Annotated in this window: 56 protein-coding genes and 2 tRNA genes; 27 read left to right on the top strand and 31 right to left on the bottom strand. The window is 71.2% G+C overall.

The genetic code is table 11. The features are described from left to right. Positions 1-121: 121 nt before the first annotated feature. Positions 122-1,366, bottom strand: a complete 1,245-nt coding sequence (locus AC4IJH_RS31110; RefSeq protein WP_490855263.1) for an MFS transporter — start codon at positions 1,364-1,366, stop codon at positions 122-124. A 99-nt stretch (positions 1,367-1,465) separates the two neighbouring features. Between AC4IJH_RS31110 and AC4IJH_RS31115 the strand changes: the two genes are divergently transcribed. Further along, a complete protein-coding gene (locus AC4IJH_RS31115; RefSeq protein WP_490855264.1) occupies positions 1,466-2,170 on the top strand; it encodes a TetR/AcrR family transcriptional regulator in 705 nt (234 codons plus the stop codon). Between the two features lie 214 nt (positions 2,171-2,384). Here AC4IJH_RS31115 and AC4IJH_RS31120 read toward each other — a convergent pair whose 3' ends face one another. Both AC4IJH_RS31120 and AC4IJH_RS31125 read right to left on the bottom strand, forming a co-directional pair. After that, positions 2,385-7,622, bottom strand: coding sequence for a PAS domain-containing protein (locus AC4IJH_RS31120; RefSeq protein ID WP_490855265.1), 5,238 nt, complete (start codon positions 7,620-7,622; stop codon positions 2,385-2,387). Between the two features lie 467 nt (positions 7,623-8,089). Then, positions 8,090-8,572: an SSI family serine proteinase inhibitor gene (locus AC4IJH_RS31125; protein ID WP_490855266.1), complete on the bottom strand. Its 483-nt coding sequence runs from the start codon at positions 8,570-8,572 to the stop codon at positions 8,090-8,092. A 233-nt stretch (positions 8,573-8,805) separates the two neighbouring features. Between AC4IJH_RS31125 and AC4IJH_RS31130 the strand changes: the two genes are divergently transcribed. The 4 genes from AC4IJH_RS31130 (at position 8,806) to AC4IJH_RS31145 (ending at position 11,269) form a co-directional block, all read left to right on the top strand. Beyond that, positions 8,806-8,896 (top strand) — tRNA-Ser (locus AC4IJH_RS31130). A gap of 373 nt (positions 8,897-9,269) precedes the next feature. Beyond that, a tRNA-Arg gene (locus tag AC4IJH_RS31135) sits at positions 9,270-9,342 on the top strand. A gap of 106 nt (positions 9,343-9,448) precedes the next feature. Continuing rightward, positions 9,449-10,249, top strand: coding sequence for a GlxA family transcriptional regulator (locus AC4IJH_RS31140; RefSeq protein ID WP_490855267.1), 801 nt, complete (start codon positions 9,449-9,451; stop codon positions 10,247-10,249). A 9-nt stretch (positions 10,250-10,258) separates the two neighbouring features. After that, positions 10,259-11,269 carry a DUF2797 domain-containing protein gene (locus tag AC4IJH_RS31145; protein ID WP_490855268.1) on the top strand — a complete coding sequence of 337 codons (1,011 nt, stop codon included), beginning with the start codon at positions 10,259-10,261 and terminating at the stop codon, positions 11,267-11,269. Between the two features lie 322 nt (positions 11,270-11,591). Here AC4IJH_RS31145 and AC4IJH_RS31150 read toward each other — a convergent pair whose 3' ends face one another. Together AC4IJH_RS31150 and AC4IJH_RS31155 are read right to left on the bottom strand one after the other, a co-directional pair. After that, a complete protein-coding gene (locus AC4IJH_RS31150) occupies positions 11,592-11,777 on the bottom strand; it encodes a hypothetical protein (protein WP_490855269.1) in 186 nt (61 codons plus the stop codon). After that, positions 11,774-12,337, bottom strand: coding sequence for an NADPH-dependent FMN reductase (locus AC4IJH_RS31155; protein ID WP_490855270.1), 564 nt, complete (start codon positions 12,335-12,337; stop codon positions 11,774-11,776). Before AC4IJH_RS31155 ends, AC4IJH_RS31150 begins: the two co-directional genes overlap by 4 nt. A 343-nt stretch (positions 12,338-12,680) precedes the next feature. Between AC4IJH_RS31155 and AC4IJH_RS31160 the strand changes: the two genes are divergently transcribed. The 6 genes from AC4IJH_RS31160 (at position 12,681) to AC4IJH_RS31185 (ending at position 20,020) form a co-directional block, all read left to right on the top strand. Then, positions 12,681-13,457, top strand: coding sequence for a response regulator transcription factor (locus AC4IJH_RS31160; RefSeq protein ID WP_490855271.1), 777 nt, complete (start codon positions 12,681-12,683; stop codon positions 13,455-13,457). A 2-nt stretch (positions 13,458-13,459) separates the two neighbouring features. Further along, positions 13,460-15,148, top strand: coding sequence for a HAMP domain-containing sensor histidine kinase (locus AC4IJH_RS31165; protein WP_490855272.1), 1,689 nt, complete (start codon positions 13,460-13,462; stop codon positions 15,146-15,148). A gap of 213 nt (positions 15,149-15,361) precedes the next feature. Further along, positions 15,362-16,915 (top strand): bifunctional glycosyltransferase family 2/GtrA family protein, encoded by a 1,554-nt coding sequence (locus AC4IJH_RS31170; protein ID WP_490855273.1) that lies wholly within the window; start codon positions 15,362-15,364, stop codon positions 16,913-16,915. Between the two features lie 142 nt (positions 16,916-17,057). Further along, on the top strand, positions 17,058-17,438 hold the full coding sequence (locus tag AC4IJH_RS31175; protein WP_490855274.1) for a mannosyltransferase YkcB-related protein: 381 nt from the start codon (positions 17,058-17,060) through the stop codon (positions 17,436-17,438). Between the two features lie 51 nt (positions 17,439-17,489). Continuing rightward, a complete protein-coding gene (locus AC4IJH_RS31180) occupies positions 17,490-19,037 on the top strand; it encodes an MFS transporter (protein ID WP_490855275.1) in 1,548 nt (515 codons plus the stop codon). 188 nt (positions 19,038-19,225) lie between these two features. After that, positions 19,226-20,020: a TetR/AcrR family transcriptional regulator gene (locus tag AC4IJH_RS31185; protein WP_490855276.1), complete on the top strand. Its 795-nt coding sequence runs from the start codon at positions 19,226-19,228 to the stop codon at positions 20,018-20,020. Positions 20,021-20,123: 103 nt separating this feature from the next. On the opposite strand, the gene AC4IJH_RS31190 is transcribed toward AC4IJH_RS31185, so the two are convergent. After that, positions 20,124-20,495: an STAS domain-containing protein gene (locus AC4IJH_RS31190; protein ID WP_490855277.1), complete on the bottom strand. Its 372-nt coding sequence runs from the start codon at positions 20,493-20,495 to the stop codon at positions 20,124-20,126. 308 nt (positions 20,496-20,803) lie between these two features. On the opposite strand from AC4IJH_RS31190, the gene AC4IJH_RS31195 reads away from it, so the two are divergent. Together AC4IJH_RS31195 and AC4IJH_RS31200 are read left to right on the top strand one after the other, a co-directional pair. Further along, the gene (locus tag AC4IJH_RS31195) at positions 20,804-21,508 is read left to right on the top strand and encodes a GAF and ANTAR domain-containing protein (RefSeq protein ID WP_490855278.1); all 705 of its coding nucleotides are present in this window, start codon (positions 20,804-20,806) and stop codon (positions 21,506-21,508) included. A 58-nt stretch (positions 21,509-21,566) separates the two neighbouring features. Continuing rightward, the gene (locus AC4IJH_RS31200) at positions 21,567-22,301 is read left to right on the top strand and encodes an ANTAR domain-containing protein (RefSeq protein WP_490855279.1); all 735 of its coding nucleotides are present in this window, start codon (positions 21,567-21,569) and stop codon (positions 22,299-22,301) included. A gap of 29 nt (positions 22,302-22,330) precedes the next feature. On the opposite strand, the gene AC4IJH_RS31205 is transcribed toward AC4IJH_RS31200, so the two are convergent. From AC4IJH_RS31205 to AC4IJH_RS31215, 3 genes are all read right to left on the bottom strand, one after another. Beyond that, positions 22,331-23,200, bottom strand: coding sequence for a YceI family protein (locus tag AC4IJH_RS31205; protein ID WP_490855280.1), 870 nt, complete (start codon positions 23,198-23,200; stop codon positions 22,331-22,333). Positions 23,201-23,455: 255 nt separating this feature from the next. Then, positions 23,456-25,927, bottom strand: coding sequence for an MFS transporter (locus tag AC4IJH_RS31210; protein ID WP_490855281.1), 2,472 nt, complete (start codon positions 25,925-25,927; stop codon positions 23,456-23,458). A gap of 89 nt (positions 25,928-26,016) precedes the next feature. Beyond that, positions 26,017-26,490: a MarR family winged helix-turn-helix transcriptional regulator gene (locus AC4IJH_RS31215; RefSeq protein WP_490855282.1), complete on the bottom strand. Its 474-nt coding sequence runs from the start codon at positions 26,488-26,490 to the stop codon at positions 26,017-26,019. A gap of 227 nt (positions 26,491-26,717) precedes the next feature. Here AC4IJH_RS31215 and AC4IJH_RS31220 point away from each other — a divergent pair, with 227 nt between their 5' ends. Together AC4IJH_RS31220 and AC4IJH_RS31225 are read left to right on the top strand one after the other, a co-directional pair. Beyond that, positions 26,718-27,044 carry a hypothetical protein gene (locus AC4IJH_RS31220; RefSeq protein WP_490855283.1) on the top strand — a complete coding sequence of 109 codons (327 nt, stop codon included), beginning with the start codon at positions 26,718-26,720 and terminating at the stop codon, positions 27,042-27,044. Between the two features lie 128 nt (positions 27,045-27,172). Beyond that, positions 27,173-27,379: a hypothetical protein gene (locus AC4IJH_RS31225; protein ID WP_490855284.1), complete on the top strand. Its 207-nt coding sequence runs from the start codon at positions 27,173-27,175 to the stop codon at positions 27,377-27,379. Between the two features lie 43 nt (positions 27,380-27,422). Here AC4IJH_RS31225 and AC4IJH_RS31230 read toward each other — a convergent pair whose 3' ends face one another. Next, a complete protein-coding gene (locus AC4IJH_RS31230; protein WP_490855285.1) occupies positions 27,423-27,740 on the bottom strand; it encodes a hypothetical protein in 318 nt (105 codons plus the stop codon). Positions 27,741-27,882: 142 nt separating this feature from the next. On the opposite strand from AC4IJH_RS31230, the gene AC4IJH_RS31235 reads away from it, so the two are divergent. Then, a complete protein-coding gene (locus AC4IJH_RS31235; RefSeq protein WP_490855286.1) occupies positions 27,883-28,113 on the top strand; it encodes a hypothetical protein in 231 nt (76 codons plus the stop codon). A 97-nt stretch (positions 28,114-28,210) separates the two neighbouring features. Here the strand turns inward: AC4IJH_RS31235 and AC4IJH_RS31240 are convergent, their stop codons facing one another. Genes AC4IJH_RS31240 through AC4IJH_RS31250 form a run of 3 tightly spaced genes read right to left on the bottom strand, consistent with a single transcriptional unit; the run spans position 28,211 to position 28,967 of the window. Beyond that, positions 28,211-28,435: a DUF7848 domain-containing protein gene (locus AC4IJH_RS31240; protein ID WP_490855287.1), complete on the bottom strand. Its 225-nt coding sequence runs from the start codon at positions 28,433-28,435 to the stop codon at positions 28,211-28,213. Next, entirely contained in the window at positions 28,435-28,779 is a 345-nt protein-coding gene (locus tag AC4IJH_RS31245; protein WP_490855288.1) for a hypothetical protein, read from the bottom strand. The genes AC4IJH_RS31240 and AC4IJH_RS31245 overlap by 1 nt, the downstream gene beginning before the upstream one ends. Further along, positions 28,776-28,967, bottom strand: coding sequence for a hypothetical protein (locus tag AC4IJH_RS31250; RefSeq protein WP_490855289.1), 192 nt, complete (start codon positions 28,965-28,967; stop codon positions 28,776-28,778). The genes AC4IJH_RS31245 and AC4IJH_RS31250 overlap by 4 nt, the downstream gene beginning before the upstream one ends. 154 nt (positions 28,968-29,121) lie before the next feature. Between AC4IJH_RS31250 and AC4IJH_RS31255 the strand changes: the two genes are divergently transcribed. Continuing rightward, complete coding sequence (locus tag AC4IJH_RS31255) at positions 29,122-29,622, top strand: GntR family transcriptional regulator (protein ID WP_490855290.1); 501 nt, start codon at positions 29,122-29,124, stop codon at positions 29,620-29,622. Between the two features lie 141 nt (positions 29,623-29,763). Here AC4IJH_RS31255 and AC4IJH_RS31260 read toward each other — a convergent pair whose 3' ends face one another. From AC4IJH_RS31260 to AC4IJH_RS31310, 11 genes are all read right to left on the bottom strand, one after another. After that, positions 29,764-30,111: a VOC family protein gene (locus tag AC4IJH_RS31260; RefSeq protein ID WP_490855291.1), complete on the bottom strand. Its 348-nt coding sequence runs from the start codon at positions 30,109-30,111 to the stop codon at positions 29,764-29,766. A 136-nt stretch (positions 30,112-30,247) separates the two neighbouring features. Further along, a complete protein-coding gene (locus AC4IJH_RS31265) occupies positions 30,248-30,727 on the bottom strand; it encodes a hypothetical protein (protein WP_490855292.1) in 480 nt (159 codons plus the stop codon). 9 nt (positions 30,728-30,736) lie between these two features. After that, complete coding sequence (locus tag AC4IJH_RS31270) at positions 30,737-31,147, bottom strand: VOC family protein (protein WP_490855293.1); 411 nt, start codon at positions 31,145-31,147, stop codon at positions 30,737-30,739. A gap of 48 nt (positions 31,148-31,195) precedes the next feature. Next, positions 31,196-31,588 (bottom strand): helix-turn-helix domain-containing protein, encoded by a 393-nt coding sequence (locus AC4IJH_RS31275; RefSeq protein ID WP_490855294.1) that lies wholly within the window; start codon positions 31,586-31,588, stop codon positions 31,196-31,198. A 141-nt stretch (positions 31,589-31,729) separates the two neighbouring features. Further along, positions 31,730-32,236, bottom strand: a complete 507-nt coding sequence (locus AC4IJH_RS31280; protein ID WP_490855295.1) for a carboxymuconolactone decarboxylase family protein — start codon at positions 32,234-32,236, stop codon at positions 31,730-31,732. Positions 32,237-32,352: 116 nt separating this feature from the next. After that, positions 32,353-32,841, bottom strand: a complete 489-nt coding sequence (locus AC4IJH_RS31285) for a hypothetical protein (RefSeq protein WP_490855296.1) — start codon at positions 32,839-32,841, stop codon at positions 32,353-32,355. 63 nt (positions 32,842-32,904) lie between these two features. Beyond that, positions 32,905-33,723 (bottom strand): hypothetical protein, encoded by an 819-nt coding sequence (locus AC4IJH_RS31290; RefSeq protein WP_490855297.1) that lies wholly within the window; start codon positions 33,721-33,723, stop codon positions 32,905-32,907. Between the two features lie 101 nt (positions 33,724-33,824). After that, positions 33,825-34,682 (bottom strand): RNA polymerase sigma factor SigF, encoded by an 858-nt coding sequence (locus AC4IJH_RS31295; RefSeq protein ID WP_490855298.1) that lies wholly within the window; start codon positions 34,680-34,682, stop codon positions 33,825-33,827. A gap of 187 nt (positions 34,683-34,869) precedes the next feature. Beyond that, positions 34,870-35,679, bottom strand: a complete 810-nt coding sequence (locus AC4IJH_RS31300) for an RNA polymerase sigma factor SigF (protein ID WP_490855299.1) — start codon at positions 35,677-35,679, stop codon at positions 34,870-34,872. Between the two features lie 209 nt (positions 35,680-35,888). Then, the gene (locus tag AC4IJH_RS31305) at positions 35,889-36,182 is read right to left on the bottom strand and encodes a Dabb family protein (RefSeq protein WP_490855300.1); all 294 of its coding nucleotides are present in this window, start codon (positions 36,180-36,182) and stop codon (positions 35,889-35,891) included. Positions 36,183-36,231: 49 nt separating this feature from the next. Further along, positions 36,232-36,396: a hypothetical protein gene (locus tag AC4IJH_RS31310; RefSeq protein ID WP_490855301.1), complete on the bottom strand. Its 165-nt coding sequence runs from the start codon at positions 36,394-36,396 to the stop codon at positions 36,232-36,234. A 681-nt stretch (positions 36,397-37,077) separates the two neighbouring features. On the opposite strand from AC4IJH_RS31310, the gene AC4IJH_RS31315 reads away from it, so the two are divergent. Together AC4IJH_RS31315 and mgtA are read left to right on the top strand one after the other, a co-directional pair. After that, positions 37,078-37,452 (top strand): ArsR/SmtB family transcription factor, encoded by a 375-nt coding sequence (locus AC4IJH_RS31315; protein ID WP_490855320.1) that lies wholly within the window; start codon positions 37,078-37,080, stop codon positions 37,450-37,452. Beyond that, positions 37,400-40,165, top strand: a complete 2,766-nt coding sequence (mgtA, locus tag AC4IJH_RS31320; protein ID WP_490855302.1) for a magnesium-translocating P-type ATPase — start codon at positions 37,400-37,402, stop codon at positions 40,163-40,165. Before AC4IJH_RS31315 ends, mgtA begins: the two co-directional genes overlap by 53 nt. Before the next feature lie 59 nt (positions 40,166-40,224). Here mgtA and AC4IJH_RS31325 read toward each other — a convergent pair whose 3' ends face one another. Beyond that, the gene (locus AC4IJH_RS31325) at positions 40,225-41,697 is read right to left on the bottom strand and encodes an LCP family protein (protein WP_490855303.1); all 1,473 of its coding nucleotides are present in this window, start codon (positions 41,695-41,697) and stop codon (positions 40,225-40,227) included. Between the two features lie 115 nt (positions 41,698-41,812). Here AC4IJH_RS31325 and tatA point away from each other — a divergent pair, with 115 nt between their 5' ends. Together tatA and AC4IJH_RS31335 are read left to right on the top strand one after the other, a co-directional pair. Further along, the gene (gene tatA / locus AC4IJH_RS31330; protein WP_490855321.1) at positions 41,813-42,061 is read left to right on the top strand and encodes a Sec-independent protein translocase subunit TatA; all 249 of its coding nucleotides are present in this window, start codon (positions 41,813-41,815) and stop codon (positions 42,059-42,061) included. A gap of 38 nt (positions 42,062-42,099) precedes the next feature. Next, positions 42,100-42,486, top strand: coding sequence for a hypothetical protein (locus AC4IJH_RS31335; protein WP_490855304.1), 387 nt, complete (start codon positions 42,100-42,102; stop codon positions 42,484-42,486). Between the two features lie 150 nt (positions 42,487-42,636). Here AC4IJH_RS31335 and AC4IJH_RS31340 read toward each other — a convergent pair whose 3' ends face one another. Further along, positions 42,637-43,989 carry an alkaline phosphatase gene (locus tag AC4IJH_RS31340; protein WP_490855305.1) on the bottom strand — a complete coding sequence of 451 codons (1,353 nt, stop codon included), beginning with the start codon at positions 43,987-43,989 and terminating at the stop codon, positions 42,637-42,639. 455 nt (positions 43,990-44,444) lie between these two features. Between AC4IJH_RS31340 and AC4IJH_RS31345 the strand changes: the two genes are divergently transcribed. Next, positions 44,445-45,158 carry a transglycosylase family protein gene (locus AC4IJH_RS31345; protein ID WP_490855306.1) on the top strand — a complete coding sequence of 238 codons (714 nt, stop codon included), beginning with the start codon at positions 44,445-44,447 and terminating at the stop codon, positions 45,156-45,158. 935 nt (positions 45,159-46,093) lie between these two features. Here AC4IJH_RS31345 and AC4IJH_RS31350 read toward each other — a convergent pair. The 5 genes from AC4IJH_RS31350 to AC4IJH_RS31370 all read right to left on the bottom strand — a co-directional run bounded on the left by AC4IJH_RS31350 (position 46,094) and on the right by AC4IJH_RS31370 (position 50,030). After that, entirely contained in the window at positions 46,094-46,693 is a 600-nt protein-coding gene (locus tag AC4IJH_RS31350; RefSeq protein WP_490855307.1) for a hypothetical protein, read from the bottom strand. After that, complete coding sequence (locus tag AC4IJH_RS31355; protein WP_490855308.1) at positions 46,690-47,952, bottom strand: DUF7224 domain-containing protein; 1,263 nt, start codon at positions 47,950-47,952, stop codon at positions 46,690-46,692. Before AC4IJH_RS31355 ends, AC4IJH_RS31350 begins: the two co-directional genes overlap by 4 nt. Then, a complete protein-coding gene (locus tag AC4IJH_RS31360) occupies positions 47,943-48,641 on the bottom strand; it encodes an ATP-binding cassette domain-containing protein (RefSeq protein WP_490855309.1) in 699 nt (232 codons plus the stop codon). The genes AC4IJH_RS31355 and AC4IJH_RS31360 overlap by 10 nt, the downstream gene beginning before the upstream one ends. A gap of 137 nt (positions 48,642-48,778) precedes the next feature. Then, entirely contained in the window at positions 48,779-49,150 is a 372-nt protein-coding gene (locus AC4IJH_RS31365; RefSeq protein ID WP_490855310.1) for a hypothetical protein, read from the bottom strand. Positions 49,151-49,631: 481 nt separating this feature from the next. Next, positions 49,632-50,030 (bottom strand): hypothetical protein, encoded by a 399-nt coding sequence (locus AC4IJH_RS31370; protein WP_490855311.1) that lies wholly within the window; start codon positions 50,028-50,030, stop codon positions 49,632-49,634. A 694-nt stretch (positions 50,031-50,724) separates the two neighbouring features. Between AC4IJH_RS31370 and AC4IJH_RS31375 the strand changes: the two genes are divergently transcribed. From AC4IJH_RS31375 to AC4IJH_RS31395, 5 genes are all read left to right on the top strand, one after another. Next, the gene (locus tag AC4IJH_RS31375; RefSeq protein ID WP_490855312.1) at positions 50,725-50,856 is read left to right on the top strand and encodes a hypothetical protein; all 132 of its coding nucleotides are present in this window, start codon (positions 50,725-50,727) and stop codon (positions 50,854-50,856) included. 84 nt (positions 50,857-50,940) lie between these two features. Next, entirely contained in the window at positions 50,941-51,684 is a 744-nt protein-coding gene (locus tag AC4IJH_RS31380) for an ATP-binding cassette domain-containing protein (protein WP_490855313.1), read from the top strand. Positions 51,685-51,989: 305 nt separating this feature from the next. Beyond that, positions 51,990-52,973, top strand: coding sequence for a DUF7224 domain-containing protein (locus AC4IJH_RS31385; RefSeq protein ID WP_490855314.1), 984 nt, complete (start codon positions 51,990-51,992; stop codon positions 52,971-52,973). After that, on the top strand, positions 52,970-53,575 hold the full coding sequence (locus AC4IJH_RS31390; RefSeq protein ID WP_490855315.1) for a hypothetical protein: 606 nt from the start codon (positions 52,970-52,972) through the stop codon (positions 53,573-53,575). The genes AC4IJH_RS31385 and AC4IJH_RS31390 overlap by 4 nt, the downstream gene beginning before the upstream one ends. Before the next feature lie 482 nt (positions 53,576-54,057). Next, positions 54,058-54,372: a hypothetical protein gene (locus AC4IJH_RS31395; RefSeq protein ID WP_490855316.1), complete on the top strand. Its 315-nt coding sequence runs from the start codon at positions 54,058-54,060 to the stop codon at positions 54,370-54,372. Positions 54,373-54,641: the final 269 nt, after the last annotated feature.

Genomic DNA, 54,641 nt, shown 5'->3' on the forward strand with positions numbered 1-54,641 from the left:
CCCCCCCCCCCCCCCCCCCCCCCCCCCCCCCCCCCCCCCCCCCCCCCCCCCCCCCCCCCCCCCCCCCCCCCCCCCCGACGCCCTGTGCTCTTTGGGAGCCCGTCGCGGGCTCAGTGCGGGCTCACCGCCCGCTCTTGGCCCGCCCCAGCAGTGCGCTCCCGAGCCACCCGGCCGCCATCCACACGGCCGCGACCGCGCACACCCCGCTCCAGCCCCAGAGGCCGAAGGCGGGGCCCGCCAGCGCGGAGGCGATCGCACCGCCGAGGAACGCGGAGGCCACATAGGCGGAGTTGGCCGTGGACGGGGTGGTGGTGGCGGCCAGGACCGTGCTCTGATTGGCGACCTGGCCCGCGAAGGTGGCCATGTGGATCAGCACGGCGGCCACGCACAGCGCCCAGATCTGCTGCCCGCCCAGCCAGAAGAACACCATGGAGGCGGCGGCCAGGGCGTAGGCCAGGGCGACGACCCGCGCGGCGCCCAGCCGGTCGACCAGCCCGCCCGCCATCGGGGCGACGACCGTGGCGACCAGCCCGAAGAGGCCGAAGAGCCCGGCGGTGGCGATCGAGTAGCGGTAGTCGCCGGTCAGCAGCAGGACGAGCGCGGTCCACACGGCGCTCCAGGCGCCGATCAGACCGCCCTGGCGCAGGCACGCGGCCCGTACGGCGGTGTTGTGCGCGATCAGCCGCAGGACCTTGCCGACTCCCTTGACGGGGTTGGTGACCGGGCCGCGGTCGCGGTCGGCGGGCAGCAGCGCGGCGGTCAGCAGGCCGACCGCGACGGTGAGCGCCGCCGAGCCGAAGAAGACCCAGCGCCAGCCGTACTCCTGGCCGACCAGGCCGCCCAGCACCCGGGCGGCCACGGAGCCCACCGACAGCCCGGCCACCACCGCGCCGACGTGCAGCGCGCGCCGCCCCTGGGGCGCCCGCTCGGCGACCAGCGGCACCAGGAGCTGGGGTATGACGGTGGTGGCGGCGGCGATCAGTACGGCGGCGCCCAGCGCGGCCATGACGGGGGAGACCCCGGCGAGGACCAGTGCGGCTCCGGTGACCAGGGACAGTACGGCCACCAGGCGGCGGCGGTTGGCGGTGTCGCCGAGCGGGGCGAGGAACAACAGGCCGAGCGCGTAACCGAGTTGGGCGGCCGAGGCGATCCAGCTCGCGGCGGAGGGGGCGACGCCCAGGTCGCGGGCGATCGGCGCCAGCAGCGGCGTGGCGAGGTAGATGTTGGCGGCCGTCACGGCGGTGCACAGGGAGATGACGGCCAGCAGGACGCCGTTGGGGACGCCGTGGCGGGCAGGTCGCGCGGGGCCTGCGGGCGGGGCCGGGCGCGTGTGGCCTGCGGGGCTGCGGAGGTCGGTGGCGGACATGTGGTGGACTCCCCCTGTTGCTTAGTAACCAACTGGTTGGTTAGTAGTGTGCGCGCCGCCGTCCGTGCTGTCAACCAACTAGTTGGTTACCATGGGGGCATGGCAGGAACCAGGGATCCGGAAGCGACCAAGGCCCGCATCTTCGCCGCGGCGACCGCCGAGTTCGCCGCGCACGGCATCGCGGGCGCCCGCGTCGACCGCATCGCCCGCGAGGCCAAGGCCAACAAGCAGCTGATCTACGCCTACTTCGGCGACAAGGCCGAGCTGTTCCGCCAGGTCCTGCAAAAGGCCCTTACCGACCACGCCGCCGCGGTCCCCGAAGGGCCGGAGGACCCCGACGGCTACGTCGAGAACCTCCTGGACTACCGGGCCGCGCACCCCGAGCTGATGCGGCTGCTGTTCTGGGAGGGCCTGGAGTACGGCGACCAGGAGATCCCCATGAGCGAGGAGCGCCGCGAGCTCTACAAGGAGAAGGCCGACATCTTCGAGGCCGTGCGGGAGGCGGGCGGGATCACCTCGGGCATCGACCCGCGGGACCTGCTCTTCTTGATCAGTGCGCTGGTGGGCTGGTCGTACGCCGTACCGCAGCTGCGCCGCTTCATGGTCGGCGACAGCGAGGAGGATCTGGTGCGGCTGCGCGAGTCGATCCACCAGGCGGTGCGGCTGCTGGTGCGGGGGGTGGAGCGCCCGGACGGTACGGGGCACGGCGCGGAGTCCGGCGCGGGCGGTACGGGGCCCGGCGCGGGCGCCTCGCCTGCCGATCCGTCCGGGCCTGCCGACCCGTCCGGCACGTCGCCTTCCTAGCGCCCCGGTTGGCCGTGGGCGGCCCTGGCTGTCCCCGGCTGCCCCTGGGGCTGTCTCCGGTGGTGCGTGGGGCGGCACCGTACGCGCGAGACGGGGGCAGCGCGGCGGGGACGGCGAGACGGGGCGGTACGGCCAAGACGGCAAGACGGGGCGATACGGCCGGGACGGCAGGGCGGGGACGGTGGGCGGGGGCCCAACCCGCCCCCGCCCACCGTCAGTTGGTGCCGATCTTCGCCAGCAGGTCCACGATCCGCGACTGCACCTCGGCGCTGGTGGACCGCTCGGCCAGGAAGAGCACGGTCTCGCCCGCCGCGAGCCGCGGCAGCTGGGCCGGGTCCATGTCGGCGGAGGTGTAGACGACCAGCGGCGTGCGGTTGAGCTGCGCGTTCGCCCGCAGCCAGTCCACGATCCCGGCCCGGCGACGGCGTACCTGCATCAGGTCCATCACGACCAGGTTCGGCCGCATCTGCGTCGCCAGGGTGACCGCGTCCGCGTCCGTCGCCGCCCGCGCGACCTGCATCCCGCGCCGCTCCAACGACGTGGTCAGCGCGCCCGCGATGGCGTCGTTCTCCTCGATCAACAGGACCCGCGGCGGGTGCTGTTCGCTGTCCCGCGGCGCCAGCGCCTTCAGGAGTACGGCGGGGTCGGCCCCGTACGCCGCTTCCCTGGTCGCCTGCCCCAGCCCGGCCGTCACCAGCACCGGCACCTCGGCGGCCACCGCCGCCTGGCGCAGCGACTGCAGGGCGGTACGGGTGATCGGCCCGGTCAGCGGGTCGACGAACAGCGCGGCCGGGTACGCCGCGATCTGCGCGTCCACCTCCTCGCGGGAGTTGACGATCACCGGGCGGTAGCCGCGGTCGTTCAGCGCCTGCTCGGTGGAGACGTCGGGGGCCGGCCAGACCAGCAGCCGGCGCGGGTTGTCCAGCGGCTCGGGCGGCAACTCGTCGTCCATCGGCTGTGGCTGACGGTCCATCACCTCTATCGCGCCGTTCGGCCCGTCCAGCGGCTCGGGCCCTTCCGAGCCCTCGTCGGGGGCGGGCACGGCGAAGGCACGGCCCTCGGAGGAGTCCATCAGATGCGGCTGCGGCTGGGCACCCGGCTGGGGGTGCGGCCGGGCCGCGCCGGAAGCGGAGTCGCCCGCCTGGCGCTCGCCGTCCCGAGGGGGCGCGGCGAGCTTGCGGCGCCGCCCCGAACCGGCGGCCGGCGCACCGGATCCCGCCGGACGCTGCTGGTCCCCGGGCTGCGCGCCGCCCGGCTGCGGCTGACCCGCGGCCTGCGGCCGGCCGCCGGGCTGCGCCTGACCGCCGGGCTGTGCCTGGTTGCCCGGCTGCTGGTCGCCCCGCTGCGAGAAGGGCGCACCCTGCCCGAGCGTACGCACGCTGAACGCCCGCCCGTGGGACTGACCGGCCGCCGGGCCGCCGTCCTCCTCGGGAGGCATCGGTACGGACTGGGGGCGGCCGGACGGGGACACGGGGCCGCCTTGCGGCTGCGGCTGGCCGGGACCCTGGACCTGGCCAGGTGCCTGCGGTTGCCCCTGACCCTGCGCCTGGCCCTGACGCTGCGCCTGTGCCTGGCTGCCGCCTTGCTGCGTCTGACCGCCCGTGTGCACCTGGCCACCGGACGGTGCCGAGCCCTCGCCACCGGGGAACTCCTGCCCCGGCGCCTGGCCCGGCATCGGCCCGGGCGCCTGGCCCGGCATCGGACCCGGCTTCTGGCCGGGCGCCTGGCCCGGCGTCTGCTCCGCCTCCGCGGGGCTGGGGCGGCCACGCCGCCGTCCGGTCGGCGCGGGCGCGGCCGCTTCGGCCGCGCCCGCGGGGCCCGTGGCGCCCGCCGCACTCCCCGGTACGGCCTCGACGCCACCGTCCTGGCCCGCGGCCTCCTCGGCCGCAGCGCTCTCCGCCTCGGCCTCCGCGGGGTGCGCGACAAGCCCCTCGGGGCCCACCACGAACGTCCCGGTCGACTCCGAATCGGCCATCGCCGCCGCGGCCCGCTCCTCGGCAGCGGCCCGGCGCGCACGGCGGCGCCCGGTCGGCTCGGGCGTACGGCTGCCGCCCTGGGCGCCGGGGAACAGGTCCAGTTCGCCACCCGGTACGGACTGCCGCTCGGCACCGGCGGCGTCGGCCACCTGCGGCCCCTCGGCGACAGGGCGGCGCGCCCGCCGCCGGCCCGTACCCACGGCCACGGCCTGCGCGTCCTGGGGCCCGGCCGACTGCGCGGGCACCTGCCCGGAGACGGCGGGCAGCGCCGGAACGTTCTGCGGCTGCGCGGTCTGGTCCGCCGCGGCGGGCGGCAGCGCGAAGGCCGTACGCGCACCGGTCGGCGCGAGCGCGTCCGCCGAGGAGGCGTGCGGCTGCTGCTGACCCGGTACGGGCCGCTCGGCGGTGTCGGCCAGCGCACGCCGCGCCCGCCGCCCGGACGGCTGCGCCGGCGCCTGCCCGAGCCCCTGCTCGACGGGCGACCCGCCGCCGGAACCCGCCGCGGGAAGCGCAGGCAGCCCGCCGTCGTCCGGCGTCTGCTGCCGCGCCCGACGCCGCCCCGTCGGCGGCACGACCTCGGCCTCGGCCATCCCCTGCGGCATCCGTCCGCCGCCCGTACCACCGTCACCACCGGCGACACCGTGCCCCGGTTCACCGGACCCGCCGGCCATGCCACTGGGGCCGCCGTGGCCCCCAGGACCGCCAGGCCCACCGAAGCCGCCGGGCCCGCCAAGGGCACCGGTCGTGCCGCTCCCGCCGCCGGGACCGCCAGAACCACCGAAGCCGCCGGGCCCGCCGACACCATCGGAACCGCCGACACCGCCGACACCGCCGACACCGCCGGGACCACCAACGCCACCGGGCGCACCGTTCACGCCGCCAGGGCCGCCACCATTACGCCCACCGGGCCCGCCTGCGGCCGGACCCGCGCCACCCGGGGCACCGTCAACTCCCGCCGGGGAAAGGGCCCGTGGCCCCTCCTCCGCGCCGTTCCCGGCAGCCGCCTGGCCACCGCCGCCCTGCGCGCCGTCCGCGCCAGGGCGCCGGGCCCGCCGCCGTCCGGTCGGCGCACCGTCGGCCTGCGCGGGAATCCCGGGCCGCACCGGCCCACCGGGGCCGCCGTGCCCACCCTGCGCATCGGGCCCGCCGTGCCCACCGGGAGCCCCCGGACCACCGTGCACACCGGAACCGCCTGCATCACCGTGCACACCGGGACCGCCCGGCCCACCGTGCATCCCAGGACCGCCCGCGCCGCCACGCCCATCGGGCCCACCGGCCCCGCCATGCACGCCAGGTCCGCCCGGTCCACCGTGCACACCGGAGCCGCCCGGCCCACCGTGCGCACCAGGTCCCTCAGGGCCACCGGCCCCGCCACGCACGCCAGGACCGCCCGCACCGCTGAGTCCGCCGGGGCCACCCGGCCCGCCGTGCGCACCAGCGCCGCCGCTCCCGGGCCCACCGGCCCCGCCCGGCAAGCCCGTTCCCGCCGCGCCGTCATCCGTACGCGTACCGCCCGTGCCCGTACCGGAGGAGTCCCCACCCCGGCCCGCACGACTACCCGCCGCGCCGCCGCCACCGGAACCGTCGGCGCCCGCCGACGGACCCGCGGCAGTGCCCGCCGCACCACTCCGTCCGGCCGCTGGACCACCGGCAGCCATCGGCCCGCCCCGGCCGCGCTGCCCGCCCTGACCATCGGCCCCGCTCCGAGCCCCGGGAACACCCGCAACACCGGGCCCGACAGCACCGGACACACCAACAGCCCCCGGCCCACCGACAGCACCGGCGCCGTCGGCCCCAGCCCCACCAGAGCCCCCGACGCCAGCATCAGCACCCGCGCCCGCCGCAGCCCCTCGGGCCCCTTCCGTCCCGCGGGCCCGCTCGGCGGGCATCGGCATCACGGTGGTCTCGTTGCCGGTGGCCACCCGTGCCCGGTCGCCGGCCCCGGCGCCTGAGATCGCCGCCGCGTCGGCCGAGACCGGGATCTCCAGGACGTACGCGCTGCCGCCCGCGCCCTGCGCTCCCTGGGCCCCGGGGACCGCGTGCGTCTGCAGCAGGCCGCCGTGCCGCTGCACGATGCCGCGCACGATCGGGCCGTGCACCGGGTCGCCGCCGCTGTAGGGGCCGCGTACCTCGATCCGTACGACCTCGCCGCGCTGCGCCGCCGCGACCACGATCGTGGAGTCCCCGGCGGCGGCGCCCGAACCGGCAGCCGTCGCCGACGCGTTGCCCGTGGCGTCCACGCCCGCCACATCCGCGATCAGATGCGAGAGCGCCTGCGCGATGCGCTCCGCGTCCACCTCGGCCTCGATCGGCGGCGCGTGCACCGCGAACTGCGCGCGCCCCGGCCCGATCAGCTCGACGGCGCCCTCGACGCCCGCCGCCACGACCGAGTCCAGCGAGACCTTCTCCCGCTTGAGCCGCTCGCCGCCGGCGTCCAGGCGCTGGAAGCTGAGCACGTTGTCGACCAGCGTGGTCATACGGGCATAGCCCGCCGCCAGGTGGTGCAGGATCTGGTTCGCCTCGGGCCACAGCTGGCCCGCCGGATCGGACGCCAGCGTGCTCAGCTCACCCTTGAGCTCCTCCAACGGCCCGCGCAGCGACTGCTCCAGCACCGCCAGCAGCTGGGCGTGCCGGGCCACCAGCGCGTCGTGGGGCCGCCGGTCGGTGAAGGTCATCACGGCACCGACGAGCTGATCGCCGTCCCGTACGGGCGCCGTCGTCAGGTCGACCGAGACCGACCGCCCGTCCTTGGCCCACAGCACCTGCCCCCTGACCCGGTGCTTGCGCCCGGACTTGAGGCTGTCCGCCAGCGGCGTCTCCTCCCACGGCAGCGGCGAACCGTCGGGCCGCGAGTGGTGGATCAGCGGATGCAGCTCCCGGCCGCCCAGCTCGCTCGCCCGGTAGCCCAGGATCTGCGCGGCGGAGGGATTGACCAGGACGCACCGGCCCTCGGAGTCGACACCGACCACGCCCTCGGCCGCGGCCCGCAGGATCATCTCCGTCTGCCGCTGCTGCCGGGCCAGTTCGGCCTCGGTGTCCAGCGTCCCGGTCAGGTCCCGTACGACGAGCATCAGCAGCTCGTCGCCGGTGTAGCCGGTGCGGTGATCGGCGTACGCGGCCTCGAAGGCGCTCTCGTACGGGGTGCGCCCGTCCTCCAGATTGGCGCTGGTCACCTCGACCAGCAGCTCCGTACCGTCGGTGCGCCGCGCGATCATCCGCGTCGGCTTCGTACGGCCCGCCTCGTCCTCGTCGTCGGGGCGCCGCATGGAGCCCGGAATGCGCTTGGAGTCGAACGCCGGCAGCAGGTCGAGCAGTCCGCGGCCCACCAGTCCGGTGCCCGGAGCCTGGAAGGTCTCCAGGGCGATGGTGTTGGCGTTGACGACCGTGCCGTTGCAGTTCACCAGCAGCAGCGCATCGGGCAGGGCGTCGAGTATGGCTGCGAGGCGAGCAGCGCCTCGGGATGGCCTGCTGCTCACGACGACGCTTCCTCCCTGTTACCGCACCTTGCCGACACCGCCGACGTCAGTTGGGCATCGCCGTGGCGGGTCACTGGAAGGGAGTCTACGGGCAGTGGATGTGGACGCGGAGACGGATGACGAGGAGGTACCGCATTGGGCTGAGGAGGTACCGCCACGGGTTTGTGCGACTCACCGCACGCCCGACATGTGCCCCGCTTCCTGACCTGCCGCGCTACTGCCCGAAGAAGCCGTCAGCAATCGCCGGAAGCCACCACCGTCCGGTCATCACCGTTCACCATCCACCGGCTTCGGACAGAAGCCGAGCACCGGCCGGACTTGCGCGACCCGTCGGACGTACGGCCTGCCGACGCCGAGCACCAGCCGGAGTCCAAAGTCACGCGACCCGCTGACGTGAGGACCCGCCCGGCGCGAGGACCCGCCGGGCGCTGTGAACCTGCCTGTCGGTGTTGTGAACCTGCCGGGGTTCAGGAGTCGACGCTGGTGGTGTGCGGCAGCACCGGCTCGAAGCGGCCCCAGCGCGAGATCTCGCAGCCGTTGCTCCGCTTGAAGGTGGCGTCCACCGGGCGCCCTGCCCAGGTGCCGGTCAGCCGCGCGGTGGCCGGACCGCCGTACTGCATCGTGCACTGCGCGTCGGGCGCCACCGGTGCGAACGGGTCGGCGCCCCAGCGCGTCAGCTCCTCCAGCTTGTCGCAGGCGGCCCGGGGCGCGGGGTGGGTGCCGGAGGCGGGGCGGCAGTGCAGCTCGAAGGTGCCGTCGGTGGCCGGGTCGCCCGACTCGGCGACGGTGAGTGTGAGGTGGTCCTCGGGCGCGGGCAGCGGCGCCGGCGCGTCATCGGCGGCGGCCGGGCCGGCCAGCGCGGTCAGGGCCAGCAGGGCGGCCGCAGCGGTGCCGACGGCGGCCGTGGCGGCCGGGACACGGGACAGGCGGGAGGGCAGTCGCAGGGACATCGGTGGCTCCTGGTGCGAAGGTACGGGCGCGGGGCGCGTGGGCGCACGGACGCGTACGCGCACAACACCTCGCCACTCCTAACGCTCCGTCGCGCACGACGTTGCGCACGCAGGAACGGCTTTGCCCGGTGGCCTGCCTGCCTAGTACGGTAGGGGGCGATTGGTGGCGGCACGCTCAGCTGTGCCATCATCGTCGGCACACACACCAGCGCTCAGGCGCAGGTGAGGTGCGTGGAGGCGTCGCCTAGTCCGGTCTATGGCGCCGCACTGCTAATGCGGTTTGGGCTTTACCGTCCATCGAGGGTTCAAATCCCTCCGCCTCCGCTCTTTTGCTCAGGCCCTGGTCCCCGCGACCGGGGCCTGACTGCTTTTCCAGGCACCCCCGCCTCCCAGGCACCCTGGCCCCCGCCCCGGCTGCCCCTCTCCGCCCGCCGCCCGGATCACCCTCGGCAATGCGAGCGCCGGCGTCTTCCCCCGCTCCGGTCCGGACCACACCCGCCGATCCGGACCACACCCGTCCGAATTTCGCCCGGATCATCGAGGACTCCCCCTGGAGCCGGCAGTCGGCCGCCTCCCACCCGAGCGACGTTTGCCCAGCTCAGAGGGGTTGAGGGAATCGGATTTCACCTCACGCCGCAGGTCGTGTAATGTTCTTCTCGTGACGCCGACCGGCCAGGAAAAACCGCCGGAAAGCCAAGCGCTCGTAGCTTAACGGATAGAGCATCTGACTACGGATCAGAAGGTTGCAGGTTCGAATCCTGCCGAGCGCACAGTAGAGACAAACCCCCTCCGGGATATCCCGGAGGGGGTTTTGTCGTGTGCGGTGGTGATGGCCGGGCGGGTGGCCGGGTGGGGGTGGTGTGTGAGGCCCTGGCCATGGGTGGGCATGGGCGGGGTGGGCGGCACCGGGTGGCGGTGCTGGTGCGGGACGGGATGCTGCCGATCGAGGTGGGGATCGCGCACCGGGTGTTCGGGCAGGCGCGGCCGGGGGCGCGCGTCGCCTCGATCTGCACCGGGGCGTTCGTACTGGCCGCGGCGGGGCTGCTGGACGGGCGGCGGGCGACCACGCACTGGTCCTCGACGGAGCTGTTCCAGGAGCTGTATCCGGACGTGGAGCTGGATGCGGACGTGCTCTACACGGACGACGGGGACGTGCCCACCTCCGCCGGGGTCGCGGCGGGCATCGATCTGTGCCTGCACATGGTCCGGCAGGATTTCGGCGCCGCGGTGGCCAACGATGTGGCGCGGCGTACGGTCGTGCCGCCGCACCGGGAGGGCGGGCAGGCGCAGTTCATCCGGCGGCCGGTGCCGGAGCCGCAGATCGCCTCCACGGGGCGGGCGCGGGCCTGGGCGCTGGAGAACCTGGCGCGGCCGCTGAGCCTGCGGGAACTGGCCCAGCGGGAGGCGATGAGCGTACGGACCTTCACGCGGCGGTTCCGGGAGGAGGCGGGGGTGTCGCCGCTGCAGTGGCTGACGCAGCAGCGCATCGAGCGCGCGCGGCAGTTGCTGGAGGAGACGGACCTGTCGGTGGACCGGGTCGCGGCGGACGCGGGGTTCGGGACGGCGGCGTCGCTGCGCCAGCACCTGCAGGCGGCGTTGGGGGTCTCGCCGAGCGGGGGCCGCGCTACGTTCCGGGGGAGCGGCTCCGGGAGCGGGGAGCCCGTCGGCGGCCCCTAGGGTGGAGGGGTGTGGCGGTGTACGGGGCCTCGCTGGGGCGGCGAGGGGCAGCAGCTCGGGTGGTACTGCTCCGAGCGGGGTGAGGAGCGGGTCAGTGCGCTGCCCGAGGGCAAGCGGCTGGCGTTCGCCGTGGAGGGGACGCGGCGGTGTCTGGGGGTTCGGCGGGGGCAGCGGTGGATCGCGTGCCCGTACGGGCCGTACGGGGCCGAGATCGGCGGTGGCGGCGCCAGGGACCAGTGCGCGGACTGTGCGCGGCTGGACCGTTCGCGGTCGGTGGCCGCGGACACGATGGCCGATGACCCGCGGACGTACGCCGTCTATCTCGCCTACTTCGGACCGGGACTGCTGAAGGTCGGGATCACGGCCGCCGAGCGGGGGCCGGCGCGGCTGGTCGAGCAGGGCGCGGTCGGCTTCGCCTGGCTGGGGCGGGGGCCGTTGATGTCGGCGCGGCGGGCGGAGGCGCTGCTGGGGAGCGCGCTGGAGGTGCCGGACCGGTTCGGGAAGGCGGAGAAGCGGGCGGCGGTCGGCGCGCTGCCGGAGGTGGCCGAGCGGGCCGCGGAACTGGGTGAACTGCACCTCAGAGCGCGGGAGTTGGACGGCTGGCCGGAGGCGCTGGAGCCGGTGGAGTTCGGGTACGTGGATCACTCCGGGGTCTTCGGGCTGGAGCGGATCGCGGCCGCGGGGGGCGCAGCGCGGGAGGTTGTGGCGCTGGCGGCGGGTGATCAGGTGGTGGGGGAGGTGCTGGCCGGGGTGGGGTCGGATCTGTATGTGCGGGCCGGGCTCGCGGCTGCTGACGGGGGTGGGGACAGGGACGGAGATGGGGGCGGGGATGGGGGCGGGGATGGGGGCGGGGATGGGGATGGTGGGGCGGGGGTCCTGGTGGTGGATACGCGGCTGTTGGCGGGGTGGGTGCTGCGGTCGGTCCCGGGCGGGGCGACGACCGCGTCCGTACGGCCGGTGAAGGCGCCGCCGGGGGCCGGGGCGGACGGCGGGGACGGGCTCCAGGAGGGGCTGTTCTGAGGCGGGGGCCTCGCTCGTTTCGCCTGACTCGCACCCCCCACCCCCGAACCCACCCCCCGCCCCCTCCCCGGAGCTGTTCGTCGTCCGCGTCCGCCGGTGGCTTCAGGCCGTCGAAGACGTCGGCGATGTGCTCCAGCCAACGGCGCCAGTGCAGGAGGGCGTCGGTGTACTCCGCGGTACGACGCTCCAGCGCGGTCTGTGGTGTGCCCTGCGGGGACGCGGTCGCGGCGGTGTCTGCGGGCGGGATCACGTACGAGGTGTGGCAGAAGCCGCGTACCCAGCGGCCGTAGTGGTGCATGAGGCCGCGGGTCATGTCCTCGGGTCACACGCGATCCGGGCCGAGGGGCTCCCCGGTGACGGGGTGGGGCTGCGCCGCGATGGTACGGACGACGGTGGCGACCGTCGCGGCGGCTTCCTCCGGGCGGAACGGATGGCGGCTCGGCGCTACTTCCTGCCAGGACAGATAGCCGTGCAACGGGTTGTCCGGGTCGTACCGGCCGTGGCTCACGGCGCCTTCTGAGGGTGTCGTGCGGAGTGTGAAGCCGCGGCTTCGGCCAAGGCCGTCATGAGGGCCTGCAGGGCGTCCAGGGTGGGACGGTCGGTGACGCGGCCGGTGGCGGGGTCGGTCTTGGCGCTGATCGCGGGGATCTTGAGGCTGGTGGCGGGCGAGAGCTCGGCGGTCAGCATGCCGAGGACTTCCAGGAGTTGGGCGTGGGCGTGCTCGCCGCCGGTGGGGAACGGGGAGGCGGTGATCACGGCGGTCGGGCGGCCGACGAACTCGCCGCTGCTGACCAGCCAGTCGAGGGCGTTCTTGAGGACGCCGGGGAGCGCGTGGGCGTACTCCGGGCTGACGATCAGCACCGCGTCGGCGGCCGCGGCGGCCTCGCGCAGCGCTGCGACGGACGGCGCAGGCGTCGCGCCCTCGCCGTCCAGATCCGGGTTGAAGTGCGGGAGGGCGCCGATGTCCGCGGTGGTGGACTCGCCCTCGAAGAGGTCCAGGGCGGAGTTCAGGACGGCGCCGTTGGAGGAGCGGGCGCGCAGGCTGCCGGATAGGGCCAGGAGTCGCATGCCATGACGGTACGGGGTGCGGGCACCGGCCCGACGGAGGGGTGAATCCGCAGGTCAGGGCGATTGTCAGTGGTGGGTGTCATTCTGAGTGAGTGCTGACCGGCTGGACCGCGCGGGGGGCGGCCCAGTTCGGTTGCACAGAAAGAGCTGCACAGAAAAAAGCGGGGGATCGGGGGAGTTGGGCAGGGGGCGGAACGGGGGCAAGACGGGGGGGCAAAACGGGGTCGGAAAGGGGGCGGAAAGGGGGCGGAAAGGGGGAAGTCAGGGGCAGCAAGGGGGATTCTCAGGAGATTCACAGGAAGTCGCAAGGGAGCTCTCACGGGCCGCGGGCAGTGTCGCCGGCATGACCGTGACCTCGGCAACGTCTCACTCGTCCGCATCGCGCCCGGCCCAGTGGCCCAAGAAGGGCCCGGAGCTTCTGCGGCCGGACGGCAGTCCGCTGCGGATCCTCGTCGTCGACGACGAGAGTTCGCTCGCCGACCTGCTGTCGATGGCGCTGCGCTACGAAGGGTGGTCGATCCGCTCGGAGGGCGACGGCGCGGGGGCGCTGCGGGTCGCGCGGTCCTGGCGGCCGGATGCGGTGCTGCTCGATGTGATGCTGCCGGACATGGACGGGCTGACCGTGCTGGGGCGGCTGCGCCGTGAACTGCCCGACGTACCCGTGCTGTTCCTGACCGCCAAGGACGCGGTCGAGGACCGGATCGCCGGGCTGACGGCGGGCGGTGACGACTATGTCACCAAGCCCTTCAGCCTGGAGGAGGTGGTGGCGCGGCTGCGCGGGCTGCTGCGGCGGGCGGGGCGGGCCTCCGCGCGCGCCGAGTCGCGGCTGACCGTGGGCGACCTGGTGCTCGACGAGGACAGCCACGAGGTGTGGCGGGGCGGTGAGGGCATCCATCTGACGGCGACGGAGTTCGAGCTGCTGCGGTATCTGATGCGCAATCCGCGCCGGGTGCTGAGCAAGACGCAGATCCTGGACCGGGTGTGGAGCTACGACTTCGGCGGCCAGGCCAACGTCGTCGAGCTGTACATCTCGTACCTGCGCCGGAAGATCGACGCGGGGCGCAGCCCGATGATTCACACGCGGCGAGGTGCGGGGTATCTGATCAAGCCGGGTGAGTAGGAGTGCGGGCGCCGTCCCGGCCCTGGTCGCTGCGGACGCGCCTGGTCGTGTCCGCGGTCGTGCTGATCGCCGTCGTCGCCGCCGTCATCGGTACGGTCACCACCATCGCCCTGCACTCCTATCTGCAGGGCAAGTTGGACACCCAGCTCGGTGAGGCGGTCCAGCGGGCCGGGGACGCGCAGGGCCGGGGGTTCGCGCAGGGCGGCGAGCGCGGCCCGCTGGACTTCGTCGCCATGCCGGGCCGGCCCAAGGGCACCGTCGGCGCCGAGGTCACGCCGGAGGGCCGGATCGAGAGCGGGGTACGCAGCAACGACAGGTCGAGCCACTGCCGGGACGAGAACCTGGACGGGCTGACGTCCGAGCAGGCCGGCGTGCTCGACTCCGTCCCCAGGGACGGGCGTACGCACACCGTCACCCTCCCGGGCCTGGGCGACTACCGGGTCCGCTCCACACCGGACGGCACGCTCGTCCTCGGCTTCCCGCTGACGGAGGTACGCAGCACCGTCGGCACGCTCGTCCTGGTCGAGGTGTGTGTGACCGCCGCCGGGCTGGTCGCGGCCGGTATCGCGGGCGTCGCCATGGTCGGCATGGCCCTGCGCCCCCTGAACCGGGTCGCCGGCACCGCCACCCGCGTCTCCGAACTCCCCCTCCACCGGGGCGAGGTGGCCCTGCACGAGCGCGTACCGCCCGCCGAGGCCGATCCGCGTACCGAGGTCGGCCAGGTCGGCGCCGCCCTGAACCGCATGCTCGGCCATGTCGGCTCGGCGCTCGCCGCCCGTCAGGAGAGCGAGACGAGAGTCCGCAGGTTCGTCGCGGACGCCAGCCACGAGCTGCGCACCCCGCTGGCCTCCATCCGCGGCTACGCCGAGCTGACCCGGCGCGGCGGCGAGCCGGCCGGCCCCGACACCCGGCACGCGCTGGCCCGTATCGAATCCGAGGCGGTCCGTATGACCGACCTGGTCGAGGACCTTCTGCTGCTGGCCCGGCTGGACGCGGGGCGCCCGCTCTCGTACGAGACCACCGATGTGTCGACGCTGCTGGTGGACGCGGTGAGCGACGCCCGCGCGGCAGGCCCCGGGCACCACTGGCGCCTGGAACTGCCGGTGCCGGGTGCGGAGATGGCGCCGCGTACGGAAGCGGAGACGGAAGCGGCGATGGAAGCGGCGATGGAGCCGCGTACGGAAGCGGATACGGAAACGCATACGGATACGGAAACGGAAACGCATACGGATGCGGATACGGGCCCGTGCGCGGCGTCGCCTGCGGCCACGCGCCTTGGCGGCGAGGCCACCGCCCCGGCCTCCACCTCCACCCCCGCCCCCACCCTGATCCGCGGCGACGCCGCCCGTCTGCACCAGGTCCTGGTCAACCTGCTCGGCAACGCCCGTACGCACACCCCGGACGGCACCACCGTCACCGCCCGCGTGCGCCGCGACGGTCCGGCTGTCGTCCGGGTGGAGATCCAGGACGACGGCCCGGGTATCCCGCCCGGCCTCCTCCCGTACGTCTTCGAGCGGTTCGCGCGCGGCGACGCGTCGCGTTCCCGTGCGGCCGGCAGTACGGGACTCGGCCTGGCGATCGCGCAGTCCGTCGTCGTCGCGCACGGCGGCACGATCGCGGTCGACAGCGTTCCCGGCCGCACCGTCTTCGCCGTACGGCTGCCCGCCGTGGCGGGAGTGCCGTCCCGCTGAGCGCTGCGGCCGGTCGGCTGCGGGCCGGTGGGAGGGCTGGTCGCGCCCGCGCGGTGGAGCCGCAGAGCGACGCGGCCCCGCGCTCCCTGTGAGGCGCGTGCGCGCCTTATGGGGCGCGATGCGCGCCTGCGGGTGACCCGACACGCACACACCCACAGGCGGCCCACAGCCCCATCACACGCCGGTGACAGCGCACCCGTCGACTGTCGGTGCATGACGTCGAAAGAGCCGTCCCACACGTCCCGTACGGCGAATCCGCCCCCATCGCACCCCGGTTCACTGCCGACCCGCGCGCACCTGCGGCCGGGCGAGACCGGCACCGTCCTCGATGTCGTGATCCCCGTGCACAACGAGGAGGCCGACCTGGAACCCTGCGTACGGCGGCTGCACCGGCACCTCGTCCGCACCTTCCCCTACGGCTTCCGGATCACCATCGCCGACAACGCCAGCACCGACCGCACCCCCGAGGCCGCGGCCCGCCTGGACGACGCCCTGGAGGAGGTCACGGCCGTCCGGCTGGAGCAGAAGGGGCGCGGCAGGGCGCTGCGTACCGTCTGGTCGCTCTCCGACGCCCCCGTCCTCGCCTATATGGACGTGGATCCGTCCACCGACCTGAACGCCCTGCTCCCGCTGGTCGCCCCGCTGATCTCCGGCCACTCCGACCTGGCGATCGGCACCCGGCTGACCCGTACCTCGCGCGTGGTGCGCGGCCCCCGGCGCGAGGTGATCTCGCGCGCCTACAACCTCCTCCTGCGCGGCTCGCTGGCCGCCGGATTCACCGACGCCCAGTGCGGGTTCAAGGCCGTGCGCGCCGATGTCGCGGCGCGGCTGCTGCCGCTGGTGGAGGACGCGGGCTGGTTCTTCGACACCGAGCTGCTGGTGCTGGCGGAGCGGGCGGGGCTGCGCATCCACGAGGTGCCGGTGGACTGGGCGGACGACGCCAACAGCGCCGTACGCAGCGTCCGTACGGCGGTGGAGGGCCTGAAAGGCATGTGGCGGGTGGGTCGGGCGCTGGCCACCGGGGCGCTGCCGCTGGACCGTCTCGCGCGGCCCTTCGGCGACGATCCGCGCGATCGCGAGCTGACCGGCGTACCGGGCGGCCTGGCCCGCCAGCTGCTCGGCTTCTGCGCGGTCGGCGCCCTGAGCACCCTGCTCCACCTCCTGCTCTACTCGCTCCTGCGCGCGGCCGGGCCCGGACCCCAACTGGCCAACGGCATCGCCCTGTTGCTGTCGGCCCTCGTCAACACGGTGGCCAACCGCAGGCTCACCTTCGGCCTGCGGGGCCGCGCCCGTGCCCTGCGCCACCAGGCACAGGGGCTGCTGGTCCTGGCCATCGGACTGGCCCTGACCAGTGGCTCCCTGGCCGCCCTCGACGCCGCCTCGGGCCACCCCTCCCACGCCACCGAACTCACCGTCCTCGTCGCCGCCAACCTCGCGGCCACGGCGCTGCGCTTCCTGCTGCTGCGGGTGTGGGTGTTCCCGGAGCGGGAGCGAGGACGAGAGCGGGAGCGGGAGCGCGAACGGGTGCGGCAGTCGCAGTCGCAACCGCCGCCGTACGATCCGCCGTACGGGAAGTCGTACGAGCCGTCGTACGGGGAGTCGTACGGCCACGAGGGTGGCGACGACAGCCACGACGAGGTCATCGCGCATCACCACGACCACCACCCCGACCGCGACCCGCACCCCTACGTTCCGCACCCTCACCTCGACACTCGCCCCCACCGCCACCGCTCCAGCGCCCACCCCGCCCCCAGGACCACACGATGACCACCCCGCTCACGACAACCCCAGCCGCCTTCCCCCACCCCGAAGCCCCCGAAGCCCCCAAAGCCCCAAATCCCCCTTCCCGCCCCACCAGATCCACCTGCCTCGCGCTGCCGGCCCTGCGCGCCCGCGTTGGCGATCGCCGGTGCGCTGGCCGGTCCGCTCGCCCACACCCTCGCCACGGTCGGCACCGCACACGGCGGCTCGATCGTCACCGCCGGGCCGTCGGCCGCCGCCGAGACCAAGGCCTTGCTGCGGCGCGGCGCCGACAACTACAACCTGGGCGGCCGCCGCCGTCGGCTCCCAGAACGCAGCGAGCCACCAACTCGCCACCGGAGAGCCCGTGATGGCGATCGTCGGCTTCAACGGCAGTGATCCGTCCCCTGCACCGGCCCGCTTCCAGGAGTACGTACGGCAAGGAAAGATCCACTACTCAATCGCCGACAGCCGGGGCGGTAGGGCCTGGCACAGCCCCTGTGGCGGGCGGGCGCGGGCTCCCGCAGAAAATGCGTTGTACGGCGTATAGCGGCACTTGTACGGTGTACGCCTATCCGCTCGCACCCTGCAGGGAGCCCGCATGTCCTCCGTGGCCACCGGATCCACCGGTCCCGCCGCCCCCGAGACCCCGACGCGCCATCCGGCGCGCTGGCTGATCCTCGGTGTCATCTGTCTCGCTCAGCTCACCGTCCTCCTCGACAACACCATCCTCACCGTCGCCATCCCCTCCCTCACCAAGGAGCTGGGGGCGACCACCGCCGATGTGCAGTGGATGCTCAACGCCTATTCGCTGGTGCAGTCCGGCCTGCTGCTGACCGCGGGCAACGCCGCCGACCGCTACGGCCGCAAGCTGATGCTGGCCAGCGGTCTGGCGCTGTTCGGCATCGGGTCGCTGGGCGCGAGCCTGGCGAGCTCGCCAGGTCAACTCATCGCCGCCCGCGCGGGCATGGGCATCGGCGGCGCGCTGCTGATGACCACCACCCTCGCCGTCGTCATACAGATCTTCGACGACAGTGAGCGCACCAAGGCCATCGGCATCTGGGGCTCGGTCAGCTCGCTGGGCTTCGCCGCGGGTCCGCTGATCGGCGGCGCGCTGCTCAACCACTTCTGGTGGGGCTCGCTCTTCCTGATCAACCTGCCGGTCGCGGTGCTCGGCCTGATCGCGGTGATCCGGCTCGTCCCCGAGTCCAAGAGCCCCAGCGGTGACCGCCCCGACGTGCTCGGCGCGCTGCTGTCCATGATCGGCATGGTGGGCCTGGTCTTCGCCATCATCGCCGGCCCGGATCACGGCTGGCTGTCGGGCCGGGTGCTGACCTCGGCCGCCGTCGGCGTCGTGGGCCTGGCGCTGTTCGCCCTGTGGGAGCTGCGCACCCCGTACCCGATGCTGGACATGCACTTCTTCCGCGACCGCCGCTTCGTCGGCGCGGTGGCGGGCGGCATCCTCGTCGCCTTCGGCATGGGCGGCTCGATGTTCCTGCTGACCCAGCATCTGCAACTCGTCCTGGGATTCGGCCCGTTGGACGCGGGTCTGCGGATGGCTCCGCTGGCACTGACCGTCGTCCTGCTCAACTTCACGGGCCTGGGGGCGCGTCTGATCCCCAAGCTGGGCATCCCCGGCTCGATCGTCACCGGCATGACGCTGCTGGCCGCCGGTCTGGCCGCCATCGCCACGCTCGGCGGCGACAGCTACGGCGGCATGCTGCTCGGCCTGATCGTCATGGGCACGGGTATCGCGCTCGCCATGCCCACCATGGCCAACGCCGTGATGTCGGCGATCCCGCCGGCCAAGGCGGGCGTCGGCGCGGGCGTGAACGGCACGCTGATGGAGTTCGGCCAGGGGCTGGGCGTGGCCGTGCTCGGCGCCGTCCTCAACATCCGCTTCGCCGCGCTGCTCCCGGTCTTCGCCGCGGGCGCCGGTTCGCTGACCGCGGCGCTGGCCAAGGCCCGTACGGACGCCGACCGCGCGGTGATCGCCGACGCGTTCGCCTCCGGCATCCACACCAGCCAGCTGGTCGGCGCGGTCGCCGTACTGCTGGGCGGCCTGGTGGCGGCGCTGCTGCTGAGCCGCGCACAGCGGGTGCAGGCGCCGAGCGCCCTGGCCGAGGAGACGCAGGAGCGCGTCGGCTGAGCCCGGGCGGGGCGTGGGGCGGCTGCGGCGCCGTCGTGGCTGGTCGCGCCCACGCGGCGGAGCCGCACATCGCTACTGCCCCGCGCCCCTTAGGGGGCCCGGGCGCCGCGTGAGCGCAATAGCATCGAGGGCGCACCACCAGGCAGTACGCAGTACGAGTAGCACGCACAGCGAAAGGGAGGCGCGTCATGGCAGCGACGGACGGCCGCGCCAAGAAGCCGCGGACCAGCGTGTGGCTGGCCGACCGCCCCCCGGCCAAGCGGAAGGCGGACCAGCCGGCCGCACTGGACCTCGACAAGATCGTCGAGGCCACGGTCCGGCTGCTGGACTCCGAGGGCCTGACGAAGTTCTCCATGCGGCGTCTGGCGGCCGAACTGGGCGTCACCGCCATGTCGGTCTACTGGTACGTGGAGACCAAGGACGACCTGCTGGAGCTGGCCCTGGACGCCGCCATGGGCGAGATGAGCCTCCCGCAGGAGGCCGCCTCCCGCGAGGAGTGGCCCGCTCATCTGCGCGCGCTGGCCTACGAGTACCGCACCGTCCTCACCGGGCATCCGTGGGTGGCCCAACTGCTGGGCCGGTTCATCAACATCGGCCCGCACGCCCTCGCCTTCGCCAACGCCACCCACCGCATGATGATCAGCAGCGGTCTGCCCATGGAGCAGATCGCCGGCGCGCTCTCGTCGGTCTTCCAGTTCGTGTACGGCTTCGCCACCATCGAGGCACTGTTCAACGCCCGCTGCAAGGAGGCGGGGGTGAACGTGGACGCCTACTTCCAGCAGGTGATGTCCGCGGTGAACGACAAGCCCGCGGTCGCCCAGGACCTGGAGTTCGCCGCCCAGTTCATGGCCGCGCGCGGCGCCGAGACCGTACGGGAGATGCGCGACCGCGACTTCTGCGTCGCCATCGACGTACAGATCAAGGGCATCGAGGCGATGCGGGACCAGCTCGGCGCGCAGGGTGAAGCCGCAGCACAGGATTGACTCCCCGTCGGCCGTCACAGCAGCCGGGAGATCCCTTCGCCCGCCTCAGCAGCCGGGAAGTCCCGCCGCCCGCCTCTCACAGCCGGGTAACCCGCCGCCCGCCTCAGCACCCCGGAAACCCCGTCGGCCGCCCCAGCAGCGCCTCCGCCAGGTCGTCGTAGACCGGTACGTCCCGCCGCAGGTTGACCAGTTCCAGCACGCGCCGGACCGCGGGGGTACGGGCCGTGACGCGCAGCTGGGCGTCGGCCTCGGCGCGGGTGCGCTCGCCGAGCGAGGTGATCAGCGCCAGGCCGCTGGAGTCGATGAAGGACGTGGCGGTGAGATCCATCACGAGGGCGTCCAGCTGGCCGGTCCGCTCCTCGACGATCTTTCGCGCGTCGTCGTACAGCGAGGCGGAGTTGGCGAGGTCGATCTCGTCGGGCATGGCGATCAGCGTGCAGCGGTCGAGATCGTGCCGTACCAGATTGTGTGACATCGACTTCCTCAGTCCCACCAGTGAACCAGAGGTCCGTGGCCGGGCGGGAGCGGCGGCGGGGACCCCACTGCAGTAGGCCGCGTCCTGACCCGATCGCTCCATTTCATCACGCCCGCGCACGCCGGGGGAACGTTCCGATCGAGATCGACCCGAAGAGTCCACGGAGGATAGAGTGTTGGGCATTCGTGTGCTCGCAGTCGGGAATGTGCTGCGGAGCTCTCCTGCGTATGGCCGTGCGGTCGTACACGCCGAAGAGGTTCGTGTTGGATTCCCTGCATTCTTCCGAAGTGCCGTTTACCGATGGGCCGTTGCCCGCCGGAGCGCTGCCTGCCGTTTCGCTGCCCGACGGGCAGGTTCTCAAGAGTGCCCTTGCCGTCGCCGAGTCGCTGACCTCGGCCGCCATCGCGCTGCACGGCGCCGACGGCCCGCGCGCGACGATGCGGACGGCCGTGGACCTCGCCGTCCGGATCGTGCCCGCCGCCGAGTGCGCCGGCATCTCCAGCGTCGAGCGCTCCGCCGGAATCCGCACCCTGGCCTGCACGGATGAAGCCGTACGCGCCGCCGACCGGCTCCACGACGGCGCGGGCGCCCCGCCTCCTTGGCACGACCTGTGGGACCGGCCGGTGGCGCGGGTGGCGTCCGACGGCACGGACACCGGGCCGCTGGGGCTGCGCTCCGTGCTCTCCTACCGGCTGCGCGCCACCAGCCGCAGACTGAGCGTGCTGACGCTGTACGCGCCGCGCGAGCAGGCCTTCGACGACACGGCGGTGGCCGTGGGGCGGATGCTCGTCGCGCACATCACCATCGCCCTGGAGAACGCCACGGCGGAGGAGCAGCTGACCGAGGCGATGCGCACCCGGGACGTGATCGGGCAGGCGGCCGGGTTACTGATGGGCAAGTTCGACATCGACGGCGACGAGGCGTTCGGGCGGCTGGTCAGGGCGTCACAGAAGGAGAACGTGAAGGTACGCGACATCGCCCAGCGCATCGTGAACTCGGCCAACGGGACATGAGTACCCGGGCCCGTACGGCACCGGGTTTCGTCACTGTGCGTGAGGGAACTCGCGCACGATGACCAGTGAGAACGCCCCGGATCCCTTCGCACTGCACCGGTCCCTGGCCGAGAGCGAGGACCTGGACGCCTTTTTGCGTACCCTCACCGACCGGGCGAGTGCGGCCCTGCCGGACGTCGTCTCCGCCAGCATCACCCTGCGCCGCGGGGGCGTACCGGTCACCGTGGCCAGCAGCGACGGGGCCGCGGAAAAGCTGGACGAGCGGCAGTACGAGGGCAGCGGCGGGCCGTGTCTGAGCAGCATGCGCAGCGGGCGCGAGCAGCATGTGGCCGACTCCGCCGAGGAGCGGCGCTGGCCCGAGTTCGCCCTGGCCGCCGTGGAGTTGGGCATCAGGTCGGTGATGGCCCTCCCGCTCGCGGACGAGGACGAGTCGCTGGGCGCGCTCAACCTGTACGCGCGCCCGCCGGGCGTCTTCGCCGACCGGCTGGACACCGCCCGGCTGCTGGCCGCGCGGGCCACCGGCGCCGTCGTGGTGGCCCAGCGCATCCAGCGCCACCTGGAACTGGCCCAGGACGTCCGCCGGGCGATGGTCTCGCGCAGCGTCATCGACCAGGCGATCGGCATCATCATGGCGCGCGGGCGGGTGGACGCCGACACCGCCCTGGAGATCCTGCGCCGCTCCTCGCAGAGCCGGAACATCAAACTGCGGCAGATCTGCGTGGAGCTGGTGACACAGACCGGCCGCAGGCCACCCTCTCCCAAGGACCTCAGCCCGCGGCCGGAGCGCACCTGAACCGGCCGCGGGTTTGTGCCGAACCGGCTTTACACGCTCGGCAGCGTGTCCCCCTGCACCGCCTGGATGTCCAGCTCCACCCGCAGCGTGGTGCCGATCGCCGCGATGCCCGCCGCCACCACCTGGTTGTAGTTCATCTTGAAGTCCTCGCGGCGCAGTTCGGCCGTGGCGCGGAAGGCGGCGCGCACCCCGCCCCACGGGTCGGGGCCGCTGCCGAGGTAGCTCAGATCCAGGTCCACCGGGCGCACCACACCGTGCAGGGACAGCTCGCCGTGCACCGTCCAGCGGTCGGGCCCCGCGGCATCGATCCCCGTACTGACAAAGGTGATCTCCGGGTACGTCTCCACGTTCAGGAAGTCCGCCGAACGCAGATGCCCGTCGCGCAGCGCGTTGCCGGTATCCACGGTCGCGGCCTGGATGACGGCCTGCACCGCGGACTTCTCCGGCTCCTGGGCGATCTCGATCCGGCCGCCGAACTCGGTGAACCGCCCGTGCACGCTGGAGATCCCCAGGTGCTGGGCGACGGCGGCGACCGTGGAGTGCATCGGGTCGATGGTCCAGGTCCCCGGCGGGGGCAGCTCGGCGCCGCCCTGGCGCGCCAGCACCACCGTGCCGACCTCCATGCGGCCGCTGGCGGTCACGATCGCGCTGGCGGCGGCCGGCGCGTAGCCGACGGCCGTGACGATCACCGTGTACGGGCCGGCCGGCAGCGGCTGCTCGTCGCGTACCGCCCCGTCCTGCCCGGCGGTGGCCCGCAGCACCTGGGCGCCGGTCATGTCGGTGACGGTCAGCACCGCGTGCTGCACCGCCCAGCCGTCCCGGGTGCGCACCTGCGCCCGCACCCCCGCGCCGGTCCCCGGCCCCGCCGCTCCCGCTCCCACGCCGCCCGTCGAACTCATTCCCACTCCCGATGTCGTGCCCTGATACGTGTGCGGGCCCCGGCCGGCGGCGGGCAGGCCGTCCCCTGCCTGTGTGCCCGCCGCCGCCGGAGCCCTGGGCGTGTCCGCGAGATCCCGCCTGCCCGACGGGCGAACGACGGGGCCTCGCGGACACGCCCTGATGACCGGACCGGGGAGCGTCTCCGCTCAAAAGCGCGCCCCGGTCCGGGGTCTTGAGGCCGGGGCCGCCCACGGCGGACGGCCCCGGCTCCCGGGTCAGTCCCCGGGGTGCGCCAGCTCGACGTCGTAGCCGTCCACGCCACGGGCGTCCAGCGTCAGCCCGTTGGCCACCGGCGGGTAGCCGCTGGCGATGACCGTGTAGTCCCCCGCGTCCAGGTCGGTGAAGGCGTACGCGCCGTCCTCACCGGTGGTGGCGGTGGCCACGACGTTGCCCGCCGCGTCCACGAGCGTGACCCGCGCGTCGGCCAGCGGCCGCCGCGTACCGTCCTGCCCGCCTGCCCGCACGATGCCCTGCACACGGGCGCCGGACAGCAGCTCGATCTCCAGGCGGGTGGTGCCCTGGCCGCCGACCTCGACCGGCAGCGCGGTCGGCCGGAAGTCGAGGGCGTTGACGGCGACCGTGTACGAGCCGACCGCCAGCTCCTCGAAGCCGAACTGGCCCTCCTCACCGGTCTTCCCGGTGGCCAGCACCTCGCCGCGGACATCGGTGACCACGACCATCGCGCCCTGGACCGGCTGCCCGGTGACCGCGCTGCGCACCTGGCCGGTCAGTCCGCTGGTGCCCGAGAGCAGGATGTCGTAGCCCAGCGGCTGGTCGCCGACGACGACCGTGGAGGCCTGCGGCTGGTGGCCGTCGGCCGCCGCGATCAGTACGTAGCTGCCGGCGCCGGGGGCGCTGAGCGCGTACGAGCCGTCGCCCTGGGCCACCGAGCGGCCCAGCTGGCTGCCGCCCAGCGAGATCAGGGTCACCGCGGAGCGCGGGACGGGGCTGCCCTCGGCGTTGCGTACGAACCCGTGGATCGCGGGACCCCGCGGTGCCTGCTCGCCGCCCGTGGACGCGAAGCTTGCCAGCGGCTGGGTCGCGGCCGTCTTCTGCTGCGCCCAGGCCGGAGTGTGCTCGTCCTGCGGAGCCGGCGCGCCCACCAGCGCGGGCACCGGCTCCTGTGCCGCGGCGGCGGCCGGAGCGGCCGCGGACGGCGCGGGAGCCTCGGACTGCGCCAGCGCCCCCTGGGTCCGCAGCGGAACCTCCTTGATGAACAGGGTGAACAGGAAGGCCAGCAGCGCGCAGGGCGCCGCGTATAGGAACACATCGCCCACGCCGTGGCCGAACGCGGCCTCGGTGATGGTGCGCAGCGGAGCGGGCATGGCGGACAGGTCCGGGATGCCGTCCCCGCCCCCGGCCTTCTTGGCCAGCTCGGCGCCCTGCGGGCCGAGCTCCATCAGCCCGTCCTTGACGTAGTGCGCCACGCGGTTGGAGAGCACCGCGCCCAGCGCCGAGACGCCCACCGCACCGCCCAGCGAGCGGAAGAAGGTGACCACCGCGCTCGCCGAGCCGAGGTCCTTGGGGGCGACCTGGTTCTGGGTGGCCAGCACCAGGTTCTGCATCATCATGCCGATGCCCAGGCCCATCAGCGCCATGAAGATCGCGATGCGCCAGTACGGGGTGTCGTAGCGGATGGTGCCCAGCAGACCCAGCCCCGCCGTCACCAGCACACCGCCGGTGACCAGCCAGGCCTTCCACTTGCCGGTCTTGGTGATGATCTGGCCCGAGACGGTCGAGGAGACGAACAGGCCGCCGATCATGGGGATCGTCATGACGCCGGACATCGTCGGCGACTTGTCGCGCGCCAGCTGGAAGTACTGGCTGAAGAAGACGGTGCCCGCGAACATCGCGATACCGACGAACAGCGAGGCCGCGGAGGCCAGAGTGATCGTCTTGTTGCGGAACAGCCGCAGCGGGATGATCGGCTCGCTGGCCCTGGACTCGGTCAGCAGGAACAGCGCGCCCAGCACGATCGCGCCCGCGATCATGGTGTAGGTCTGCCAGGACAGCCAGTCGTAGTTCTTGCCCGCGAAGGTGACCCAGATCAGCAGCAGGGACACGGCCGCGGAGATGAACAGCGCGCCGGCCCAGTCGACCTTGACGCCCTCGCGCTTGACCACCGGCAGCTTCAGCGTCTTCTGCAGCACGATCAGCGCGATGATCGCGAAGGGTACGCCGACGTAGAAGCACCAGCGCCAGCCGAGCCAGTCGGTGTCGGTGATCACGCCGCCGAGCAGCGGGCCGCCGACGGTGGCGACGGCGAAGACCGCGCCCAGGTAGCCGCTGTAACGCCCGCGCTCACGCGGGGAGATCATCGCGGCCATCACGATCTGTGCCAGCGCGGACAGACCGCCCACGCCGATGCCCTGCACCACACGGCAGGCGATCAGCATCCCGGCGTTCTGCGACAGACCGGCGACCACCGACCCCAGCACGTAGATGACCAGTGCCAGTTGGACCAGCAGCTTTTTGCTGAACAGGTCCGAGAGCTTGCCCCACAGCGGCGTCGTCGCGGTCATCGACAGCAGCGCCGCCGTGACGACCCAGGTGTACGCGCTCTGTCCGCCGTCCAGATCATGAATGATCTCGGGCAGCGCGTTGGAGACGATCGTCGAGGACAGAATGGCGACGAACATGCCGAGCAGCAGCCCGGACAGCGCCTCCATGATCTGACGGTGCGTCATCGGGGCCCCGTCGGGGGCCGGGTGGCCCCCTCGTTTGGCGTGGCCGCCCCGCACACCGGCTGGTGTGGTCGTAGCCATGTGGTTCCTTTTCATCCTGCGGGTGTACGGGTGGTGGAGTCGTAGTGCGCCCGGCTGCGGCAGTCGCCGAAGCTCGTACGGAGCCTGGCCAGCAGCTCGTTGAGGTGGCCGACGTCGGCGTCGGACCAGTCCTGCAGGTAGTGGGCGAGCGATTCGGTGTAGCGCTCGGCGAGCCTGGCCAGCAGCTCCCTGCCGCTCGGCGTCAGGCTCAGCAGCCGCGAGCGCTTGTCCTGCGGGTCGGGCCGGCGCTCGATCCAGCCGCGCTCGGCGACGTGCGCGACATGGCGGCTGGTCACCGACATGTCGATGGCGAGCAACTCGGCGAGCCGGCTCATCCGCATCTGCCCGTACCGGTCGAGCAGACTGAGCACCCCGGCCGAGGCGGGCGGGCAGTCGGGCGGCAGCAGCCGCCCCACCTCTCGCTTGACCGCGCCGATGGCACTGAGCTGCCGGGCCAGCTCCTCGTACTGACTCTGAGCGGCCACGGGCACCTCCACGCATTCATTTGTTGCTTTAGGCAACCGTAGGTCTATTTGGTTGTTGCAGGCAAACGAATCTGGGGCCGGTGGGGTAAAGGAACCGGAAAGCCTGATCCGCCCCGCGGTCAAAGGCTCCGATGGGTGATGTAAAGGCGCTGGTCAGGGTGGGTAGGTCTGGGCGTGCTGGGATGCGGTGGCCGCGGATACGGACAAGACGGACGCGAGGGGGCGCCATGGCACTGCCCAGGAAGAAGGCGCGGCGCATCACCGTCGACGGTGTCGCCTATTGCTGGCAGCTCCGCCGCCGCCCCACCTACTGCCAGGGGATGGGCTGGTCCCCTCTGACCTACGCGGTCGAGTCCGCCGAGGCTCCGGGCGCCGCCCTGGTCGTCACGACCGGCCGCGCCCACCCCACCAACTGGCTCGATATCCCCGCGGCGCCGCTCCTGCCCGCCGAAGTCGCCGCGGCCATCCGCGCTGCCCGCGCCGACGGCTGGACCCCTGACCGCCCCGGCCGCCCCTTCCTCCTGGACCGCTCGGCGGGCTTCGTCCCCTTCTGAGTCGCGCGGCCCCGTATGCCGTACGGAACTTCGGCGGCGCGGGGCCCGCACCCGTGACTGTGACTGTGCCGCGTCACACGCAGCCCAGAGGTGTGCCGGAACGCGGGCGTTCGCTAGGGTCCTTCCCTATGGCGAACAACCCCCAGAACCCCGCCGACGGCAACTACGACCCGGCCGGCAGCACCCAGATGTTCCGGGCTTTCGTGGACGAGGGCGCGCCGCAGGGCCGCCGCGCCGCCGCCCCGGCCTCCTCCGGCCCGCGCGTGGGCGTGATCGTCGGTGTCATCGTCGCGATCGTGGTCGTCGCCGCGGCGGCCTGGCTGGCCTTCTCCTAGCCGCCAACTCGCTGATGCGGTCCGCCTGTTCGGCCACCGTCTGTCACCCGATGGGCGGCGGTACGAGCACCCGGGCGGGCCTGCCCGCCGTCGCCGGGTCCAGGGCGTTGCGCACCGGCCGCAGCGCGATGGGGGCGTACGGCAGCCCGAAGTGCGAGCCGAAGTCCCGCGGGCACAGCTGCTGGACGGTGCAGCGGTGCACCGCGGCGCCGGGCCCCGCCGTCAGGTACGGGTGCCGGGGCGGGGCCAGCACCCCGTCCTGTCCGGTGGCGATGACGGCGTAGTCGACGCCCGGCACCGTGTCACCGCCCGCGTCCGGCCGGCGGGCGGCCCGCCACGGGAAACCGATGCGAGGGTGCACCTCCGCACGCTCCCCCTCATGCCACGCTCCCCCTTGGGCCGAACGGGCGAAGTAGCGTGCTCGGCACAAGGACCGGCCGGAAATGTGCGCTCGCTCCGGGGCCGCGTTGGATCTTCGGCCCCGTCCGCATACCGTCGGCCCGGTGAGCGAGTGCAACGACGTCGAACCGAACGGCCGTGCCGTCCGCATCGCCGTGTCGGTGAGTGCCGCCCTCCTGGTCGGCGGGCTGCTGTGCTGCGTGTGCTGGTGGACGGGCTGGTGGACCTTGGGGTTCGGCTGGCTGTCGGCGAAGCTGACGGCGAAGGCCGCCGTCGCGGCGCCGCTGGTGCTTTTCGCCCTGATCGCCTGGCGCGGGCGCCGCCGCCGCCGCTGAGGCAACGCGCCCTGCCCGGGCGGCCGTTGGCCCGCCCGCCCGCACGCCGCGCTGCGGCCCATCCGTACGCCGCGCTACGGCTCGCCCGTACGCCGCGCTACGGCCCGTCCTTCGGCGCCGCGACGAACCGCTGCGACACCTGCATCTCGAAGCGCGTATCGCCCGTGCGGCCCGCGTGCTTGAGGCACCAGACCTGGGCCTCGTCCGCCGTCCCTATATCGCCGGACCGCTCCCCGCACACCACACACCGGCCGACGTAGCGGGCCCGGTCACCGGGGTCCGCCGCCAGCGTCCAATCGGCGAACCGATACCGCTTCGTCATCACGCCTCCCCCGGACATCTTGCCGCCTCCCCGCCGCTCCCGCCTGTCCCGGCCTCCGCGGCGGCGGCCAGCCGTCCGCCCCGGCTGTCCGCCACCCGCATCACATCCCACAGCGCCTCGACCAGCCGATGCACCATCCCCCGCAGCTCGACGGTTGACACCTCGGGTTCCCCCAACAACTCCCCGGCCCGCTCCAGCGCCTCGACCCCCGCGTCCAGCTGCACCGCCTCCATCCGGTCGGCCAGTCGCGACACGTACCCGTCCCCGTCCGACGCGACGTAACACTGCTGCCCTTCGGGCCCGCTCCAGGGCAGCAGCCGCAGCCCCGCGGCCTCTCCGCTCATGCCCCGCCCCCCACCCCGTACGCGAGCAGGTAGGGCCGCACCATGGCGGTCGCGTCCCCGTCGATCGGCTCGTCGAGGGGGTGCCGCCGCGGCGGCCGGGGGTGGTCGTGCAGCGGCGTGGTGTTGACGACCCGGGCGGTGAGCAATTCCCGCAACCATCCGGTGGCGCGGGCGATACGGTGACTCATGTCGGCGCTCCTCATGCGGCGTTGGCCACGCCCCGGGGCCGGTTGCAGCGGCCGCCGGGGCCTTTAGCTGGAGGGCAGCCTATCTAGGGTTGATATATCTGTCTACGGCTAAAGTATCTCGCTTGCAATGGCACACTTTGCCTAGCGTGGTCATGTGATCGAATTTGCCCCTGACCGGCCTCGCTGGCGCCAAGTCGCCGACGTGATCCGTGATCGGATCACCGATGGCACGTATCCGCCCGGGGCGCGAGTTCCTTCGGTTCTCCAGATCGAGGAGGAGTTCGGGATCGCCGGGGTGACGGCCCAGAAGGTGCACCGTGGATTGCGCGCGGAGGGCCTGATCTACACCGAACCGGGCCTGGGGTCATTCGTCTCGCAGCACCTGTCGGAAGGCCAGCTGCGCCCCAAGTGGGTCCAGATCGCCGACGTGATCCGGGGGCGGATCGCCAGTGGTGAGTACCCGCCGCGCCACCTCATCTCCGAGGTGCGGCTGGAGCAGGAATTCGGTACGGCGCGGGCGACCGTACGCAAGGTCACGGCCGCTCTCCGGGAGGAGGAACTCATCATCACCACCCGCGGGATGGGTTCTTTCGTCGCGGAGGGCGCCGCGGAGAAGCTGAAGGCGTCCGGCAAGGACTCGGCGGCCGACGCCTGAGCGGGCTCGTTGGCGTCCGGTGCACTTCCGTGCCCCGTGAGGGGCGCGGGGCAGTGTCGCTATGCGGCTCCGCTGCGTGGGCGCGACCAGCCCCCACCGGCCCGCAGGTTCATGACCGGGCCTCCAGCGGAGCTCAAGGCGTCAGCGGTGGCCCAGCACGTTGACCACCCGGCCGTTGGGGTCGCGTACGAAGAAGCGGCGGACGCCCCACTCCTCGTCCTGCAACGGGTGCACGATCTCCGCGCCGCTCGCCTTCACCGCCGCGTAGGCCGCGTCCACGTCGTCCACCTCGACGCTCAGGTCGGGCGGGACCGGCGCCGTTTTGTCCTCGGCCATGACGCTGATCTGTGCCGCCGGGACGGCCGGCGAGGCGAGCGTCATGATCCAGCCGTGGTTCATGACCTCCTCGAAACCCAGCAGGCCGTAGAACTCCCGGCTCTCCTCCACGGCCGTTGACTGGACATGGGGTACGACACGGCGGACGGTCATCGGCAACTCCCCGAGCAGACGGACGTGTTGGTGCGGCTCCTCGGGTTCCAGGGCCGGTCCGAGGCCGCGATACGCATCCTCCATCGAACCGGTGTCCATGGCGAGGCCCCGCACACGCGCCGCAGCCGAGCGCGGGTCACGGCGTGGTGGCCCGCGCGCGTACCAGGAGGTTCTGCGCCGCCAGGCCGATCGCCAGGTACGCGTACAGGGACACCGTCCCCAGCACCCCGGTCCCGGCCGCGTGGTCGATCCACAGGCCCAGCCCCAGGTGCACGGCCACCGAGGCCACCCACAGCCCGGTCGTGGCCGCGGTCCCCTTGCGCAGCACGTCGCCCTGCGGGCCGCGCCAGACGCGTACGGTCCGCGCCCTGGCCGCGCCGAAGCCCGCCGCGGCAGCCAGGCTCACCACCAGGAGGACGACCGGAAGCGCGGTCAGCGAACGGTCCTTGACGACCGAGGCGACGCCGAAGGCGATCCCCAGGACGCCCAGGACACCGAGGACCGCCGGGGCGATCAGCGAGCCGATTCGCCGCACGGGACGGGTGCGCAGCTGCTGCCGCACCACCAGGCCGATGACCAGTACGGCGAGGACGAGGGCGCCGTTCGTGCTCTGCACGCCCGTCCCTCAGGCCTTCGGCTGAGTGAAGCGGATGCGGTTGCCGAAGGGGTCGCGCAGGCCGCAGTCGGTGCCGTACGGGCGGTCGGTGGGCTCCTCGGTGAACTCGACGCCCCGGGCGAGGAGCGTTTCGTAGGTCGTGCGGCAGTCGTCCGTGGTGAAGATGAGCCAGCCGCCCATCGCCCCCTTGGTCACCAACTCCCGGACCTGCTGGGCCGTTTCCTCGGACATCGCCGGAGCGCCCGGCTTCTCCAGCAGGATCTGGCGCTCCGGGTGGCCGGGAACGCTGACGGTCAGCCAGCGCATGAAGCCCATGTCGATGTCGGCGGTGACCTCCAGGCCGAGCTTGCCGACGTAGAAGTCGAGGGCCTCGTCCTGGTCGAGGACGTATATCTGCGATTGCGTGATGGCGTTGAACATGTCGATCACGCTACCGGGCGGGCCGGCGGGAAACTTATCCGGAACTGCTCAGCCTGCGGGCCGCGTCCACGCCATCGTGAAGCACGTCGGCACGCCCGCGGCCAGTGCCTCCTTGCGGTACGTCCTCGGCGGCCGGCCGACGATGTCGCGGAAGGTGCGGCTGAAGGTCCCCGGGCTGGAGAAGCCGACGTCGAAGCTGATGTCCGTCACGCTGCGCTCGGTCTCCCGCAGCAGGAACATCGCGCGCTCGATACGGCGGCGCTGCAGATAGCGGTGCGGCGTCTCGCCGAACGTGGCCCGGAAGGTGCGCGCGAAGTGCGCGGGGGACACATGGGCGATCCGGGCCAGCGCCGGGACGTCCAGCGGCTGCGCGTAGGCGCGGTCCATCGCATCCCGTGCCCGCAGCATGCGGCGATTGGTCTCTTCTACGGCGCGGCTCACGCCGCCATCCCACCACGGACCTCCCCACGGGCCCGCAACAGCCCTGCCGCCCGTACCGGGGCCCGCCTTCTGTACGCGGGGTGGTCCGGGCCCGGGACCGGCACTCCGGGACCCGGACACCGCGCGTTCTTCCGGTCGTTCTCACTTCCAGGGGTCGGAGAAGGACCGGCCCGGCACCGGCTTGGCGATGAGCGCCACGGGGATGAAGAAGCTGACCTGGCCGATCGCGAACATCAGGGTGGCCAGCGCCTTCTCCTCGTAGTGCTCGGCCGCCAGGGCGTACAGCTCGTCGCTGACCCTCTCGCCGTGTGCGGAGGGCTGGAGCACGGCCTCCACCAGGGCCAGCGCGGCACGCTCGGCGCCGGTGAAGTACGGCGAGTCCTGCCAGGACGCCACCGAGGTGATCCGCTCCTCCGACTCCCCGGCCTTGCGCAGGAAGCCCGTGTGCAGAACAGTCAGGTAGGTGCTGCCGACGATCTGGCCGGCCCGCAGCTGGACCAGGCTGATCGTGGCGCGCGGCACCGACCCGTTGCCGACGGCCTTGAACAGCGCCGCCGACACCTGAGCCACCTCCGGCACGAGCTGCGCGGGGTCCTCGGACATCCGCGGAACCATCGGGACCTCTGCCGTGATCGCACGCGTTCCCATATCCGTCTCTCCTTCGGTCTCTCACTGTCGCTGTCACTGCCCTGACGCCGCGCGGCAGCCAGATGTGACCGATGGAGGAAAGAAAGTTTCTCCCGCGGAGATCCGTCGGCAGCGCCCTACGGGAGTACGGCGGAGCAGGGGAGCCGGGGGTCGGGTGCCGCGGCGGCGAGCAGGGTGGCCGCTGTGGTGGCGACGCGGACCCAGTAGATCGTGGTGGTGGCCGGCCCCGACCACCTGCGCCCGTGGCTGTGGAGCAGGAGCTTGAGTGCGAGGATGTGGCCGTCCTCGGCGGCCGGGGCGGGGAGCGCGGCGAAGAGTTCGTGGGCGGGGCGGTCGAAGAGGGCCTGTTCCAGGGTGCAGAGCCGCACTCGCCCCGCGATGGCGGCTGTCGGTGCGCCGCCCGCGACCAGGTCGAGGGCGCAGGAGTGCAGCGCGAGAGCGATCAGGGCGCAGGCCTTGGCCTCGGTGCCGGACGCGTCAACTCCCCAGGTGCGGTAGGAGTCCCGCAGCCGCAAGCGGAGTGCCGGGTCCCCTCGGGCGTGGGCGAGTACACGGTCCGCGAAGGCCGTGCAGTAGCTCCAGGCGGTCGGCCGGCCGGTGTCCATCGCGCCTCCCTCGGGGCGTACGCGATTCAACTCCGCATCCGGCGGGTCCGCCAGATGCTCCGGTCAGCGCCAGGACACCTTCACGTCCCGGGTGTCGATGTGCATGCCCCAGGGGACGCGCCAGGCATCCACGCACACGCGCCAGGTGGCGGTCTTCTCCGTGCCGCCGGGGAGGGGCGCCGGCAGGGGGCGGGCCGATGTGATGGTGGCCCAGTCGACGCCGAGGGCGCCGATGATGTGGGTGCCCAGGGTGACGGTGCCCGAAGTGACGGCGCTGCCGCCGGTGTTGCGGAAGGTGACGCTGACCTTCTCGCACCAGCGGACGTCGGTGTCGGCGAGGCGGGGCCGCTCCGTGGTGAGGGACGCGGGGGCCGGGGGCCGGCTGGGGGGTGCGGGCGTCGACGGCGCGGACGGCCGGTGGGGGACCGAAGGGGAGGGGGAATCACTCCCCGGTCCGCCGGGGGTTCCGGGGGTGCCGGAGGTGCCCGGGTGGGGCGAGGTGCCCGTACGGCCGGAAGGTGCGGTGCCGGAAGAGGAGGCGCCGGAAGGGGAGTTGGCGCTTCCGCCCGCCGGGGGTGCACCGTCGCCGGAGGTGCCCGGCGTGCGGGGTGCGGCAAGGTCGCCGGGGCCGGTGCCGTCCCCGTTCTTGCCCCCGTTGTCGCGCCTGTCCTTGCCCCCGTTGGTGTGCGAGGAGCCGTCCAGCGGCACCAGTTCGATGCCGTCCTGGGGTGGTACGGGCCGGGTCGGTGCGCGGTGGTCGGACGGGCCGGCCGCGCCCACCGCCACATAGCCCTTGTCGCCGCCTCCACCCCCGCATCCGCAGAGCAGGGTGCCGAGGCACAGCAGGGCCGCCGATGAGGAGACGAGCGCCGTCCGTCGCATGGGGCCAGTGTTACTGACGGTCAGTCAGGTGTATAGCCCCGTGGAGCGGGCGACCGGTGCCGGTCGCGCATCGGGCAGGGATCGGGCTGCGTCAGGCTGTGTCAGTCGGAGATCAGGCCCTCGCGGAGCTGGGAGAGGGTGCGGGTCAGCAGTCGGGAGACGTGCATCTGGGAGATGCCGACCTCTTCACCGATTTGCGACTGCGTCATGTTCGCGAAGAACCGCAGCATGATGATCTGGCGCTCCCGGGGCGGGAGTTTGGCCAGGAGTGGCTTGAGGGACTCGCGGTACTCCACGCCCTCCAGCGCGCTGTCCTCGTACCCGAGACGGTCCGCGAGGGAGCCCTCGCCGCCGTCGTCCTCGGGGGAGGGGGAGTCCAGGGAGGAGGCGGTGTACGCGTTGCCGACCGCGAGGCCGTCGACGACGTCCTCCTCCGACACGCCCAGGCACAGGGCGAGTTCGGGCACGGTGGGCGAGCGGTCCAGCTTCTGCGCGAGCTCGTCGCTGGCCTTGGTCAGGGCCAGGCGCAGCTCCTGAAGGCGGCGCGGGACCCGTACGGACCAGGACGTGTCGCGGAAGAAGCGCTTGATCTCACCGACGACGGTCGGCATCGCGAACGTGGGGAATTCCACGCCGCGTTCGCAGTCGAAACGATCGATGGCCTTGATCAGACCGATCGTGCCGACCTGGACGATGTCCTCCATCGGCTCGTTCCTGCTGCGGAATCGGGCCGCCGCGTAACGCACGAGCGGGAGGTTCAGCTCGATGAGCGTGTCACGGACGTACGTACGCTCCGCGCTGTCCTTGTCGAGCGTGGCCAGCCGCAGGAACAGGGAGCGGGAGAGCGTGCGGGTGTTGATGGCGTCGTCGTCATGCGTGTGCGGTGCCGGCGTCTCGGCCGGCGCTGCTTGCGCGGGAATCGCGGGAAGCACCTTCGAGCTGCCCAGTTCTACGGACATGCCACCCCCTTGAGGTCGCGGTTGGTCGCTACGGCGCCCCGGCCCAGTCGGACCGAGGAGTTATGCCTCCACCTGAATACCGGAGGCGGCGCCATGGCAAACGCTCTTCCTGCAGAATGTCACATGTCGGCAACACGCTGTAGCGCCAAGTCGACATATCTGTGCAGGAACGGGTCGCTCGTCCCGGTTAGGCCTCGATCCTGTTTGCGGATCGGAGCCTGGCGAAGGATCGTGACAGTAGCCGCGATACATGCATCTGCGACACCCCGAGCTCCGCACTGATCTGTGATTGCGTCAAGTTGCTGTAGTAGCGGAGCAAAAGGATCCGCTGCTCGCGCTCGGGCAGCTGTACGAGAAGGTGTCGTACCAGGTCACGGTGTTCCACACCGGCCAGCTCGGGATCCTCGTACCCCAGCCGGTCCAGCAGGCCGGGAAGTCCGTCGCCCTCCTGGGCCGCTTCCAACGACGTTGCGTGGTAGGAGCGTCCGGCCTCCAGGCAGGCCAGCACCTCGTCCTCGCCGATCTTGAGCCGCTCGGCGATCTCGGCGGTGGTGGGGGAGCGGCCGTGCAGCACGGTCAGGTCCTCGGTCGCGCCGTTCACCTGAACCCACAGTTCGTGCAGGCGGCGCGGTACGTGGACGGTGCGCACGTTGTCCCGGAAGTAGCGCTTGATCTCGCCCACGACGGTGGGCATCGCGAACGTCGGGAACTGGACACCGCGGTCCGGGTCGAAGCGGTCGATGGCGTTGATCAGCCCGATGGTGCCGACCTGGACGACGTCCTCCATCGGCTCGTTGCGGCTGCGGAAACGTGCCGCCGCGTAGCGCACCAGCGGCAGGTTCGCCTCGATGAGCGCCGCTCGTACCCGCGAGTGCTCGGGGGTGCCGGGCTCCAGCCCGGCCAGCTCCGCGAACAGCACCTGGGTCAGCGCCCGGGTGTCCGCGCTCCTGCTCTCGCGGGATGGAGCCTTGGGCGCAGTACGGGCCGTCACGGTCACGCCACCCCTTTTCGGTTGACCAGGTCCATTCATCCGGCAAAAGCGGTCATAGCATCACAAGACATGTCCACTGTGTGCAAGCACCGCATTACACCGTGTTGGGGGCACAGTTGACCGCCCCCTCGGAGGGCGGCAGGGGCAGAGTTGGCGCAAAAGAGCCCCTCGCCCATAGGGCGAGGGGCTTTGCGGATGCGATCGGAATGCTGCGATCAGAATGCGTAGTCGGCGATGACCCAGGTGGCGAACTCCCGCCACTGGCCCGCAGCCGCCTGGTGCGCGGGGTGCTCGATGTAGCGCTTGAGGGCATCGGTGTCCGCGACGGCCGAGTTGACGGCGAAGTCGTACGCGATGGGCCGGTCGGTGATGTTCCAGGCGCACTCCCAGAACTCGAGCTCGGGGATCTGGTCCGGCAGCGCCTCGAAGGCCCGTACGGCGGCGGCCACGCGCGGCTCGTCGCGCCCCACGCCGTCATTGAGCTTGAACAGGACGAGGTGACGTATCACTGGGCTGCCCTTCGTGTGTGCGGCTCCGCGCCGCCACCGGGCGGCCGGGTCAGCTGATCAGCTGGGTCATGAACTCGCCCACGCCCTGGGCAGCGGACGAGATGCCCTCGAACCCTATCTGGACGAGATCGGCGGCCCTCGAAGGGGAGGTGATGATCGTGTAGAGCACGAAGACGATGACCAAGTACAACGCGATCTTCTTCGCCTGCGCCATGAGTCCCGTCTCCCCTACGGCCGTACCTGCGTGTCCCCAGTGCAGTCGGGCGAGTCTAACCACTCCCGCCCCATGACAGGACCCGCGAACGGAGCGCTACGGTTCCCTCTTCTGCCGCTTCCTGTGCCTTATTGATCTACCCGGGTCGCTTTGTGTTCGTCCGAGGGACCACTTTGGTGATCACCCAAGTGCCCGGCCGTCTTTTGACGCCGTCCCTACTGATCGGCTCTTTAAGGACCAAAGGCCCGCCAAGCGGGGTCCTTCGCCTGCCGGTTGGCGGCCCGGCACAGCGCAGGATGGGGGTGTGCCCAGCGGATCTGGCAGGAATCCGCAGGCGCACGGGACCGGACCTCACTGCGGGGTCCACGCCGCGAGCTTCCCCCCTGACTGCGGCGTGGACTTGGAGGTCGGTCCTCACCGGGGGAAGCGGCTTGTCCCCCCGATGCCGCTTCCCCCGACCGAACCACCGGAGCCCCGGCTCCGAGCCCGCCCCGGACCCCCCTCCGGAGCGCGACCCCAGGTCACGGCTCGGCGCCGGGGCTCTTGGCATGAGGCGCCGGGGCATTCGGCATCAGGCGCCGGGGACTGTGCGGCCGGGTGCCTAGACTGGCCCTTCCGGGGGCGAGGCGGACGGCGTACGCCATGGAAGCGGTGGACGCGGAGCGGAGAGCGGCAGTGGCGATGGGCGTCGATGGCGGCGTGGCGGATCCGCCCGCCGAGGTGCTGACCGAGGCCGCCGCGACCTTCGGGCTGCTGGCCTCGCCCGCGCGGCTGCACATCGTGTGGGTGCTGGCCCAGGGCGAGAGCGATGTCAGCGGGCTCGCCGAGCGGGTCGGCGGCGCGCTGCCCGCGGTCAGCCAGCATCTGGCGAAGCTGAAGCTGGCGGGTCTGGTGCGCTCGCGCCGCGAGGGCCGCCGGGTGGTGTATCTGGTCGACGACCCGGACGTGGTGTCCATGGTGCGCTGGATGGTGGGTCAGCTGACCGACCGCGAGGGCCGTACCGATGGCGCGGCGGGCCGGGCCCTGCCGGGGCGTGTCCGTGGTCTGGGCGCCTGAGGGCGCCGCGGACCCGGTTTCCAGCGCACCGCCCGCACCCCGTACGGCCCCTGCTTCCTTGCTCTGCCTCACCTCACTGGAAGTACTGCGGCACCTGGAGAGCGGGCCGCGCGGCCTGACCGAGGCGCAGGCCGAGGACCGGCTGCTGCGCTGCGGTGAGAACACCCTGCCCGGCGCCCGCCCGCTGCCCTGGCCCTGGCGCTTCGCCCGCAGCCTGCGCGACCCGTTCACGGCGGTGCTGCTGGTGCTCGGCCTGGTGTCGGCGGCGGTCGCCTCCTGGGGCACGGCCTGTGTGATCTCGGTGCTGGTGGTGGTCAGCTGCCTGCTGCGCAGCGCCGGTGAGCACCGCGCCGAGCGGTCCACGGCCGCGCTGCGCGAGCTGGTCGCCACCACCGCGACCGTACGGCGCCGCGCGGGTCCGGATGCCGCGCCGGTGAGCCGGGAGATTCCCGTGGACGAGCTGGTGCCGGGCGATGTGGTCCAGCTGGGCCCCGGTGATCTGGTGCCGGCCGATGTGCGGCTACTGCGCGCGAGCGGGCTGGCCGTACGGCAGGCCGCGCTCACCGGTGAGAGCGCTCCCGTGCCCAAGCACCCGGTGGACGCGCCGCCGCCGGACGAGCCGGGAGCGGCGCCGCTGTGGCGCCCCGAGCTGTGCTTCCAGGGCAGCAGCGTCACCTCCGGCAGCGGCACCGCGCTCGTCGTGGCCACGGGCGGGCAGACCCTGCTGGCGGCCGGGACGCGAGGGAAAGCGGCCGCCGCGTACGGGAAGGGCCGGGCCAAGAGGCGCGGGCGCCGTGTCAGCTCCTTCGACCGCTCCGTGAACGGCATCTCCTGGATCCTGATCCGCTTCATGCTGCTGACCCCGCCGCTGGTGCTGATGGCGAGCGCCGCGCTGCGCGGCCGGGGCCTGGAGACGCTGCCGTTCGCGGTCGCGGTGGCGGTCGGGCTGACCCCGGAGATGCTGCCGGTGGTCGTCACCGCGGCGCTGGCCCGCGGCGCCCGGCTGCTGGCCCGCACCAGTTCGGTGATCGTCAAGCGGCTGCCCGCGCTGCACGACCTCGGCGCGGTCGATGTGCTGTGTACGGACAAGACGGGCACCCTCACCCAGGACCGTCCGGTGCTGGAGCGCGCCCTGGACCCGTACGGCCGCGAGGACGCCGGCGTGGCGCACTGGGCCGCCGTCAACAGCCTGTGGACACTCCAGCTCGCCGAGCTGCCCGCGCCCGACGCGCTGGACGAGGCGATCCTGGACGCCGCCGAGGCGGACGATCCGCAGCTGGCGCAGCTGCTGGCCTACGAGGGCATCGGCGCGCTGCCCTTCGACCCGGTACGCCGTACCTCGTGTGCGGTGGTGCGCCGCCCCGGGAGCCGCGGGCGGCACACCTTCGTGGTCAAGGGCGCGGTCGAGGACGTACTGGAGCGGTGCACCCGGGTGGGGACGGCGGACACGCAGAGCACGGCGGGTACCGAGCTCGACGAGGCCGTCCGCGCCCGGCTGGCCGGGCTCGCGCACGAGCGGGCGCAGGAGGGGCTGCGGCTGCTGGCGGTCGCCGTCGCCGACCGCCCCGCCCGTCCGGGCCCGTACGCCCCCGTGCCCGCCGACGAGCGCGGGCTGACCTTCGTCGGCTTCGTCGCGCTGCGCGACGCGCTGGCGCCCACCGCCGCGCGGGCCGCCGCCGACCTCGCGCGGCGCGGCGTCACCGTCAAGATCCTCAGCGGTGACCACCCCGGTACGGTCGCCCGCGTCTGCCGAGACCTCGGCCTGGAGGGCGGGGCGGGCGCGGTGGTCGCCGCCGAGCGGATCGATGCCCTGGACGAGCGGGAGCTGGCCGAACTGGCCGCGCGGACCCCGGCGTTCGCGCGCTGCACGCCGGAGCACAAGGCGCGGATCGTCGGCGCGCTGCGCTCGGGCGGCCATACGGTGGGCCACCTCGGCGACGGCGTGAACGATCTGCCCGCGCTCCAGGCGGCCGACGTGGGCATCTGCCCGCGCGACGGGGTGGACGTGGCGCGTGAGAGCGCCGATGTGGTGCTCGCCGCAAAGGACTTGGGCGCCATCGGCGAGGCGGTCACGGCCGGGCGGCGCAGCGCGGGCAACATCGCCACCTATCTGCGCATCACCCTCTCGGCAAACCTCGGCAACGTCATCGCGATGCTCGCCGCGGGCCTGATGCTGTCCTTCCTGCCCATGCTCCCCGCCCAGGTCCTGGTGCAGAACCTGTGCTTCGACGCCGCCCAGCTCGCCTTCGCCCTGGACCGACCGGCACCCGCGGCGCTGCGCCGGCCCGCCACCCTGCGCCCGGCCGGACTGCTGCGCTTCATCACCGGTTTCGGCCTGCTGGGCGCCCTCGCCGACCTGGCGACCTTCGCGGTGCTCGCGTTCGCGGTGCACGGCGCGGGCGGCGGCCTGGACACCCCGGGCGGCCAGGCGGCCTTCCACGCCGGGTGGTTCACCGAGAACCTGCTCACCCAGGCGCTGGCGATGTACCTGCTGCGCGCGGGCGGCAGCCGCACCCCGGGCCCGGTACGGATCGCCGCCGGCGCGCTGGCGGCCGCGGGCCTGCTCCTCCCGCTGACCCCGCTCGCCGCCGCCCTGGGCATGGCCCCGCTGCCGCCGGTGTACTACCCGCTGCTCGCGGCCGTACTGCTGCTGTACGGGAGCGCACTGGCCCTGGCCAGGTCCCGCTACGACGCGCGCCGGACGGCGGGGTAGCCCCCGGCCGTACCAGCCGCGCCGCCGAACTCCCCCTCCGGAGCGCATCGTTGGCGCCCTCATCCGTAGGAGAGGCCCGAGCAGGGGTCGTCGTCGCCCGAGCGCGCCTTTTCGCCGAGGGAGGGGGCGGGCGTGGGTGCGGCGGTGGACGGTGCGGGGGCGTCCTCGTACGTACGGCCGAGGACGACGCTGATGCCGGGCGCCGGGACGGAGCGCAGCTGTGCGCCGGGTAGGTGTTCGGCGACGGTGCGTGCCTTGTCCTGTGTGCCGGGCCCGTATTCCACCAGGGTGGTGCGGTGCTGCTGGGAGGGCGCGGTGGCCGTGCCGGTGACGATGAAGCCCTCGGCGCGCAGCCGTTCGGCGGCGCGCGCGGCCAGCCCGGTCCTGGTGGTGCCGTTGTAGACGGAGAGGCTGATGCCCGTGCCGGGGGCGGCAGTTGAGGAGGAGGGGCCGGGCTCCTTGGAGGTGTCCTGGTGGCCGGGCGAGCCGGTGGCGTCCTTCCCGTCGATGGTCCGGTCGGCGCGGATGTCCGCCCACAGCGCGTCCGCCTGGGGCTGTATCACCGCCACCCGCTCGCCCTGGTAGCGCCAGGGCAGGGTGATGAACTTGGTGTTGTGCAGATCGATGTCCTTCAGCGACATCGCGAAGGACAGCAGCTTGTCGGCCGAGTCCAGGCCCGGGTCCACGGTCATGGACTTGGTGGCGGCGTCCGCCAGCGGCAGCAGGGTGGTGGGGCTCAGGCCCCGGTCCTTCACTTTCTTGATCAGCGAGGCGACGAAGGCCTGCTGGCGCTGGATGCGGCCGATGTCCGAGCCGTCGCCGAGGCCGTGCCGGATGCGTACGTAGTCCAGCGCGCGCTGTCCGGATACGGTCTGCGGGCCCTTGGGGAAGATGAGATCGCCCCGCGTGGGCAGGTGCGGATTCAGGTTCTTCGCGTAGACATTCTGGGGGACGCAGACCGGTACGCCGCCGACGGCGTCGGTCATCTTGGCGAAGCCGGCGAAGTCGACGACGACGGTGTGGTCGACGCGTACGCCCGCCATCTTCTCCACGGTGTTCTGGGTGCAGGCGGGGTTGCCGCTGGCCGTTTCGCCCACCGAGAAGGCCGAGTTGAACATCACGTTGTGCTTGGGCCGGGTCCAACTCCCGTCGGGCAGACGGCAGGGCGGGATGTCGACGAGGGTGTCGCGCGGTATCGAGACGGCCACCGCGTGCTTGCGGTCGCCGTAGACGTGCAGCAGGAATGCGGTGTCCGAGCGGCCCACATCGCCTTTCCCGCCGCCGAATTCGCTGTTGTCGCCGGAGCGCGAGTCCGAGCCGATCACCAGGACGTTCTGCCCGCCGGAGCCCGTGCCGGGGCGGTCGCGGCCGATGCCGTCGGAGCCGAACGACGTGATGTTGCCGTCGATTTTGAGGTAGAGCCAGCCGCAGCCCGCGGCCAGCAGCAGGAGAAGCGCCACGGACGTGACGCCGAGTGTGCGCAGCGGGCTGCGCTTGCGCGGTGATCCCGCCGCTTTGTGGCTGCTTGTCATGAGTGCACCTCGTTCGCGCGTCTTCCCCGGGGAAGACGGTTCACGCCGGCCGTTGGTTGTACAGTTGCGCAATGTAGCAAGTCTGATCACGTACGACGACGGGAAGGTGGCGGCGATGCTGCGCAACGGACTGGAGCCCTGGCATCTGCTGATCGTGGCGATTGTGGTGATCGTCCTGTTCGGCTCCAAGAAACTCCCCGACACCGCCCGCGCGCTGGGCAAGTCGCTGCGCATTCTCAAGAGCGAGACGAAGGCGATGAAGGACGAGAGCGGGGAGCAGGCCGCGTCCGCACAAGCGGGCGCCGTCGTGCCGGACCGTACGATCCGACCCGCCCCCGGAGGCAGTGGTTCCGCACACCCATAATGGTCGGGCACGGCACCATCAACGGGGAGCGGACGACCATGAACTCACAGCGCACGGGCCGCACCAGGCTCGCGACCGTACTGGCTCTGCTGCTGGGCACGGCCCTGCTGGCCGGACCTGCATCCGCCCAGGCGGCTCAGCGTACGGCGACGACAACCGCCACCGCTTCGGTGGAGGCCCAGGGGACGGCGCTGCACGGGGCGAACGGCCATCACGGCACGAGCGCGCACTCCGCCGCCAACTACGCCTACAAGTCCGGCGAGACGAAGAAGGAAAAGAAGAAGGAGAAGAAGAAGCGCGGCTTCTTCAAGAAGCTGGGGATCTTCGCCCTCGTGGTGGTGATCGTCTTCATTCTGATCCTGGCGCTGGTGATCGGGCTGATCGTGTACTTCATCCGCCGCGCCTTCCGCCGCCGCAAGGCGTGACGCTCGCTTCGGCGACCACGACCGCTCTCAGCGGCCACGACGGTTCTCGGCGACCACGCTCGCTCTCAGCCGACCACGCTCGCTCTCGGCGACCACGACGAAACGGGCCCCGTCATCCGACGGGGCCCGTTTCGCTGCTGAGGTCCGGCCTCAGTGCAGCTTGAGCGCCGTACGGATCGTGGTGAACAGCTCGGTCTGGTCGGTCACGCCCAGCACGCGGTCGGACTGCGGGCCCTGCGCGGCGATGCGGACCTGGACGCCGGTGTGCTCCTGCGACTGACCCGGCGTGTTCGTCGAGTAGTTGACCTTCAGCGGCTGTCCCTCGTTGGTGATCAGCGTGGAGGACAGGCCGGGCGGGTTGGCCTCCAGCGGCACGATCTGGCTGCTGTGGCCGTGGTCGGCGGTGGTGATCACGAGGGTGTCGGGGTGCTGGGCCGCGTAGTCGCGGGCGGCCTTGACGGCGCGGTCGAAGGCGGCGGTCTCGCCGATCTGGCCGCACGGGTCGGCGGCGTGGTCCTGCTTGTCGATGGACGCGCCCTCGACCTGGAGGAAGAAGCCGTTCTTCTTGCCCTTCTTCTTTCCCTCCAGCAGGCTCAGCGCCTTACGGGTCTTCTCCTCCAGGCTCGGCGTACTGCCGGGCCGCTCGGGGTTGTCCGTCACGCACCGCTGCGCGTCCGTACCGCCCACGGCGGCGGCCTTGCCGGTCCACTCCACCGGTACGTTGCCCGGCGCGAACAGCCCGAGCACCGGCTTGTCGCCGTCGACCGAGCGCAGGCCCTTCTTGTCGGTGACGACCTGGTAGCCCAGCTTGCGGGCCTGCTCGGTGACCGTCAGGCCCTTGTACCTGCCCTCGGTGATCTTCTGGTCGAAGCGCTGCTTGCCGCCGCCCAGCAGCACATCCACCTTGTGATTCACGCTCTGCTCGGCGATCGAGCCGGGGCCGCCCTTGCCGATGGTGTCGATGGAGCACTTCTTCATGTCCGCCGGGCCCTGGCAGCTGCGGTCGCTGACGTGCGAGGCCAGCACCGCGGGGGTGGCGTCGGTGAGCTCGGCGGTGGTGACCGAGCCGGTGGCCAGGCCCTTCTTCTGCGCCAGCTCCAGGATGGTGGGCACGGCCTTGTCGGTGTCCGGCGTCTTGGAGATCCGGCCGTTGACCGTCTTCGTCCCGGTGGCCCAGCCGGAGCCGCTGGCCGCGGAGTCGGTGACGTAGTCCGGCTTCTTGTCCTTGGTGACGGAGTACGTCGTGTACGAGCCGGTCCTGGGGAACTTGTCCATGTTCAGCCGGCCGGCCGCGCCCACCGTGTAGTCGCGGGCCAGGGTGATCTCCGAGTCCCCCATCCCGTCGCCGATCAGCAGAATGACGTTCTTCGCCTTCTTGTGTTTGGCGGCGTACACGGGGGACTCCCCGGACGCCGAAGCGGCGGCCGGCACAGCGACACCGGCGACCAGCAGCGCGGCGGCACCCCAGGCCAGCCGACGGCGGGACGTACGGGAAAGGGACATCTGCACTCCTCATCGCGGCACCGGCACGGTGCCGGCTCCGCGGGAAGCTCATCAGGGCTTCCCGTACGAGCCATGGCCACAAGGTGACGTACGGGCCACGAACAGGTGGCCTGGAAGCCCTGCCCCGAGCCGCACATGGAGTGAGCGAATCCGCTCCGCCTACCCAGCGGAAACGACGGGCATGCGGTAGCGCCGGGTGGCGACCCGGCACAAGAGGTGCAGTGGGAGCGGAGCGAACGCCCTCGCGCGCTCTGTAAATCGGATCTGCCCGCGTGATTACCTCGTACCCGTTGACCCGGCAGGAATGAGCGCTCCTCGCCGGCGCTTTACCGCGCCTGCGTACGCGCTATTCCTGATCGGCCGTCAGCGAAATGAATGCCCGACGAAAGGGACACTGCGTGGATATTCCCGATGCTCAGCAGCGGAGCGGCCGAAAGAAATACCGCAATCTGGGGATGCGCCTTTCCGTGGCCATCGCCGTCGCCGTGATGGCGGCCGGTGCGGTGGCAGTGGGCGCCCAGGAGCAGGCGCACGCGCAGGACGGCGCGACCTGGGACCGGCTGGCCGGCTGCGAGAGCGGCGGCAACTGGCGGGCCGACACCGGCAACGGCTACTCGGGCGGGCTGCAGTTCAGCGACGCGTCCTGGCGCGCGTACGGCGGGGCCGCGTACGCGCCACGGGCGGCGAGCGCGACCCGCAGCCAGCAGATCGCGGTGGCCGAACGAGCGCTGCGCAGCGCGGGCTGGGGCACCTGGCCCGCCTGCTCGGCCAGGCTGGGCCTGCGCGGTACGGCGCCGCGCCCCGTCACCCCCACCGTCCCCCGCCCCGCCCCGCAGGCGCCCGAGCGAATCCGTCCGCAGCGCCCCCAGGCTCCCGAGCGCGTGCAGGCCCCCGAGCGGATCCGCCCGCCCGAGCGGGTGCGCCCGCCGGCCCCCGAGCGGGTACGCCCCCCGGCCCGCGTCGTGGCGCCGCCGCCGTCCGTACCGCACACCCGGCGCAAGGACGGCAAGCACATCGTCTCGCCGGGCGAAACCCTCAGCACCATTGCCGGCACGTACAACAGGACCTGGCCGGGCCTCTACCGCCAGAACCGCGAAGAAATCGGCAAGGACCCGCATCTCATCTTTCCCGGCACGCGCCTGGTGGTAAGCCCACCGCGCACGGATTAACTCCCCGCCCTCATCACCGACGCAATTCGCCACTCAGGGCTCTGGCGAATCCCGGTGAATGAAGCGGCGCAGAAAAACCGCGGTCCAACAATGCGTGATCCGCATGAGCGACCCGCCGCAGACCCTCCGGACGGCATGGGGGTGCCGCCCGCCCCGTGCCCGCGCCCACACCGGCGCCGGGGCACAAAGAAACCGCCCCGGTCCGTGATCCACGGACCGGGGCGGTTCCACAAGCGGTAGCGGTGGGATTTGAACCCATCAAGGTGACCCTTCTCACCTGCGGTTTTTCCTGAGAGCCGGACAAAGCATGCCGATTCGATGCTGTCGGATCCCGCTCAGCCGGGTCTCGTGTTGCACGTGCGACACGAGACCCGAGGCGCGCTGGGCACTCCGGGCCTCGGGGCGAGACAGAGTTTCGAGTCGGCGCGGCAGCTGTGAACCTTTGATGCCAAGAAGGTAACCGAGCCTCGCCAGCCGCTGAATGCAGGTCACGCTCAGTAATAAGTGGTCCGCTCGCTCGGACGTGCCGTCGGCGGAAGCGCCGACAGGGGAGCCGAGCCCCTGTGCTCCACGGCGTGCTGTTCGCAGTCGTGCCCGACAGCGGGCAGTGCATGGCAGTTGTGGCTATTCGGTCGGGGGTTGAGGCCGAGGTTTTTGATGTTGACGGCGGCGCCGATGCCGGGCGCGCCTCTGTTGACGAGGAACAGTGGCGGCACCGGGAGTCCGGTCAGGAGGCGGCCGTCAGGATGTGCCCGGAGACATCGGTCGATTCGGAGGTCTGGGGACGGTTCGTGGTTCGTGCCGATGCTGTCAGCATGTGCTGTAACACAAGTATCGTCCCGTGCCCCGCAGTTCGGGGAAACGCCCGTCTGCCTGCTTCCGCTGTCGCGCTCCGCTTGAGGGCAAGGGAAACATCCCCAGCAGACCGACCTTGGTCAGCCACGCCTGATCGCGTTCCTCTTCCTGTGGGCCAGCAGAAGCAGAGTTCCCAGGGCATAGCACGACAACGACAGTGCGAAGCCTGCGAGGTTGTGTGGGGGGAGGCCGATGACTGCCCATGTGTGAGGTTCGCGCTGGGCATCGAAGCCGATCAGCGTGACCATGATGACCCAGGCGATACCGGCCAGGATGGCTATGCGGCCGTCCCAGAGCCAGCGGGCGCACAGCATGATGCCGGTCAGGAAGAGCATGTTTCTGCCAGCGGCTTCCGCTACTGGGGCGGAGCGGAGTGCGGCCACGGCGTATCCGATCCCCAGGGCGAGGGCACCGCTGAGGAGCGTGACCATCTGGTCGTAGCCGGCTACACGGCGAGCAGCGGTGCCTTCCGCTCCGGGGGATCCGCTCTCGAGGCAGAAGATCAACGCCGCGCATGCGGGAAGCGGGGCGAACAGCATGAGGGGGACGCCTGAGGTGCCCGATGAGGTGAGCGTAGGGAGCTTCGCCATCTGGGTTCCGGCCGCCAGCGCGACGGTCGCGTACAGCGCGAGACCGGCAGCGAGCAGAGGAAGCCGTCGTGCCTTGAGCCAGAGGATCACGGTGCGGCCACCGTCGTCTCGGGTGCGGGAGCGCACCGCTTCAGCAGGTCTGCGTTGCGCTGGAACCATTGGCTCTGGTCGCGCGGTGCGAGCTTGCGCACGGAAGCGACCCGGCCGATCGCGTCCTGGCCGTAGGTGTCCTTCACCGTTGTGGCCGGCACACCGGCGGTGAGTGCGAGCCAGATGCGCAGCGGCTGCGGATCTCCCACGTAGGCATCCGTGTTCGCAAGGCAGTTGGGCAGAGGGGGCAGGGCAGCCTCCGCAATCGATGCGCGCGCCTGATCCTCCGAGAGGAACGGGGACACGTAGAGGTGCCAGGTGTTCTCGTCCGTCTTCGTCGTGCGGGAGAGGTATGCCAGTGTCTGCGGCCTCGCGATGCCGGCGGCGTTGAGTTGCGGCAGCGTGTCCTTGGCGGCTTGTTGAAGGGTGGGGAGGGTGGGTGCCAGCTCGCGCGGCACACATATCCGCGGAGCGCTGCCCCGGCAGGACAGGGCGTCTGTTCTGGCCGTGACGGGCGCATCGGGGCCCCAGTCGGACACGAGGGAGTACGCCAGGGTGCAGGCGGACGCCGCGCATGCGACGCCGAGTACGCAGCCGAGCAGCCGCTTCCGACCGGCAGCTGACGCGAGCACGATGCCGACGGCGATACCACCGGCCAGCAGCACCGGAGCGACGAGGGATGTGGGGTTGATGTCTTCGGTGACGGGAATCCCTGTCTGCAGATGGCCCGTCAGATGTCTTACCCACATGGCGTTGAAGGTCGGGGGCAGGGCGATCCACAGGTAGTCGGCAACCAGCACGATTGCAGGAGCCAGCAGCCGCGGCATACTGTTTCCTGCCGCGAACCCGATGACCATGTGAGCGGCCAGCACTGCGGCGATCATGCCCAGGACCGAGAGAGCGGGCCAGCCCAGTGCCGGGCCCATCGTCAGGCGCACCGCTGCCAGCGACACCGCCACCGCGGCGAGACCGAGAAGCGCGACGGGGACGAGAGCGTGAAGGTAGACACGGTAGCGATTGCGCACGGGCCCGAGTGCGACAGCCCGTCCCTTACGCAGGCGGCCCGCCTCCCATGCTGCACATGCGGCACACACCGGCGCGATGAGGAAGAGGCAGTAAGCGGCCACGGCTGTGCCGTCGGGCCAGTAGGCGGGAACGGTGCCACGGCTGATGTCTGATGAGAGCCACCACACCATGAGCAGCAGCGGGAGGGCCGGCCACTTGACGCTGGAGGCATGCAGCATGGTGGTCAGTCGCACGCCGCCCTCCCAACGACGGTGTCGTAGGCGTTCTCGGCCAGGCGGCCGGGCGCGACGCCGTCTTCAGCCAGGGAGAGGAACTCGGCTACAGAGCCGCTGAATTGGATGATGCCCCCGGACAGCACGACGACGTTGTCGTAGATGTCGTCCAGGTCACCGACGTCGTGTGTGGACAGGATCACGGATACGTCATCCGCGAGCTTGCCCAAAACGTCGTGGAATACGCGGCGTTGGCGGAGGTCCATGCCCGCGGTGGGCTCGTCCAGCAGCAGCACCTGCGCTTTGTGGACGAGCGACTGCGCCACTCCCACCCGGCGCACCTGGCCGCCCGAAAGCTCGGATACCTTGCGGTCGGCCTGATCACGCATCTCGACCTGCCCCAAGGCGTTCAGGGCTTCATCCCACGCATTTGAGCGAGCCATGCCCTTGAGCCAGCCGACATACGCGACTTGTTCGCGAGCGGTCAGCCCCGGCACGCAGTCCACTTGCTGCGGAAGCCAGGACACCTGCTCGCGGTAGCGCCGGAGATCCGCAGCCCGCGTAGTGGTCCGTTCCCGGTAGCTGACCGTTCCGGCATCGGGGCGCTGAATAGAGGCGGCCAGGCCGAGCACCGTGCTCTTGCCCGCCCCGTTCGGCCCGAGAAACACGGTGCGCCCCGGGGGGAACTCGAAGGTGAGTGACCGCAGCACCGGCTTCCTTCGCCTATAGGCGAAGGTGCACTTCTCAAAACGTACTGGCAAAGCTGTTCACCGTTCAGGATCGGAACTGCTGGAGCAGCGGGGTGTGCCCAGATCTGCCGTCTGGGCACACCCCGCAGGGACGACTCCTAGTACGAGACCGACAGGCTGGAAACGTTCAGACTGTAGCCAGACTCCTGGCCGTTGATCTCCATGATCGCGAAACGGTACTCGTCGCCTCCGCCGCGCTGAGTGCCCCAGTTGCCGCTGGAAGTGCCGCCGCCGAAGCACGCGGTGAAGGTCTTCTGGCCGCGGTTCTCATCGGGGATGGGGCCGGCCTTGTACTTGGTCAGCTGCACCTTGGTGCTCGAGTTGGGGCCGGTGGCTCTGCAGTCCCGGAAGGTGATCACGGTGGACACGTCGTAGTTCTTCTGCTTGGTCCACCAACGGGAGTTGAAGCCCGTCATCGCCCCGCTGATCGAGCTGCCGAAGGACCCCTCGGCGGATGCGGCAGGAGCCATAGCGAGGAGGAGCGTCGCCGCTCCCGCCGCGGCGACCGCGCCCTTCTATACCCTGCTCATGGAACGCATAATTCACTGCCAGATCTGTGGATCGCGTTCACGAGAACCGACAGGGTCTCGCGCACCACCGTGGGCTCACTCCCGCGACGGTGCCGCCCCTTCGGTTCCCAAGCCGGAGGGGCGAATTCGTGACACAAGCCGGCCTGACCATGGGGGCTGGGCCGCGCTCGGCGAGCGATCATATGCATGCGGAACATGCTTGCGATAGCTGCCGTGTGTGATTGGCCGATACCTGAGCGGCTGGACGGCTTGAAATGATGCGCCGAACAGGAAACTGCCCGTGCCCACCTCGGGTGTTTCCGTGCCGAGAGGGAATCTTGAGTGTGGCGTTGGCGTGCTCGCCGCGGATCCGTGCTGCGGACTGGGGGTTCCGTTGCTCGCTCGCTCAGCGGTGTGCCATTCCCTGACGGGGAGGGGCAGTTCAGTAGCTAATTCTTACGCTCTTGACGTGAAGAGTGCCACCAGGCCTCATGCCGTTGAGGTCGAAATAATAGTCTCCCTTGCCGAGTCGGCCCCAGTTTGATGTGCTGCAGTAGTTTATTTTGTTGCCTTGTCCTTCATCGGGTCCGAAGACGTCCTTGTAGACCTCGATGCTGGCCCACTTGAACCCCTCTTCCGTGTCCGTGGAGCACCCACTGAACCTGACTGCGGTGTGCGCGGCATCCCTATTGCTGTCGGCCCAGCGCTTGGATTCGTTTCCTATGTGCCAATCGGAAATGTATGTATCGCGCCAAGCTTCCGCATGGGCGGGAATTGCTCCCAGGCTTCCGATGAGTAACGCACCAGCGACGACTCCAACGCTTCTCTTGTTCTTCTTCATTCTCTCCTCATATCTCCCGGATGCTGCGACGGCTAGTACCGCTAAGCGGAACGCGGGTCAGCACTTCCGAAAGCTCGACAGGAGTTTTCGGGGATCGCGGTTGGCAAATTAGCCGCAAAGTCTCGGCGGCGTCAATAAGAGTGGAAGGGGTGTCTGAAATCTGCCGCGAGCATATGCCGAAGCAGAATCGTACCCACCGGTTAGATACGCCTTTGGCCTGCGGATGAGTTGGCGTCGAAGTCCTGCATGCACGGGAGTGTCCACCCGAAGACAATCGATATAGGTCAAGTTTTCGAATCAGGTTTGACCAGTGCGTTCGCATGCTTCCCGCTCTTTACGGGCTCAGATTGCCGCGGAACCCCGCTGGCCCCCATTCTCACGGGGTTTCATTGAGTCCACGCGAGGAGGATTAGCGTGAAGATTTCCCGAGCAGGCTGCACGGTCTTAACTGGCGTGATGGCGGCTATTGCCCTCGGCGTCGTGCCGGATCACGCCGAAGATGGAAGCAGTCCTACATTTCTGACTGGGCGGCAGAGCATGAGTCGAGCAGCTGGCACGACACGAACGTTGACGCAGCCTCCACCAGAGTCAGGTTTTACGACTGCGTGACATCGAGTGGCTTCGGCGCCTCGGCCGATATCTCTGTCTGGAAGGATGTCTCGGCCCGGACACCAACTACGGCACCAAGGGCAACGTGTGCTCGACGCGTCAAAGCTGGGGGCGGCTCGGATCCGGTGACTACTACTTCCGGCTCGACAAGATCAACGGACGCTCGGGGCCGGGGACCTACCACCTCAACGCTGACCCGGTGACCCTGGAGTGGTAGACCTCTAAGTCATGACCTGCCGGTTGGGGAATCGCCCATAAGGTTCCCCAACCGGCCTTTTATTCTAGTAATGGCTAGGGTGGCATGTCTCTGCAGTTTTCGCGCTGTTCGTTCCAATACGGCCGCAAAGTACCGGTCCTCGACCGACTCAGCTTGACCATCGGAGAGAGGGCGACCGTCCTACTCGGACCGAATGGTGCAGGGAAATCCACCCTGTTAGGCATCGCGGCATCCTGGAACCAGCCCACAAACGGTTCCGTCTCATGGCGTGGCATCAACCCTGCTCGGCGCAAGGAGCGCGGCGCCTACCGCAGCGCGGTCGGGTGGCTGCCGCAGAACGTCAAGCCAATGCCCGGCCTCACCGTACGGGAGAACGTCGCCTACATCGGCTGGCTGAAGGGCATGACGCGTACCGACGCATGGAACCAGTCGCACGCGGCCCTGGAGCGTGTGAAGCTCGGCAGCTTAGCCGAGCGAAAGAGCCATCAGCTCTCCGGCGGCCAGCTCCGCCGCATGGGAATCGCCGGAACACTGGTCCACCGTAGCGAAATACTTCTCCTGGACGAACCGACCGCGGGACTCGACCCGTCGCAGCGGCAGATCTTCCGCAGCATCGTCACCGAACTGGCCACAGATGTAAGGGTATTGGTATCGACGCACCAGACCGAGGACCTGGATGAGATGTACGAACGGGTCGTCGTCCTGGACAAGGGCAAAGTCCGCTTCGACGGAGACACCCACGGATTCCTGGCCTTGGCCACCCCGGATGTTCCCGAAGGACGCCGTGCCGAAGGCGCCTACACCCAACTGATCGGGCAGGAGGTATAGGCATGCTCTGGAGGACTGTCGCACGTTCATCCTCTGCGGCTTGGCTGGCGCCGCTCCTGGTCGGGTTCGTCGTACTCCTTCTGAACGATGACCTTACGGCGAGCATCACCTACGGCTACTGGAACAGTGCTCTTGGCGCTGCGGGCTTCGCCCTGCCTTTCGTCGCCGCAGCCTGCGCGGGCGCTGGGGCATGGGAGGGTTCGCGGACCAACAGGGGCCAGGTCGCCGCATGGGCACCAGCACGCCCTGCGTTAGCGATCGCTCTGCCTCTTCTTCTTCCTATCGTTGCTCTGGGGCTCTTGGGCATGGGCACCGCCGTGTTCCTCACCGCCACGGCGGCCCAGCCCAATTCCGGTGTACCGCCGCTGGGTTTCGCGGCCATGTGGCTGGTCGTCCTCACCGCACACAGCATGGCCGGGTTCCTTATTGGCAAACGTCTGCCCCTGGTTGTCGGAGCCCCGCTGGCTCTCATGCTCAGCTTCGTCATCACTGCGTACCCGGCATCTTTCGAGCCTTTGTGGCTGCGGCACTTGGTGACCGGAGGCGCATCGTCGTGCTGCGCCTTGGATCAGACCCCGGATTGGACCGCGCCGTTGAGCGCGACGTTCGTTGCTCTCGGCATCATCTTCGCCGCCTCCGTCACCCTTACCAGTCAACCCCGGCGCATTCGGATGCCGGTTGCCGCCGGGGTCGCCATCATCGGTCTGGTGGCCGGAATATGGAATGCCTATGGACTCCCGGCCCAGCCCACCGTCACCCGGTCCAGCAGTGATCTACAGTGCTCGGGCAGCGAGCCGACAGTGTGCGTCTGGCCCGAGGTGGCCGATCGGGCGGACATGATTCGCCAGGCTGCTACCGCCGCGTACCAGCGCCTCGCTGATGCGGGCCTGTCGCTGCCGCCCAAACTGACCATGGAGATCGAACCCAGCCCAGGGCAACTGTCCATCGGTGCACTTGACCGGCCGACACCGCACATCGTGACCGCAGGAGTCGCCGGCGGACTGCTGCCACCTGACCCTCCGGCTTGCGCCTCGCGCGGGCCATTCCCCGGGGAAGAAGCCTTCGGCCCTGTAGCCGCGTGGCTCACGCTGACTGCTGGCGCAGACCAAGCGCAGGTCGCCAGCCGCTACGGCGAACGGGAAGTTGCAGCCGCCGCGCTCCTTCTCGAACAGTCGAAGGCGTCCCAACTGGCCTGGTACGAGCACAACAACAAGGCTCTTCGCGACTGCACTACGAAGCCCACGACGAGCGTCAGCCCGGCCGCCAAGGGCGCAAGAGGGACACAATGATCTGGTGGCTCAAAACCAAGGGAGTCCTGGCCGTCTCCGCAGCAGGCTTGATCACATTGCTGGCCGCGCTGGTGATTCGGCAAGAAGCTATTCCCGTGCCATCCGTGATGGGAGCTTCCGGCCAACTGCTGGTCGTACAGATCCTCGGCCTTGTGCCGGCCCTGCTGCTTCTGCACGGCCTGGTCCGCGGTGACGCCACGGCAGAGGCCGTGGGGCTCCGGTCAGCGCCCAAACGAAATATCGCCCTGTGCCTGGGCTTTTCCATCATCCTCATCGCATTGGCAGGACTGGTCCACGCCATCTGGGACAGCCCGGAAGCCCTGTCCATGGCCCGCAACACCCTGGGATACCTCGGGACCGCACTGATCGTGCGCATGCTCCTCGGACCCGGCATCGCCGCGATGGCCGTTGCAGCCCTGCCGCTGGTCTGCGCAGCGACAGGACGCCGTCCAAGCGGAGGAGCACGGCCATGGGCCTGGCCACTGCACCCTGCAGAGTCGGGGATCGCGGCAGCAGAAGTAACACTTCTCCTCCTGGTCGGATGCGTCACTCTGTGCCGCAGACAACCCTCAATACTTGACCCACTAAGCAACACCACCTGATCAATCAAGGCCTGTCACCTCCAGCTATTCATTCCGCTCGTGGACTGCCCGGATACCGGAGCACCATCCACAGTGCCTCTCCTGCGCCGGTGGAGCAGCCGGACGGAACACCACCCGGCTGCTCCATCGGTATCGGCAAGAAGAGGTAAGTGCTGCGGGGTCCCGGTCGAGCATGGCTTCGCCCACCTGAACTGGCGGATCCTCACCAAGCTCCGCACCGATCCCCGCCCGCGCCACTCAGATCCTGCGCGCTCTGCTCGTCTTGACCAACCTCGAAGTCAACCGCTGAGACAACACCGCATGGAGTTCCCGGCGTTTGCGCATGGGGAGAGCCTTGACCGCGCCAAGGTGAGCGTCTTCCCGGCCCGTCCCTGGGTTCTTCCGGATGCGAAGCCACCTCCGGTAGCCGTTCCGCCCTCCGGCCAAGAACGCCGAGCGCGTCTTCGACATGCCGGAACACGGCAACGGTCACGTGAGGGGACATGGACGTGCGCGCACGGGGCATCAACTACGACACCGGGTTTCTCCCTGGAGAAGAACTCTCCCGCAAGGAGTTCACGCCTGAGACGGTCCGGCACGACATGGCGGTGATCTCCGGAGATCTCCACTGTGACGCCGTTCGTATCTCGGGACGAGAGCCTGAACGGTTGAGCATCGCTGCCCGGCATGCCGCGAACGCGGCCCTTGAGCTCTGGTTCGCCCCCTTTCCCGTGGACCTTCCCCGCGACCAGTTGCTCCCGTTCTTCACCGACTGCGCCGCTCGGGCCGAAGCCGTACGGGAGGCACGAGGGCGGTGACGACTGAGCTGGCGAAGCCCGGCGCTCCCGGCCTCAGCGGCTCAGAGAGTCGAGGTGGCGGTAGAGAACCTGGTTTCCCTCGGGGGGCAAGCCGTCGGCGAGCAGTTCGGGGCGCTCGTGCAGGGGCTCCCAAGGGAGCGACGTGCGTGGCTTGGTGCTTGCCCTCCGGCTAACGGCACGGCCCGCAGCTTCCCTCTGGAGTCGTTTGAGCCGAGCTTCCTGCCACTGTACGAACTCCTCCAAAGGGTAGTCGTCCATCGAGAGGTGAT

The organism is Streptomyces sp. UF-297, assembly GCF_058245575.1.

Excerpts from the sequence above, each read along its gene's own strand:
- AC4IJH_RS31270 (WP_490855293.1), bottom strand. The coding sequence starts at position 31,147 with ATGTTCAACGCCATCACGCAATCGCAGATATACGTCCTCGACCAGGAC.
- AC4IJH_RS31370 (WP_490855311.1), bottom strand. The coding sequence starts at position 50,030 with ATGAAGAAGAACAAGAGAAGCGTTGGAGTCGTCGCTGGTGCGTTACTC.
- AC4IJH_RS31345 (WP_490855306.1), top strand. The coding sequence starts at position 44,445 with ATGCGCCTTTCCGTGGCCATCGCCGTCGCCGTGATGGCGGCCGGTGCG.
- AC4IJH_RS31315 (WP_490855320.1), top strand. The coding sequence starts at position 37,078 with ATGGGCGTCGATGGCGGCGTGGCGGATCCGCCCGCCGAGGTGCTGACC.
- AC4IJH_RS31340 (WP_490855305.1), bottom strand. The coding sequence starts at position 43,989 with ATGTCCCTTTCCCGTACGTCCCGCCGTCGGCTGGCCTGGGGTGCCGCC.
- AC4IJH_RS31325 (WP_490855303.1), bottom strand. The coding sequence starts at position 41,697 with ATGACAAGCAGCCACAAAGCGGCGGGATCACCGCGCAAGCGCAGCCCG.
- AC4IJH_RS31380 (WP_490855313.1), top strand. The coding sequence starts at position 50,941 with ATGTCTCTGCAGTTTTCGCGCTGTTCGTTCCAATACGGCCGCAAAGTA.
- AC4IJH_RS31245 (WP_490855288.1), bottom strand. The coding sequence starts at position 28,779 with ATGAGCGGAGAGGCCGCGGGGCTGCGGCTGCTGCCCTGGAGCGGGCCC.
- AC4IJH_RS31160 (WP_490855271.1), top strand. The coding sequence starts at position 12,681 with ATGACCGTGACCTCGGCAACGTCTCACTCGTCCGCATCGCGCCCGGCC.
- AC4IJH_RS31385 (WP_490855314.1), top strand. The coding sequence starts at position 51,990 with ATGGGCACCGCCGTGTTCCTCACCGCCACGGCGGCCCAGCCCAATTCC.
- AC4IJH_RS31280 (WP_490855295.1), bottom strand. The coding sequence starts at position 32,236 with ATGGGAACGCGTGCGATCACGGCAGAGGTCCCGATGGTTCCGCGGATG.
- AC4IJH_RS31125 (WP_490855266.1), bottom strand. The coding sequence starts at position 8,572 with ATGTCCCTGCGACTGCCCTCCCGCCTGTCCCGTGTCCCGGCCGCCACG.
- AC4IJH_RS31285 (WP_490855296.1), bottom strand. The coding sequence starts at position 32,841 with ATGGACACCGGCCGGCCGACCGCCTGGAGCTACTGCACGGCCTTCGCG.
- AC4IJH_RS31365 (WP_490855310.1), bottom strand. The coding sequence starts at position 49,150 with ATGGCTCCTGCCGCATCCGCCGAGGGGTCCTTCGGCAGCTCGATCAGC.
- AC4IJH_RS31240 (WP_490855287.1), bottom strand. The coding sequence starts at position 28,435 with ATGACGAAGCGGTATCGGTTCGCCGATTGGACGCTGGCGGCGGACCCC.
- AC4IJH_RS31180 (WP_490855275.1), top strand. The coding sequence starts at position 17,490 with ATGTCCTCCGTGGCCACCGGATCCACCGGTCCCGCCGCCCCCGAGACC.
- AC4IJH_RS31115 (WP_490855264.1), top strand. The coding sequence starts at position 1,466 with ATGGCAGGAACCAGGGATCCGGAAGCGACCAAGGCCCGCATCTTCGCC.
- AC4IJH_RS31220 (WP_490855283.1), top strand. The coding sequence starts at position 26,718 with ATGGCACTGCCCAGGAAGAAGGCGCGGCGCATCACCGTCGACGGTGTC.
- AC4IJH_RS31190 (WP_490855277.1), bottom strand. The coding sequence starts at position 20,495 with ATGTCACACAATCTGGTACGGCACGATCTCGACCGCTGCACGCTGATC.
- AC4IJH_RS31390 (WP_490855315.1), top strand. The coding sequence starts at position 52,970 with ATGATCTGGTGGCTCAAAACCAAGGGAGTCCTGGCCGTCTCCGCAGCA.
- AC4IJH_RS31335 (WP_490855304.1), top strand. The coding sequence starts at position 42,100 with ATGAACTCACAGCGCACGGGCCGCACCAGGCTCGCGACCGTACTGGCT.
- AC4IJH_RS31250 (WP_490855289.1), bottom strand. The coding sequence starts at position 28,967 with ATGAGTCACCGTATCGCCCGCGCCACCGGATGGTTGCGGGAATTGCTC.
- AC4IJH_RS31170 (WP_490855273.1), top strand. The coding sequence starts at position 15,362 with ATGACGTCGAAAGAGCCGTCCCACACGTCCCGTACGGCGAATCCGCCC.
- tatA (WP_490855321.1), top strand. The coding sequence starts at position 41,813 with ATGCTGCGCAACGGACTGGAGCCCTGGCATCTGCTGATCGTGGCGATT.
- AC4IJH_RS31310 (WP_490855301.1), bottom strand. The coding sequence starts at position 36,396 with ATGGCGCAGGCGAAGAAGATCGCGTTGTACTTGGTCATCGTCTTCGTG.
- mgtA (WP_490855302.1), top strand. The coding sequence starts at position 37,400 with ATGGCGCGGCGGGCCGGGCCCTGCCGGGGCGTGTCCGTGGTCTGGGCG.
- AC4IJH_RS31295 (WP_490855298.1), bottom strand. The coding sequence starts at position 34,682 with ATGTCCGTAGAACTGGGCAGCTCGAAGGTGCTTCCCGCGATTCCCGCG.
- AC4IJH_RS31185 (WP_490855276.1), top strand. The coding sequence starts at position 19,226 with ATGGCAGCGACGGACGGCCGCGCCAAGAAGCCGCGGACCAGCGTGTGG.
- AC4IJH_RS31205 (WP_490855280.1), bottom strand. The coding sequence starts at position 23,200 with ATGAGTTCGACGGGCGGCGTGGGAGCGGGAGCGGCGGGGCCGGGGACC.
- AC4IJH_RS31210 (WP_490855281.1), bottom strand. The coding sequence starts at position 25,927 with ATGACGCACCGTCAGATCATGGAGGCGCTGTCCGGGCTGCTGCTCGGC.
- AC4IJH_RS31225 (WP_490855284.1), top strand. The coding sequence starts at position 27,173 with ATGGCGAACAACCCCCAGAACCCCGCCGACGGCAACTACGACCCGGCC.
- AC4IJH_RS31140 (WP_490855267.1), top strand. The coding sequence starts at position 9,449 with ATGGGTGGGCATGGGCGGGGTGGGCGGCACCGGGTGGCGGTGCTGGTG.
- AC4IJH_RS31260 (WP_490855291.1), bottom strand. The coding sequence starts at position 30,111 with ATGACCGTCCGCCGTGTCGTACCCCATGTCCAGTCAACGGCCGTGGAG.
- AC4IJH_RS31395 (WP_490855316.1), top strand. The coding sequence starts at position 54,058 with ATGGACGTGCGCGCACGGGGCATCAACTACGACACCGGGTTTCTCCCT.
- AC4IJH_RS31290 (WP_490855297.1), bottom strand. The coding sequence starts at position 33,723 with ATGCGACGGACGGCGCTCGTCTCCTCATCGGCGGCCCTGCTGTGCCTC.
- AC4IJH_RS31110 (WP_490855263.1), bottom strand. The coding sequence starts at position 1,366 with ATGTCCGCCACCGACCTCCGCAGCCCCGCAGGCCACACGCGCCCGGCC.
- AC4IJH_RS31200 (WP_490855279.1), top strand. The coding sequence starts at position 21,567 with ATGACCAGTGAGAACGCCCCGGATCCCTTCGCACTGCACCGGTCCCTG.
- AC4IJH_RS31155 (WP_490855270.1), bottom strand. The coding sequence starts at position 12,337 with ATGCGACTCCTGGCCCTATCCGGCAGCCTGCGCGCCCGCTCCTCCAAC.